The organism is Streptomyces sp. NPDC006510, assembly GCF_040611955.1.
GTDB lineage: Bacteria > Actinomycetota > Actinomycetes > Streptomycetales > Streptomycetaceae > Streptomyces.
This window is the reverse complement of the sequence record NZ_JBEXPH010000005.1, coordinates 57,136-110,938: the sequence shown is the minus strand read 5'-3', so window position 1 is coordinate 110,938 and position 53,803 is coordinate 57,136. Positions and strand designations below refer to the sequence as shown.

General features: G+C 68.4%; 45 protein-coding genes, 1 tRNA gene and 2 pseudogenes (1 of these 48 cut by a window edge). 21 read left to right on the top strand and 27 right to left on the bottom strand.

The annotated features are described in order from the left end of the window. Positions 1-993: pseudogene (locus tag ABZY11_RS03485) on the bottom strand (BREX-2 system phosphatase PglZ); the annotation flags it as partial. After that, entirely contained in the window at positions 993-5,093 is a 4,101-nt protein-coding gene (locus ABZY11_RS03480; protein ID WP_356477510.1) for a hypothetical protein, read from the bottom strand. The pseudogene ABZY11_RS03485 and the gene ABZY11_RS03480, both read right to left, overlap by 1 nt. A 163-nt stretch (positions 5,094-5,256) precedes the next feature. Between ABZY11_RS03480 and ABZY11_RS03475 the strand changes: the two are divergent. Further along, positions 5,257-5,394: pseudogene (locus ABZY11_RS03475) on the top strand (NUDIX hydrolase); the annotation flags it as partial. 71 nt (positions 5,395-5,465) lie between these two features. On the opposite strand, the gene ABZY11_RS03470 reads toward ABZY11_RS03475, so the two are convergent. Together ABZY11_RS03470 and ABZY11_RS03465 are read right to left on the bottom strand one after the other, a co-directional pair. Continuing rightward, the gene (locus tag ABZY11_RS03470; protein ID WP_356477509.1) at positions 5,466-6,119 is read right to left on the bottom strand and encodes a hypothetical protein; all 654 of its coding nucleotides are present in this window, start codon (positions 6,117-6,119) and stop codon (positions 5,466-5,468) included. Continuing rightward, the gene (locus ABZY11_RS03465; protein WP_356477508.1) at positions 6,119-6,676 is read right to left on the bottom strand and encodes a matrixin family metalloprotease; all 558 of its coding nucleotides are present in this window, start codon (positions 6,674-6,676) and stop codon (positions 6,119-6,121) included. The genes ABZY11_RS03470 and ABZY11_RS03465 overlap by 1 nt, the downstream gene beginning before the upstream one ends. A gap of 466 nt (positions 6,677-7,142) precedes the next feature. Between ABZY11_RS03465 and ABZY11_RS03460 the strand changes: the two genes are divergently transcribed. Then, positions 7,143-7,448: a hypothetical protein gene (locus ABZY11_RS03460; protein WP_356477507.1), complete on the top strand. Its 306-nt coding sequence runs from the start codon at positions 7,143-7,145 to the stop codon at positions 7,446-7,448. 119 nt (positions 7,449-7,567) lie between these two features. On the opposite strand, the gene ABZY11_RS03455 is transcribed toward ABZY11_RS03460, so the two are convergent. Both ABZY11_RS03455 and ABZY11_RS03450 read right to left on the bottom strand, forming a co-directional pair. Beyond that, entirely contained in the window at positions 7,568-7,939 is a 372-nt protein-coding gene (locus ABZY11_RS03455; RefSeq protein ID WP_356477506.1) for a hypothetical protein, read from the bottom strand. Further along, entirely contained in the window at positions 7,939-8,307 is a 369-nt protein-coding gene (locus ABZY11_RS03450; protein WP_356477505.1) for a hypothetical protein, read from the bottom strand. The genes ABZY11_RS03455 and ABZY11_RS03450 overlap by 1 nt, the downstream gene beginning before the upstream one ends. A gap of 183 nt (positions 8,308-8,490) precedes the next feature. Between ABZY11_RS03450 and ABZY11_RS03445 the strand changes: the two genes are divergently transcribed. Continuing rightward, entirely contained in the window at positions 8,491-8,757 is a 267-nt protein-coding gene (locus ABZY11_RS03445) for a GntR family transcriptional regulator (RefSeq protein WP_356477504.1), read from the top strand. A 57-nt stretch (positions 8,758-8,814) separates the two neighbouring features. Here the strand turns inward: ABZY11_RS03445 and pglX are convergent, their stop codons facing one another. The 4 genes from pglX to ABZY11_RS03425 are packed head-to-tail and all read right to left on the bottom strand — an operon-like array spanning position 8,815 to position 16,078. Further along, positions 8,815-12,675 carry a BREX-2 system adenine-specific DNA-methyltransferase PglX gene (gene pglX, locus ABZY11_RS03440; protein WP_356477503.1) on the bottom strand — a complete coding sequence of 1,287 codons (3,861 nt, stop codon included), beginning with the start codon at positions 12,673-12,675 and terminating at the stop codon, positions 8,815-8,817. A 57-nt stretch (positions 12,676-12,732) separates the two neighbouring features. Continuing rightward, positions 12,733-14,211, bottom strand: a complete 1,479-nt coding sequence (locus tag ABZY11_RS03435) for a hypothetical protein (RefSeq protein WP_356477502.1) — start codon at positions 14,209-14,211, stop codon at positions 12,733-12,735. Then, positions 14,208-15,590 carry a P-loop NTPase gene (locus ABZY11_RS03430; RefSeq protein WP_356477501.1) on the bottom strand — a complete coding sequence of 461 codons (1,383 nt, stop codon included), beginning with the start codon at positions 15,588-15,590 and terminating at the stop codon, positions 14,208-14,210. The genes ABZY11_RS03435 and ABZY11_RS03430 overlap by 4 nt, the downstream gene beginning before the upstream one ends. Next, a complete protein-coding gene (locus ABZY11_RS03425) occupies positions 15,587-16,078 on the bottom strand; it encodes a hypothetical protein (protein WP_356477500.1) in 492 nt (163 codons plus the stop codon). Before ABZY11_RS03425 ends, ABZY11_RS03430 begins: the two co-directional genes overlap by 4 nt. A 102-nt stretch (positions 16,079-16,180) precedes the next feature. Between ABZY11_RS03425 and ABZY11_RS03420 the strand changes: the two genes are divergently transcribed. The 6 genes from ABZY11_RS03420 (at position 16,181) to ABZY11_RS03395 (ending at position 23,394) form a co-directional block, all read left to right on the top strand. Next, positions 16,181-16,690, top strand: a complete 510-nt coding sequence (locus ABZY11_RS03420; RefSeq protein ID WP_356477499.1) for an SseB family protein — start codon at positions 16,181-16,183, stop codon at positions 16,688-16,690. Continuing rightward, positions 16,687-17,334 (top strand): hypothetical protein, encoded by a 648-nt coding sequence (locus ABZY11_RS03415; RefSeq protein WP_356477498.1) that lies wholly within the window; start codon positions 16,687-16,689, stop codon positions 17,332-17,334. The genes ABZY11_RS03420 and ABZY11_RS03415 overlap by 4 nt, the downstream gene beginning before the upstream one ends. Continuing rightward, positions 17,334-22,184, top strand: coding sequence for a putative T7SS-secreted protein (locus ABZY11_RS03410; protein ID WP_356477497.1), 4,851 nt, complete (start codon positions 17,334-17,336; stop codon positions 22,182-22,184). Before ABZY11_RS03415 ends, ABZY11_RS03410 begins: the two co-directional genes overlap by 1 nt. Then, complete coding sequence (locus tag ABZY11_RS03405) at positions 22,174-22,503, top strand: hypothetical protein (RefSeq protein ID WP_356477496.1); 330 nt, start codon at positions 22,174-22,176, stop codon at positions 22,501-22,503. Before ABZY11_RS03410 ends, ABZY11_RS03405 begins: the two co-directional genes overlap by 11 nt. A gap of 93 nt (positions 22,504-22,596) precedes the next feature. Continuing rightward, entirely contained in the window at positions 22,597-22,866 is a 270-nt protein-coding gene (locus ABZY11_RS03400; RefSeq protein WP_356477495.1) for a hypothetical protein, read from the top strand. A gap of 162 nt (positions 22,867-23,028) precedes the next feature. After that, on the top strand, positions 23,029-23,394 hold the full coding sequence (locus tag ABZY11_RS03395; RefSeq protein WP_356477494.1) for an IS3 family transposase: 366 nt from the start codon (positions 23,029-23,031) through the stop codon (positions 23,392-23,394). Positions 23,395-23,461: 67 nt separating this feature from the next. Here ABZY11_RS03395 and ABZY11_RS03390 read toward each other — a convergent pair whose 3' ends face one another. Further along, positions 23,462-23,773: a hypothetical protein gene (locus ABZY11_RS03390; protein ID WP_356477516.1), complete on the bottom strand. Its 312-nt coding sequence runs from the start codon at positions 23,771-23,773 to the stop codon at positions 23,462-23,464. 235 nt (positions 23,774-24,008) lie between these two features. Between ABZY11_RS03390 and ABZY11_RS03385 the strand changes: the two genes are divergently transcribed. The 5 genes from ABZY11_RS03385 (at position 24,009) to ABZY11_RS03365 (ending at position 27,821) form a co-directional block, all read left to right on the top strand. After that, positions 24,009-24,155, top strand: coding sequence for a hypothetical protein (locus ABZY11_RS03385; protein WP_356477493.1), 147 nt, complete (start codon positions 24,009-24,011; stop codon positions 24,153-24,155). Between the two features lie 24 nt (positions 24,156-24,179). Then, on the top strand, positions 24,180-24,350 hold the full coding sequence (locus ABZY11_RS03380) for a hypothetical protein (protein WP_356477492.1): 171 nt from the start codon (positions 24,180-24,182) through the stop codon (positions 24,348-24,350). Positions 24,351-24,511: 161 nt separating this feature from the next. Further along, a complete protein-coding gene (locus ABZY11_RS03375) occupies positions 24,512-25,423 on the top strand; it encodes a hypothetical protein (RefSeq protein ID WP_356477491.1) in 912 nt (303 codons plus the stop codon). After that, the gene (locus ABZY11_RS03370; RefSeq protein ID WP_356477490.1) at positions 25,423-26,067 is read left to right on the top strand and encodes a hypothetical protein; all 645 of its coding nucleotides are present in this window, start codon (positions 25,423-25,425) and stop codon (positions 26,065-26,067) included. Before ABZY11_RS03375 ends, ABZY11_RS03370 begins: the two co-directional genes overlap by 1 nt. Before the next feature lie 17 nt (positions 26,068-26,084). Further along, on the top strand, positions 26,085-27,821 hold the full coding sequence (locus tag ABZY11_RS03365; RefSeq protein ID WP_356477489.1) for a hypothetical protein: 1,737 nt from the start codon (positions 26,085-26,087) through the stop codon (positions 27,819-27,821). Between the two features lie 83 nt (positions 27,822-27,904). Here ABZY11_RS03365 and ABZY11_RS03360 read toward each other — a convergent pair whose 3' ends face one another. The 9 genes from ABZY11_RS03360 to galU form a co-directional block, all read right to left on the bottom strand. Then, on the bottom strand, positions 27,905-28,441 hold the full coding sequence (locus tag ABZY11_RS03360) for a transposase (RefSeq protein WP_356477488.1): 537 nt from the start codon (positions 28,439-28,441) through the stop codon (positions 27,905-27,907). A gap of 88 nt (positions 28,442-28,529) precedes the next feature. After that, positions 28,530-32,948 (bottom strand): BREX system serine/threonine kinase PglW, encoded by a 4,419-nt coding sequence (pglW, locus tag ABZY11_RS03355; RefSeq protein ID WP_356477487.1) that lies wholly within the window; start codon positions 32,946-32,948, stop codon positions 28,530-28,532. A 324-nt stretch (positions 32,949-33,272) separates the two neighbouring features. Continuing rightward, positions 33,273-33,346 (bottom strand) — tRNA-Ala (locus ABZY11_RS03350). Between the two features lie 97 nt (positions 33,347-33,443). Continuing rightward, entirely contained in the window at positions 33,444-34,580 is a 1,137-nt protein-coding gene (gene glpR / locus ABZY11_RS03345) for a gephyrin-like molybdotransferase receptor GlpR (protein ID WP_356477486.1), read from the bottom strand. 158 nt (positions 34,581-34,738) lie between these two features. Further along, entirely contained in the window at positions 34,739-35,350 is a 612-nt protein-coding gene (locus ABZY11_RS03340; protein WP_356477485.1) for a GNAT family protein, read from the bottom strand. A 17-nt stretch (positions 35,351-35,367) separates the two neighbouring features. After that, on the bottom strand, positions 35,368-35,910 hold the full coding sequence (locus tag ABZY11_RS03335) for a MogA/MoaB family molybdenum cofactor biosynthesis protein (RefSeq protein ID WP_356477484.1): 543 nt from the start codon (positions 35,908-35,910) through the stop codon (positions 35,368-35,370). Next, positions 35,907-36,407 (bottom strand): cyclic pyranopterin monophosphate synthase MoaC, encoded by a 501-nt coding sequence (moaC, locus tag ABZY11_RS03330; protein WP_356477483.1) that lies wholly within the window; start codon positions 36,405-36,407, stop codon positions 35,907-35,909. Before moaC ends, ABZY11_RS03335 begins: the two co-directional genes overlap by 4 nt. 123 nt (positions 36,408-36,530) lie before the next feature. After that, positions 36,531-37,841 (bottom strand): gephyrin-like molybdotransferase Glp, encoded by a 1,311-nt coding sequence (glp, locus tag ABZY11_RS03325; protein ID WP_356477482.1) that lies wholly within the window; start codon positions 37,839-37,841, stop codon positions 36,531-36,533. Positions 37,842-37,845: 4 nt separating this feature from the next. After that, positions 37,846-38,748: a UTP--glucose-1-phosphate uridylyltransferase GalU gene (gene galU / locus ABZY11_RS03320; RefSeq protein WP_356477481.1), complete on the bottom strand. Its 903-nt coding sequence runs from the start codon at positions 38,746-38,748 to the stop codon at positions 37,846-37,848. A 106-nt stretch (positions 38,749-38,854) separates the two neighbouring features. Between galU and ABZY11_RS03315 the strand changes: the two genes are divergently transcribed. Then, positions 38,855-39,442, top strand: coding sequence for a 5-formyltetrahydrofolate cyclo-ligase (locus ABZY11_RS03315; protein WP_356477515.1), 588 nt, complete (start codon positions 38,855-38,857; stop codon positions 39,440-39,442). Here ABZY11_RS03315 and ABZY11_RS03310 read toward each other — a convergent pair. After that, positions 39,432-42,191 (bottom strand): penicillin acylase family protein, encoded by a 2,760-nt coding sequence (locus ABZY11_RS03310; RefSeq protein WP_356477480.1) that lies wholly within the window; start codon positions 42,189-42,191, stop codon positions 39,432-39,434. The genes ABZY11_RS03315 and ABZY11_RS03310 overlap by 11 nt on opposite strands. Before the next feature lie 302 nt (positions 42,192-42,493). On the opposite strand from ABZY11_RS03310, the gene ABZY11_RS03305 reads away from it, so the two are divergent. The 6 genes from ABZY11_RS03305 (at position 42,494) to ABZY11_RS03280 (ending at position 48,668) form a co-directional block, all read left to right on the top strand. Continuing rightward, the gene (locus ABZY11_RS03305; protein WP_356477479.1) at positions 42,494-44,089 is read left to right on the top strand and encodes a potassium/proton antiporter; all 1,596 of its coding nucleotides are present in this window, start codon (positions 42,494-42,496) and stop codon (positions 44,087-44,089) included. Positions 44,090-44,492: 403 nt separating this feature from the next. After that, positions 44,493-45,776: an MFS transporter gene (locus tag ABZY11_RS03300; protein ID WP_356477478.1), complete on the top strand. Its 1,284-nt coding sequence runs from the start codon at positions 44,493-44,495 to the stop codon at positions 45,774-45,776. Between the two features lie 66 nt (positions 45,777-45,842). Beyond that, a complete protein-coding gene (locus tag ABZY11_RS03295) occupies positions 45,843-46,205 on the top strand; it encodes an FmdB family zinc ribbon protein (protein ID WP_356477477.1) in 363 nt (120 codons plus the stop codon). Positions 46,206-46,300: 95 nt separating this feature from the next. Further along, entirely contained in the window at positions 46,301-47,134 is an 834-nt protein-coding gene (locus tag ABZY11_RS03290; protein ID WP_356477476.1) for an S-methyl-5'-thioadenosine phosphorylase, read from the top strand. A gap of 238 nt (positions 47,135-47,372) precedes the next feature. Then, entirely contained in the window at positions 47,373-48,047 is a 675-nt protein-coding gene (locus tag ABZY11_RS03285) for an RcpC/CpaB family pilus assembly protein (RefSeq protein WP_356477475.1), read from the top strand. 147 nt (positions 48,048-48,194) lie between these two features. After that, the gene (locus tag ABZY11_RS03280; protein WP_356477514.1) at positions 48,195-48,668 is read left to right on the top strand and encodes an MscL family protein; all 474 of its coding nucleotides are present in this window, start codon (positions 48,195-48,197) and stop codon (positions 48,666-48,668) included. Between the two features lie 58 nt (positions 48,669-48,726). Here the strand turns inward: ABZY11_RS03280 and ABZY11_RS03275 are convergent, their stop codons facing one another. The 6 genes in view from ABZY11_RS03275 to ABZY11_RS03250 are tightly spaced (at most 21 nt apart) and all read right to left on the bottom strand, a layout consistent with a single transcriptional unit that may run on beyond the window. After that, positions 48,727-48,936 carry a hypothetical protein gene (locus tag ABZY11_RS03275; protein ID WP_356477474.1) on the bottom strand — a complete coding sequence of 70 codons (210 nt, stop codon included), beginning with the start codon at positions 48,934-48,936 and terminating at the stop codon, positions 48,727-48,729. A gap of 21 nt (positions 48,937-48,957) precedes the next feature. Continuing rightward, positions 48,958-49,353, bottom strand: a complete 396-nt coding sequence (locus ABZY11_RS03270) for a hypothetical protein (RefSeq protein ID WP_356477473.1) — start codon at positions 49,351-49,353, stop codon at positions 48,958-48,960. Next, a complete protein-coding gene (locus tag ABZY11_RS03265) occupies positions 49,350-50,129 on the bottom strand; it encodes a Rieske (2Fe-2S) protein (protein ID WP_356477472.1) in 780 nt (259 codons plus the stop codon). Before ABZY11_RS03265 ends, ABZY11_RS03270 begins: the two co-directional genes overlap by 4 nt. Then, positions 50,126-50,728, bottom strand: coding sequence for a 4Fe-4S dicluster domain-containing protein (locus ABZY11_RS03260; protein WP_356477471.1), 603 nt, complete (start codon positions 50,726-50,728; stop codon positions 50,126-50,128). Before ABZY11_RS03260 ends, ABZY11_RS03265 begins: the two co-directional genes overlap by 4 nt. A 7-nt stretch (positions 50,729-50,735) precedes the next feature. Next, positions 50,736-53,060: a molybdopterin oxidoreductase family protein gene (locus ABZY11_RS03255; RefSeq protein ID WP_356477470.1), complete on the bottom strand. Its 2,325-nt coding sequence runs from the start codon at positions 53,058-53,060 to the stop codon at positions 50,736-50,738. Next, a protein-coding gene (locus ABZY11_RS03250) for an MFS transporter (RefSeq protein WP_356477469.1) crosses the window boundary here: on the bottom strand, positions 53,057-53,803 show its 3' portion. The gene runs 435 nt beyond the window's last position; 747 of the gene's 1,182 nt are visible here — the last part of the coding sequence; its start codon lies off the right edge, out of view; the stop codon is at positions 53,057-53,059. The genes ABZY11_RS03255 and ABZY11_RS03250 overlap by 4 nt, the downstream gene beginning before the upstream one ends.

The window sequence follows — 53,803 nt, the reverse complement described above, 5'->3', positions numbered from 1 at the left end:
GTCGTTTCCCGACAGGGGGCCGAGCCCTGCGACGTCGGCGAGCCCCACAGCACTGAAGATGATGTCCAGAACCCGGTCGCGGGCGTCGGCCCGCTGCGGTCCGTGGCCTTCGGCCTCGGCGATCCAGCGAGTGAGGACTCCGGTGACGGCGTCCGCGAACGGCCGCAGCGCGTCGAAGGAGGCGAGCGCCGGGCCGAAGAGGGTACCGAGCGCGAATCCCGTGGATTCCGGCGTGGCGGAGGCCAGCGCGGCGGATGCGAGTGCGCCGAGCGGCAGAGCGTCCGCGCCGCGTCCGTCTGCGGCGAGGGCCAGGAGGGTGGGTGCGGCCGGTCCGACGGTCCGCAGGAGCCAGTCGCTGAGCCCGTCCCGTTCGGCGACGGGCAGCGCGGCGTAGCGTGCGGGGCCGGTGGGTGTACGCGTCCAGGCGAACAGCGTGTCGGCGTCGAGGTCGAGGGTGTCGGTGGTGGTGTCGCCCAGTCCGAGCCGTGCGGCAAGGAGAGTGCGTACGGCCCGGTCGCGGGTGAGGACGGCTCCGGCGCGGGGCCAGCCGTCGGCCGGTTCGGCTTCCAGCAGCGCGTCCAGGAGCCAGCGTTCACCGGCCATCCGGGGGTCGACATCGGTGGCGCCGAAGAGCTGCTTGACGATCTCGGCGCGGTCGACGGCCAGCGGCCGGTGGCGGACGGCATGGGCCCGCAGGTCCCAGCCGAGCTGATCGGCGGGGACCGCCCCGGTGACGACGAGGACGCTGTCGCCCTCCGGGTCGTCCTCGGTGCTGTGGCGCTGCCAGGCGTCGGCGATGCCGAGCGGGGAGTCCTGGTCGGTGATCCGGACCCGGCGGCTCGTGTCCGCGACGCGCAGGGTGAACTCGGCGCCCTGCCCCGGGCCTTCGTAGGTGGCGTCGACGAGAACGAGCCTCCGGCCTCCGGCGTCCGGGAGTTCCGCTTGCAGCAGGACTTCGATGGCGCGTCGGCCCACGGCAGGGCGAGTGCCCATCAGCGGTGCCCTTCCGTCCCGGCTCCGAGGCCGCCTGAACCGCCGGCAGAACCGGAACCGCCGGCAGAACCGGAACCGCTGGCGGAACCGGGACCGCCCGAGGGGCCCGGTACCGTCGCATCGCCGGTCTGACCACCGGCGTCGACCGCCCGCCAGATGATCTCCACAGGTGTGTCGGGGTTCCCGGCGCGGAAGTCCTCGATCTCCTGCTGTACCGCGGCCAGTTCACCGGCGAGCAGTGTCTCCAGGCCGCTCGTTCCGGCCTGGACGATCCGTCGGGCGGCACGGGGGCCGGGCACTGCCGCGGTCGCCTCTTCGGCCGCGGACCCGGTCGTGGGCCCCGGTGCGGGCCACAGGAACTCGGTTTCCGCGGGGCCCGCCGACAGACCGGCCGACGGTTCCTGGCGCGAGGACACCGCCGGGCTGCCGTGTTCGGTGAGGGAAACCGTTTCGGGTCCCGGCGCGGGGGCCGGCGGCAGCGGCACCGTCCGTTCCAGTTGGAGCGCGGCGTCGAAGATGCCCATCGCCGCCGACCGCACCTCGCGGAGCACGGGCGCCAGCGGCCGCTCGAACTCCGATGCGTGGACGGTCTCGGCGATGTGGTCGAAGAGCCGCCCGGCCCGGTCGCCCACGCTGTCCTCCCGGTCACGGAGGCTCTGGACGCGCTTCAGCACGGGCCAGTCGGTGGCATCCAGGGCGGCGAGCACGCCCTCGGCGCTTTCCATGGTGTGGGCCAGTTCCCGGGCGGGGGTCTGGTGGGTGACCGCGGCAAGTTCCTTGACCAGGGCGGTCGCGTCACTGCCGTGCCGCCCGAGCCGGGCCAGCACGGCCGCGGCGTCCCGCAGCATCGCGGTACGCGGTACCGCGGTGCCGGAGCCGAGGCCGACCAGCTCGGCGTGCCGGTCCAGTGCGCCGCGCACACCCGACACGTCCTTCTCGAACTTCGCCGCCTTCTCGTGCACGTCGGCGGCCAGCTGGTTGACGTTGCGCGCGTACGGGTGGGGCTTGGCGGACACACCGAAGAGGTGCGCGGCACGGTCCCTGGCCTTCTCGTACTCGTCGATGCCGGGCAGCGGCTGGGCGCGCAGCCTCCAGCCGGGCCCGATCGACATGAAGTCGGGGGCCACGCTCTCGGAGCCGGAGTGGAGCACCCAGGCACGGTCGTCCAGCAGCGCGTAGGCGGCGATCAGCAGGTTGGTGGTCTGCTTGTCGAGGCCGGAGTAGCCGAGGGGTTCCTCGGTGATCCAGCGGCGGATGTCCTCGACGGAGAGGTCGTCGCGCTCCTGGTTCTGGGCGGCGGCCTGGTTGATGCGGGCACGCCAGTCGGCGCGCAGGACGAGCGGGCCGTCGTGGACCGTGCCGAGTTCCAGGGGTTCGACGATGCGTTTGACGGTCGCCACCTGGTTGCGGTCGACCTCCACGCGTCCCCCGTCGTCCATGGCGCGGGTGATCCACTCCAGGGTGGTGCGCAGCTCGGCCGGGGTGACGGCCTTGCGCTGGCCGTGGCGGTCGGGGCCGAAGTCGGGGTGCTTGGGGTGGAGCGTGCCGAACATCCCGTCGGCGAGGTGCAGCACGTTGTCCGTGAACTGCTTGCCGCCCTCCAGCTCGGGGCGCGGGAACTGCGGCAGGAGCGAGAGCACATGACGGCCCTCGACGACCTCGGCGGCCTTGGTGCCTTCCTTGGGCGCGGAGATGCCGTACACCTCGCCGAGCGAGGTGACGAGGGTGTGGGTCAGGGTGTCCCGGCCGATTTCGAGCTGGCGCCGGGCCTTGACCCGGTCGTCGGGCGCGTAGGTACGGGTGTACTCGTCCAGCCGGTTGCGCTCCAGCAGGAAGTTGATCCGCATCAGCCGGCCGAGCTGGGCCTTGCGCTGCTCGGAGAAGAAGTCGGGCAGCCAGACCAGGGTGGCGGCGGACAGGCCGTTCTTCTCCAGCTCCTTCACCCGCTGGTAGTCGTCGCTGGGATAGCGGCGGTCGTCGTCGTCCCAGGGGTAGTCGACGACGAAGCGGACGTGCGCGCTGTCGGACGGCGTGAAGTGCTCGTCGGCCAGCTCGCGCGGATCGCGTACGTTGCCGAACACGAACTCCGCGGTGCGCCGGGTGCCCCGCCAGACGATCTCCTTCTCGACGATCAGGCTGTCCTTGACGCCGAACAGCTCCCACAGCCGGTCGCGCACCCACACCCGGCGCACGCCGACCCTGTCCTCACCGGCGACGGCGTCGAGCAGCGGTTCGATGTCCAGGTCGGACAGGTGCAGCGAGAACACCGGATCGCTGTGGCCCTCGGCGAGCAGTTCGCTGTGGAAGGTGCCGCGCAGCGCCTGCATCCTGTCGGCGACCTTGTCGCCGGGCGGGACGGTCCGCGACCGTACGGAGCCGTGGTTGAGGGCGGCCAGCCGCGCGCCGGTGAGCCTGCGCAGCGCGGGGACGTCGGGGGCGAGCGCGGCGAGCAGCAGCGTCTTGACGAACCGGTCGTCCGCGAGGAAGTCGGGGTGGTCCGCCCGGCCGTACTGCGCCAGCAGGTGTGCCCGGGCCTTGACGTGGAACTTCTCGGCGGCGTCGGACTCGCGCTTGAGCTGCTCGGTGAAGGCCGCCCCGGTGCCGTCGACGAGGATGTCCCACAGGTCGCCGAGCGGGATGAGCTGCCCGAGCGGGGCGTCGGCGTTCTTCTCCAGCAGCTGCTGGACCAGCTTCAGCCCGCTGCGTTCACGCTGGAGTGCGCCGGACAGCGCGACGAGCACGTTCAGCAGGGCCGGGGAGAGCGGGTAGACGGCACGGAAGTCGTCCCAGTTCGCGCTGGTGGCGCCCTGGTCGTCCAGCAGGATGTCCTTGACCTGCTGGTTCGACCGGTCGATGCCCGCGAAGGCACCTTCCAGGACCTCTTCCTGGCCGGGCTTCGCCTTCAGCACCCGCTCTTTGATGATCTCCGGGAGGTTGCGGTCCTCCAGGTTGATGACCTCGAAGCGCTCCTGGAGGTACTGGAGCGCCTGCTCCATGTTCTGTACGTCGGAGCCGAGGATGTCCTTGCCGACGAGCTGGGACAGGTCGCGCTGCCGGGAGATGAAGGAGACGATCGGCACCGGCCGGGCGGCGTTGCCCGACTCGATGAGCTTGACGAGCTTCTGGATCTCCTCGTTGACCCAGGTGCGGTCCCGCATCCGGGCCTGGAGCCAGAGGATCAGCTCGTCGAGGAAGAGCACGACGCCGTCGTAGTCGAGCGCCCGGGCGTGCTTGCTGATCTCGCTGAGCCCGTCGTCCAGCGATACGAACGCACGCACGTCGTCGGCCTTGCCGGTGGCGTACGACTTCATGGGACCGCTGAGGAGCGCGGAGACGAGGCGCTTGCGGCCCTCGTCGTCGGCGGGTGCGGCAAAGGCGGCGTCGAGCTTGGCACCGGTCCACGGGGTGGCGGTGGCGGAACCGATGGGAGCCAGGCCGCCGTCGGCGGTGGCGGTGCCGATGGGGGCCAGGCCGTCACCGACAGGGGCCAGGCCGTCATCCGCGACGGGCGTACGGGGCGCGGCGGGCGCGGCGGTACCGGTGGTGGGCAGCAGCCGCGCGAACGCCTCGTCGCCGAGCGACTCCCGCATCGCCCGGGCGTCGGCCAGCAGCGCGTCCGACTTGTAGACCGCCGGGGTCGGCGCGTCCGGATGCTCGGCACGCACGGCCCTGACGTAACCGTCGAGCAGCGCGGAGTCCAGGTTGGCGGCGCCGATCAGGTGGTAGGGCACCATCAGGAATTTCTTGCCGGGCAGCCAGTCGTTGTGCTCCCCGACCACCTCGCGCAGCCGGGGCTTGGCCCTGGCCGCCGGGTCGCCGTTGAGCACGGCGTGCAGCACGGTCAGGAAGTGGCTCTTACCGGCGCCGAAGGAGCCGTGCAGATAGGCGGCGTACGACGCGTTCTTCCGCACGGCGCCCCGTACCAGCCGCAGCGCCTTGTCGAACTCCTTCGCCAGCTGCTCGGTGACCACGTAGTCGGCCACCGACCCGGCCTGGGCATCGCCGAAGCCGTCGGCCAGGGCGACCTTGAAGTCACCGGCGTGGGCATCCTCCTTGATATCGAGGACATCCCTCAGCACGACATTGCTGCCCCTGGCCATCGGTCGCTCCCACCACGTCCGCCCGGCCCGCCGGCCGGTTACTCTGCGAAGTCCGGACGTCACCGGGACTCCCTCGCCGTTCCTCCATCCTGCCAGCTCGGCGTACCGGCCGAGGACGGTACGGCCACGAACGTGGGCGCACAGAGGCAGCCCGTCGGGCACACCGCCGAAGAACGAGTCCGACCGGATCGAGTGGATTCCGCTGGCCAACATCCGGGGCATGATCGATCGGCGCGAGATCGTCAGCAGCGGCGCCCTCGTCGGCCTGCTCTACGTGCTGATGGACGAAGGCATCCGCTGAACCCGGCGGGGGAAGCACCGCTCCTCACCAGACGGAACCGGGCGGGGAGGACCAGCCCGGTTCCGCCGTACTCAAGAGCTTTCTGTGGGGGACGCCTCCGGGGTCGGGTCGTCGGCCGGTTCCTCCGTTGGCTCGTCGGCCGGCGGCGCCGTCGACAGGTCGTTCTGGTCCTGCACTGCGGCCACCCACCGGTCGGACATGGTGGACTGTCCGTCACCGTTCGCATCCGGGGAACCGGGAGCGTCGGCCTCCGTGTTCGGGATCGGCACATCCCCGTATACAGGGATCACGGTGTTGAACTTCTGGTCCGAGTTGTACTTCGTCGCAAACAAGTAACGGCTGCCTACCTGGATCAGGGCATCACCGTCGGGCAGATCGACGATGTTGCCGTCCGCGTCCTTGCCACCCTGCTGGTTGACAACGATGGTGCCGGTCACGTCGCCCTTGAAGACGCGCTGGACCTCTACGGCGTACTGAGTCTCGGCACCGATACCCAGGTCCTTCTGGCCCTTCAGAGCCGTGACCTTGCCGTAGAAGAGGTCTTCGGCTTCACCGGCGAGGTTGGCGTCGTCGGAGAAGTCGGCGTTATAGGTCAGCTCCATCCCGGACGCGGAGGCCGCGTCGCGCTCGTTTTCGTGCTGGTAGACGGCGGTACCGGCGACGCCGATCGTCACCGCGAGAACAGCACCGGCAGCGATGAGAACAGCCTTCCGCTTCAAGGTCATCAGTCCCAGAGGTTGTGGTAGCCGTTACGGTCGGTCGTAGTCGGGCGCGCGTTGGACGGGATGGAGTCGATGGTCTTCGACATGAGCGTGCCGTTGGCCTTGTGGCCGAGACCGAGTGCGTGGCCCATCTCATGCGCTGCTGCCTTGCGCCGCCAAGCCTTGCTGCCGAACTTCTTCCCGTCGTCAAGGAATGCCCTGTTCATGACGATTGAGTCGGCGCCCCTCTTGCCGCGCCACTGCGCCACCCAGGAGACGTCCTTACGGGTATCGTCCTGCCACTCCAGGTCAGTGATCGTGTTCCACGCGTCCGGAGCGATCTTGACCTTCTTCAGGTTGTAGTCGTCGTTGTACCAGGCGGTGGCGGCCCACTTCCGCGCATCGTCGAACCTGGTCCCGTCCTCCCAGCGAATCTCGTGGTCATCGACGGACGACCTCCCCCGCGAGTCCGCTGCGAACGCAACGGGCGCAGGCAGCAGAACCCCGGCCAGAACGGCCAGGCAGGGCACCAGGGCCAGTCCTGCGGTTCTGCGCCGCCGTATGTGATGGTGCGTGCTCACGCGATGTCCCCCATATTGCAGTTCACACCAGGCGCACAACTCCCGTGCGCCCACTCACATTTCTACCTCGTAACCAAGATTGACGGAAAGGATTTCCGCCTGCGGCGAGGGCACCATCTACCAGCGGAAGGACGGCTGTCGGGAGGGCAGTGCCGCGCTCTCCCACACCTCCTCGGCCTGGCCCGCAAGCTCAACCAAGGCCAGTGCGCCATCGGCCTCGCCACCGGCTCCCTGGGCGTGCTCTACCCGGTCTTCCTCGCCGCTGCCGTGAGCGCCTGACGAACTCCGTGTCTGCAGGCCCCCGTTGCGGCTTGCCCGAGAGGGCCCTTCGGCACTGCGCCGATGCTCGAACGCTCCGAAACTACGCGTACGGCTGAGGGCCAAGGCTGCCTTCGATGGGCCATGGCTGTCCCCACTGGTGATCCTTTACGCCATCGCCGCCGGTTGCTGTCCGGGATCGCGGGCGATGGCGTACTCACCCCACCAGCGGGCCATGAACGCGGGCACGGTGCTGATGTCGTACGCGTCGGCGACAGCCCACTTCCAGTGCTCGTCGAAGTCGGGAAGCAGCTGGGGAGCGTGCTGCGTGATCGCCGCGCGCAGCGCCTACGGGTTCCGCTCGGGCATGGTCGGGACGACCGACGTGGGTTCTGCGGCATGGACGGTCATGACCGGCGTACTCCTTTGCGCTCCTTCGGCGCGCCGTGTCTACGACCACAACCCGCCTCAACGGCCCGGCGTGGGCTGTTCGCGGCCGGGGCACTTCTGCTGAGGTCCGCTGCCGGGCAGCCCGGAAGTTCTTGACGACCAGCTCCGGGATGGCCGTGTCCGTGGGACCCGGTCCGGCCTGCCGACGAGGCAGGCCGAACCAGGTCCCAAGAGCCGTCCCGGTCACGCGTCACAGGTTCCGATATCCCGGGCATCCTCTGCATCGTCGATGTCCGTTACGGGCAGGCGCATGCCGCGCGACTCGGCGACCCGCAGCGCATCGCTGAGGCACTCGGCAAGCCTGATCCCGGCGTACCGCACCTCGCTGTACGGGGACATGGTGTCCCCCAGCACCTCGCGGGCGTGGTCGAGGATCTCGGCCCCCATGTCCAGTTGCACGGCCTCCATCTCATCGGCCAGCCGGGAGAGGTGGCTGTTCTCGTCGTCGGGGACGAGGAAGCACGGCTTGCCCTCGGGCGACAGCCAGGGGAGCAGGCGGGGCGGGACAGCGGGCGGTGCTACGGGTTGAGCTGCGACGTTCGGCGGGGCGTCCATCAGACCGCCACCCCGCACTGCGCGCCGACCACATGCAAATCGAGATCCAGCCCGAAGTCGGCGGCGAGCACCAGAGCGAGCCGCCGTCGCTGCTGTACGCGTTCCCGGTCCGAGGCGAGGAGATACGGGCGCACCAGCGCACTCGCCCCACCGTCGAGCGCCCGGTCCAGCCCGTACGGCGACCGGGCGGCGGGGAGGTGGGCTGCGAGACGGGGGCGGGGGCTGGGTGTACCGGGACGACGAGTCGGGGCGGGGGCGGTTGCGGGGTACGGGGGGTACGGGGCGGTACCGGCGCGGTGGCGGCCGGTGCGGGGGCCGAGGACCAGCCTCAGCAGCCATGCGGTGATCCGGCGGATAAGGTCGTACATGTCGACGCTCCTAGCTCAGCGTTGGCCGTGCCCCGGGAGGTCTAGCCACCTCGCCGGGGTCTTGTCGTCTCGACCATACCCGCAACTGCGTCCCCCTGCACCCCTCTGATAAGTACCGCGTCCGGACGCGGTGAGACGCTTCCCGCCCCTGCACACTGCTCCACAGTGCGTCAGTGTGGAGGGATGAGCGATCTCCCGCGCTACGAGTACGTCAAACTCGCCGACGCCATCGCCGCCGATATCGCGTCGGGCAAGCTCCCGCAGGGCGCTGCTCTGCCTGGCGAGCGCGCCATGACGGAGCTGTACAGGGTGAGCATCGGAACCGTACGTCGCGCCATCGTGGAACTGCGCAGGCGCGAACTCGTCGCAACTCTGCCCGCGAAGGGGACGTACGTGATTGGGGCTCCGCAGGCAGCCACCAGCGAACCAAACGAGGGCGAGACCGAATAACGGGTTAGGGCCCTCATCCATGTCTGGCTGAAGGCCCGTTCGCCGCTGACCCGCGTCCTATTCGGCGGCCTTCTTTCGGCCAGCCCGCTTCTTCTCCGGGCGCCAGGCGCGAAGGTCATCCTGTGACAGGTTGCGGTCCACAGAGCCACGGTTCAGCGCGGTCTGGAACTCCTGGGCGGGGTTGTCACCCCACTCCTCGTCGTACGCGTCGTACCACTGGTGGACCCACGGCATGATCTCCTGCAGCCCGGCGAGCAGCGGAACAAAGCGCGGATCATCCTTGCTCCAACCGTCCACCGAGGAACGGTCCATGAGCAGGTTCACCAGAGCCTCGGCCTGGTCACGGTGGTTCCAGCCGGCCCAACCGAGAAGGAGGGACGGGTCGTTGTCCGTGGAGGCACCGGGATAGGAGACGAACCGCTCCTTGGGCACGTCCAGCTTGCCGCGGTTCGACCAGTAGGAGTGCTTGAGGAAGTCGGCACCGGTGTACTTCGGCGGAACCGGGATGCCCAGCCGCTCCCCCGTGCGGTCCTCCTCGCGCTGCTGCTCCCACACGTACTCCCACTGCTCGCGCTTGCGCAGCCCGGACTCCTTGTAACGGAGGGCAGCGAGGTACGGGACGTGCTCGGTCTCGATGATGGCAGCGAGCACGGTGGCGAGGGAGGCGTCACGATTGTCGAGGTGGTCGGCAGCGTAGAGCGCGGCAACGGCCTGGACGTCCTCGTCGTGCCGCAGGGCGTCGGCGAGCTGGAACACGGAGAGCGTGCGGGGCGCGATGTAGTCGTTGCGCTCCTCGAACCACAGGTCTTTGCGCTCGGCGGCATCGAGCAGCCAGGCCCGGAGGGCAGCCGCCTCGCGCTTCTCCCACGTCTCGGTGGACCAGCGCCGCTTGTACTCGGGACGCTCCAGCAGCCGGATGTCCTTGTTCGACTCGATGATGTCGAGCCGCGCTTGGACGACCTTGCGATACGCCTCAGGCCAGTCGGCAGCAGCAGGGATCTCGGCGGTAGCCGTGCCTGCGGAGCCGTGCCGGTCGAACCATGCGATCTCGGCTTCGCCAGCGTCGACCTGTCCCTTGAGGGCGATCTCGAAGGCCCGTTCACCGAGCCGGAGCTGCGGCACATCGGAGTCACTCAACTCGGCGGGATCGCCAGGGAGCGTGGCGAGCGCAACTTCCCTGGGCGTGAGCAGCCCGTAGGCCCCGTACACGGTCCAGTCCAGCTCCTCCTGCAACAGGACCATCCGCGCACGGATTCGTTCCTGTGTGTCAGAGGCGTCGGTCAGGGCAGCGCGCGTGAGGGTGCCGGATGCAGCGAGAGCGGAGGGCTCGTACTCGGCCAACCTCTGGGCGAGGGCGTCCAGTTCGCGTGCAAGGGCGAGCGGGAGGGCTGCCGGGAGCGGGAACTCCTGGAGCTTGGTGCCGGTGAACTCGTAGAAGCGTTCCCACTCCTGAGACTTGAAGCCCTCGTTGATTCCCTGGCTTCCCTTGTCGTGACTCACCTGCTTCAACCAGAAACAAGCAGCCGAAGAATTAAGCATCCCCATCAGCTCAAGATGCTGCTCCTCTGTCGCTCCCTCCGGCAGCTTGATCACCGGCGCAGTGCGGTTGAATACCTTGCCACCCCGGTCTAGCACGAAGTGGTTATGGGTGGCTACGAAAGCGAAAGCAATTGAGAAATGCGCCCGATAGCGTTTCGGGAAGAACATGCTGTGATCAAACCAACGAAGCCCTCGCTGCTCAGGCGTCTCACCGAAGTCAATCCGCTCGCGAAGAACCGCGCGATTGCGCCAAAAATATCTAGCCTCGGATACGGTCACTTCCCTCGCCCGCCCCCTGACGTTCACGGGAGCGGTAATCGCATAGGGGAAAGCGGTGCACGTGCTTGCGCCAATCACGTACTCACGTACCTCTTCACCCAAAACAATAGGTACGGTCCCGGGGGAAATACTACGAGTCACCGCAGCGGATGGGGGCATGTAGTATGCCTCATCGCGTCCTGTGTGCGTGGTACGACCGATTTCTTCGACCGCTTCTTTCAAACGCCGCGGAGCTCGTTCGATAGCATCCATGACACCTGGGGCCCTACCGCCGGAAAGAGTCCAGGGAAACTCGGCAAATCGTGCGCGCCCAGCGTTCTCTACAGAAACCCAGTCCGACTCACTTCCGATCCTCCCCACCTGCCTGACAATTGCTTGCCAGACCTTCCCCTGGGATGCATTTCGCGGCTGTTCGGGCTCCCCCCGTACACCCAGCACCGCCCGAATAGGCTCCGCCTGCCGCGCAATCTGGTTACGCCCCACCAGAATCACCGTCGGCGTCCCGTGCCCCGGAATGTAGGCCCCCGACGTGTCGATGATGTGGGAAAGCTCCACACCCCCGAAGTCGCGCTTCCGCCGACTCTTCGGGTCCTTGTACGGCCCACCATGGAAGAACGACTCAATAAGCACCTTCCCGAATTCCCTCTTCATGAAGGAATTCGAGGTGATTTGCCCGGTGAAACCACCGTTACGCTGGTCGCCACCTGACCGGATCGCCAGCTCGAAAATCCGCTGTGCGAACGGCACCGACAACGCGTACTTGCCCGAGCAGGCCCAGTACACATCCCGGTAGTTCTGGTTCTCCGTCTTGTCCTTGACCGTGATGTACGGCGGGTTCGCCACCACCACGTGGTACGAGCCGCGCCCCAGCAGGTCGGCGCTCTGGACGTATTCCTGGACGTCCTCCGTCCGGTACGTGAAGACCTTGCGCTCGACGAGGTCGTCGAAGGTCTGCCCGTCCTCCTGGCCAGCCTCCCGGCCGTGCAGCAGCGAGTCCCCCACCGCGATCCGGATCGGCAGGCCGGGGGCCCGGCGGAGTTCGCGTACCCCGGCCGCCTTCAGCGCGGCGACCAAGAGCCGGAAGCGGGCGATGGAGGCCGCGTACGGGTTCTTGTCGGCACCGTGCACGGACTCCAGGGCACGGCGGATGAGCACCCACCGGTCCGTGCCCGGCTCCAACTCGCGCCACTTAGCGAGGATCCGCTCGAACAGGCCGAGCAGGAAGTGGCCCGAGCCGCACGCGGGGTCGATGCAGCGCAGGCCCCGTACCTGCCCGTCCTCGTCGACCTCGCCCCGCCAGCCGTCCGGCTTGTGCTTCCACACCGGGTCGAGGCCGAATTCCTCGACGGCCGGCTCCAGCGTCAGGTCGAGGATGAACTCCTCCACGAAGACCGGGGTCTGGAGCAGCGCGTAGGTCTTGCGGGCGTACTCGGAGAGGTCCTGGTAGAGGTCGCCGAGGAAGCGGGTGTTCAGCTCGGGGTCGGTGAAGTCGTAGCGGACCTCGTTGTCGGAGCCCCGTTCACGCCAGAAGGCGAGCAGCCGGGCTGCCGCCTCGTAGGACGGCGTGACCTCCCCCATCGGGTTGTGGCGCTCGTCGAAAAGGCCCCTCGCCGTGGGGTGGGCGTCGGCGAGGGCGTCGAAGGATGCCTTCAGCCAGTCGCGGTCGTTCTGCTCCGGGTACGCCCGGAAGTGCTCCTCGTGCCGGTCCTGGGCCTCCAGCAGACGCTCGCCGGGGCCGGACAGCCAGGCGTCCGGGATCAGCCCGTTGTCCTCGCTGAAGCGGACGAAGACACAGGCCAGGACCCAGGCGGCGGCGATCTGCACCAGACGCCCGTCGAGCCAGGTCCCGTAGCCGTCGCCCGTGCGTTGCGAGGCCACGGCGCGCTGGTGCTCCGCGCGCAGCGAAGCGCTGAACGCCTCGTCGCGTGCCCTCTCCCGGAGGTCCTCCTCCAGCAGCGCGACCTGCTTCTGCAGGTCCTTGAGCAGGCCTTCGAACATCGCCTCGCGGGCCGACGACGCACCGCCCGTCGTCGTGCGGGCTTCCTCAGACGACACCGGCGGAACCTCTTCCCATCCCCGACAAGCCTGCCGTGCGGTCACGGCGTATCCGTCCATCCTGCCAGCACCATCGCCCGGAACGGCAGCCAGCCGCCGGGGCTACACCTTCGGACGCGGCACCCCGCCCCGGCGCCCCAGCCCGAACGCGATCCGGTACACGTCGGGCAGGTCCAGGCGCCCGTCACGCCGTGGCGGGGTCATGACGCCGAGGGCCTCCAGCTCGTCGATCAGCCGGGGCAGGTCGTCCGGGTGCCGAGGGCCGGTCCGCACCAGGCGAGGTTCGTCGGCCTGTGCGTACCGGGCGGAGTCCTTCGCCAGTTCGGCCGGGAGATTCGCCTCCGCCCACATGTCCAGCACCGCCTGCTTCTCGATGGGCACCTGGCAGCCCGCGAGCGGCCGTATCGCCAGCTCCACCCATGGCGTGTCCTCGCTGACCTCCTCGACCCGCCGCTGCGAGGCCTTCTGCACCCCCGTCCGGATCGCCTGCTGGTGCAGGGCCCGGTCATGGTTCCGGTAACCGGTGTGCGTGCCCTCGGCCGCGGTCAGGAGGGCCTGGAGGAAACTGCGCGGACTGATCCTTCCCTGGCCGTCCATCAGGTGGTTGGGCAACCAGGTGTACGGCCTGCCCTTGCGGAAGTTGCTGCCCATGAAAGGGTCCGCGATCTGCTCGAACAGCTGGGTCTGCGAGTCCTCGTCGTTGCGCAGCAGCAGCGGCGAGACGTGGCGGGTGCCCTCGGGGTCGGATTCCCAGCCCCCGGTGTTGATCCGCCGGAAGCGCCGGGCCGTCTCGCCGTCCTCGTTGCCCAGGCAGTGGAAGAGCAGCCCGTACAGGTCGGTCCGGGACCAGGTCAGCTCGGCCGCGTAACCCGACAGCTTCGAGGCGTCCGGGAAGTGCTGGCGGGCCGAGTCGAACATGTCGGGGCGGATGAACACCTTGAGCCGGATGCTCCGGGTGCCGAAGCGCATCTGCAGGGCCAGCCGCAGGATGCCGCCGACCAGCCGGTCCGCCTGCTCACGGTCGGTGTGCAGGTGCTCCAGGGCGTCGAAGAGCAGCAGATGGACGAGGTTCTTGTCGTACGCCTCCCGGTCCGCCCGCTCGACCGTGCGCTGGGCCGGTTCCGGGTTGGCCCGTACCCAGGCGACCTTGTCGGACCAGTTGGGCAGTGCGCGCAGTTCCGGCTCGCCCAGGGCGTTCAGCAGCACCGCGTACCAGATGTCGTACGTGTCCCCGGATGCCGCCAGGCTCCGCAGGACCTGAGGGCTCGGGTAGCAGTCGGACAGCATCGCCAGACCGTGCCCGGGTGAGACGGTGAGGCGGCGCAGCCGGCTGATGCGGTACTCGGTGGCGGCGAGCTCGCGCAGGCCCTCGTCGAGGAGCGAGCGGTACCAGAAAGTCTTGCCGACGCCCCGGCCGCCCGGCACCACCGTAGTGTCGACGTACAGGGCGGTGCGGTGCGAGTCCGGCATGAACAGGGTGTGCGCGGACGGCGGCCGGGTGTCGGCGTACGGGGCCTCCTCCAGCGCCGTCGACAGCAGGTCGCGGTACTCGGCGGCGGTGAGCGGGGCCTCGGCCGTCATCGGGGTCCTTCCTGGTCCGTGCGCCCCCGCAGGTCGTTCTCGATGCGCCGGGTCGTGGTCTTCAGGAACTCACCGTACGCGGCCCCGACGAAGCGGCGATCCTGCCAGCCCGGCGCTTCGGCCGCGTCCATGCCCACCAGGCCCGGTTCGAACAGGATCGGGACGGCCCAGTGCGGGGCGGACTCGTCGTTCAGCGCGCCGTCCTGGACCTCGTCCGCCGCGACCTCGTCGTACAGCGTCTCGAAGCACTCGTAGGCGTGGGCGCGGAAACGCTCCAGGTAGCACTCCAGGGGATAGTGCACGGAGTCGGGCACCATCGAGGCGACCATGCCCAGCTTCTCGCGGATGCGCGAGGCCTGGCCCGACAACTGCCAGGCGGTGAACAGGTCCCGGTACCCGCTCCACGTCTGGGCGTTGTCCGAGCCGAACAGCAGAGCCAGGTCGCAGACGCGGGAGATGGCGACGGCCGCGATGTCGTGAATGCCGGCCCTGCTGTCCAACAGCACCACGTCGGGGCGTCGTTCGTGGTCGCCGTCGCGTGCCACCGCGTCCTCACAGGCACGGACCGCGCGCTCCAGGCGGGTCGCGAACGGTGCGTCAGGGGTGTCGGCGTAGACGCGGTTCAGCTTGTCGACGTACGCGTACGGAACCTCTCCCGGTTCCGAGTCGCGCCCTCTGGCCGGGGCCACCCACAGCTCGCCGATGCTGTCGCCCGAGCGGCGTGGGGTGTAGGTCGAACGGGTGACGAACTCCAGGCCCTCCTCGTTGCCGACCGCGGCCTCCACCAGGTAGTCGACGAGACCGTGGCGGGGCAGTTCCTTGCCCATCAGCAGCGGTCCGGCACCCGGCGACTCCAGGTCCAGGTCGACCACCAGGACGGCGTGGCCCCGGTCGGCCAGGTGGCGGGCGAGCATCGCCGTGGCCGTCGAACGGCCGACGCCGCCCTTGAACCCGTACAGCACCGTGCGGTGAGTGCGGGTGCTGCCGGGCTCCGGCGCGGGTGTGCTCACCCTGGCCCAGTCCTCGCCGACGACCGTGTTGTCGAGGAAGCGGACCGAACCCGCGACGGCCAGACCCTCCGGATCGTCCACCGCACGCGGGGAGTTCAGCAGCGCTCCCGCCGAGAACATCTCCGAGGCCAGGAGCACCACCCGGTCGGACCGGTAGCGGCCGATGCGGTCCTCGAACTCCGACTCCCAGGACTCCCGCAGCCCGGCCGCCGGCTCCTCGCGGTCCTCGTCGTCGACGATGAGGGTGAAACAGCCGAGCACGTCCCGGACCAGGAGGACGGGAAAGCCCTCCCCCGCTGCCGCACGCGCGATGGCGAACGCGTGCTCACGAGCCTCGTCGAAGCGCACGGGGAAGGAAGAGAGGGTCACGGGAGCCTTCTGTTGATCAGGGCTTCTTCATGCAGGGAAAGTATGCGGTGCGCGGCCTCCCGGCGCTTGTCCACCACATCGGCCTGCACCCAGCCGCCGTCGTAATACCGGTATTTGACGTTCCACCTCTTGAACACCCGCAGGTCACTGTCGAGCAGGGCATGGAGCGGTGCGCCTGACCGCCCGCTCGCGAACAGCTTGATTTCCCGCACCAGTTCGTTGACGTGCCCGAACTCGATGATCCGCCCGGAATCCTCCGGGTGCCTGACCCTCGGCTTGGCCGACGGCTTCTCCTCACCCTCACCCTCCAGAGGCCCGATCGTCACGTCCGTGAAGCGCAGCAGCAGGCTCTTGACCGCACACTCCGCCGCGAAGCCGTAGAGGTGATCGGCGGAGGGCAGGCGTCTGCCCTTGCGGAGGTAGTCGCCGTCGTGGAAGTGCCGCGAGGCGGCCGAGGCGAAGTGTTCTTGCTGGGTGGGTTCCGGCACAGGGTCGATCGTAGGCCGATCTTCACTCCGCGAAGGGCGATCAGGAGACAAAGGCCGTTTGTTCGTTGCTCCTGGGAAGCGTGCCGTGACAGCATTCGACGCGTGTTCGATAACGGGGATGACATAGCCGGCCCGCCTCTTCGGCGTTCAAAGATCGCCGACTTGGCCGACTGGCCTGCGCCTGACGCCCCGTCGGCCCCGCGTGATGCACCGGGCCCGGTGCCTGCCATGACTCCGGAGGTTGATCCGACGGCGGCGGCTCGACACGAATTTGCTGTGTTGCTGGGTGAGTTCCGGCGAACGGCCGTGTTGGTGCCGCTGGACGAGGCCGGGGACCTGTGGTCGGCGGAGCAGAACGGGGTGCGCTGGATCTGTGCGTTCTCGGACGAGGAGGCGCTGGCCCGGTTCGCGCGGGCTCGTGGGGATGCCGGGCGGGAGTGGGCGTACCGGGCGGTGTTGGGGGCGCGGTTGCTGGATGTGATGGTGCCGTTGTTGCCGGGGCCGGCGGGGGTGGCGCTGGATGCGGGGAGTGAGGACGGCGGGATGTTGTTTCCGCCGGTGGCGGGGATTGTGCCGGATGCGGTCGCGGTGGATCTCGGGGGGATGCCGTGAGCGGGGAGAGTTCTGATCTTCAGGTGCCGCCGGAGGCGTTGGCGGCGATCGCGAAGGGGATCGATCTGGCGCATGCGGAGTTGAAGGATCTCGGCATGATCGGGCAGGCGTCGATGGGGCGGGGCTTCTCGGATCTTGCCTTGTCGGGGCTGGAGTTGGGGCATGGCGGGCTGGCGTCGGAGTTCGGGACGTTCTGCGACCGGTGGGAGTGGGGCGTGCGGGCCCTGACGCGGAAGGGCAACAACTTCGCCCTGGGAGTGGGGCTGTCGGCGGGTTCGTTCTCGGAGCAGGAGCAGTACGTCAAGGACTCGTTCAAGATCGGTGTGAACTCCCTGAACGGGAATCCGCACCTGTCGGAGGACGAGGTGAAGGGCATGAGCTGGGACACGATCCGCAGCCAGTCCGCGTACGACGACCCGGACTGGAGCGCGGGGTCGATGCTGGGGGCGAGTGAAGAGGTGAAGCAGACCTGGCAGGACACCGCCTACGACGTGGAGGACGCCGCGCTCGACTCGATGGAACGCTCGGGGCTGGTGGACCCGGCGGTGCGGGCGGCGGCGGATGAGCGGCTGAAGGAGCAGCTCGATCCGTCGCAGGAGACGGTTCGTCAGGCCGAGCAGCCGCGTTGGGGGGAGCGTCGCTGATGGTGGACTGGGGGAAGTTCGGCGGGGACCTTTACGACGGTGCGGGCAAGCTGGTCGACAAGGGCAAGGAGATCGTCGGCGAGGGGATCGACAAGGGCACTGATGTGCTCGGCGCCGGTCTGGAGAAGGTCGGCGCCGACGAGTGGGCGGACGCGGTCGAGGACTGGGGGGACGAGACCGCGTCCTCGCTCGGTGCGGAGGTCGGTGAGAAGCAGCTCGGACAGACCGAGGACGCCAACGAGCTGATCCACGGCAGGCCGGAGAAGATCGCCGCCACGGTGAAGAACCTCCGGGACTTCCAAAGGGCGTTCGATCTCGTCGGCGGCGGGATGAAGAAGCTCGACTCCGGTCACTGGAGGGGTGAGGCCGCCGATGCGTTCCGGGCGGCGTTCGAGACCCTGCCCACGGACTGGCTGCGCGCGGCGGATGCGTTCGAGGACGCGGCCAAGGCACTGGAGACGTACGCCGGGACCATCGCCAGCGCGCAGGCCAAGGCCCGTGAGGCGATCGCTCTCTACAAGGAGGGCAAGCAGGACTACGAGACGGCCGCTGCCGCGTTCCGAGAGAAGGCGGCAGCGTACAACGCGGTCCGCAACACCGATCATCCGCTCCCGCATCCGGGGAAGTTCTCCGATCCAGGGGTGGCCAAGCGGCAGCACGCTCAGGAGATCCTGGACGGCGCGCGGCTGGCGCGTAACGAGGCCGCGGAAGCGGCCAAGGGCGCGGTCACCGCGGCGATGGCCCACGCGCCGAAGGAGCCGACCGGCCTGGACCGGGCCAAGCAGGAGTTCGTCGACTACGAGGTCGGCCAGGGCATCGAGCTGGCCCACTTCGGCGGCGGAGTCATCAAAGGCACTGCCGGACTGGTGAACTTCGTCCGCTCGGTCACCCCCACCGACCCCTACAACCTGACCCACCCGGCCGAGTACTACAAGGGCGTCCACATGACGCTCGCCGGCCTCGTCTCCACCGCGGCCAACCCCGACCGGGCACTCAAGAACGCCTGGGACGCCGCCAAGGGCGACCCCTCCGAATTCATCGGCCGACTCGTCCCCGAGATGGTCGGCACCAAAGGCGGCGGCCTGATCAAGGGCGGCCTGCGGGCCGGAATGAAGGACCTCCTCAAAGACCCGACAGGCAAGAACCGGCACGGCCACGAGAAGAACCCCGACTCCAACGCCAACCAGTGCAGCAAGGTCAAGTGCGCCGGAGACCCCGTCGACGTCGCCACCGGACGCATGCTGCTCCCGCAGACGGATATCACGCTGCCCGGCTCGCTGCCCCTGGTCTTCGCGCGCGTCTTCGACTCCTCGTACCGAGCCGGCCGCTGGTTCGGATCCGGCTGGTCCAGCACGGTCGACCAGCGCCTGGAGATCGACGCGGAAGGCGTGGTTTTCAGCTGCGACGAAGGGAGCCTGCTCGCCTACCCGCACCCCGCACCCGGCGTCCCCGTCATGCCCACGCACGGCCGACGCTGGCCCCTGGACCGGGTGGACGACGGCTACACCATCACGGATCCGGAAACCGGCCAGGTCCGGCACTTCGTCGACCAACCCAACGGCGAGCTGGCACTCCTGGCCCAGATCGACGACCGCAACGGCCGCTGGATCACCTTCGAGTACAACGAAACAGGTGCCCCGACGTCGATCGTGCACCACGGCGGCTACCACCTGAAACTCACCACGAACGACGGCAGGATCACCGCCCTGCACCTGGCAGGCGCCGCCCCCGACGGCACCGACCAGGAAGTCCTCCGCTACGACTACACCGACGGCCACCTCACCGAAGTCACCAACTCCTCAGGCAAACCACTGCGCTTCGGCTGCGACGAGCTGGGCCGCATCACCTCATGGACGGACACCAACGGCAGCCGGTACGAGTACGTCTACGACGAACACGACCGCTGCGTGTACCAGACCGGCACCAACGGCCACCTCGAAGCCCACTTCACCTGGGACGACACCGACCCCGACACCGGCTTGCGCATGACCTCCGTCACCGACGGCCTCGGTCACACGAAGCGCTTCGTAATCAACAAACGCTCCCAGGTCGTGGCGGAGATAGACGCGCTCGGCGCGGTCACCCGCTTCGAATACGACCGCTACCACCGCTTGTTGTCCCACACCGACCCACTCGGCCACATCACCCGCTTCACACATGACGAGCATGGGCGGCTGGCTGAGGTGGAACGACCAGATGGACGCCGGTCATGCGCCGAGTACAACGAACTGGGACTTCCCGTACGCATCGTCGGCACCGACGGCAACGTCACCCGGCAGGCCTTCGACGAGCACGGCAACCGCACCTCGATCACGGAACCCACCGGCGCCACAATCGCGTTCTCGTACGACGAGGCGGGCCACCCCGTCTCCATGGCCGACGCCCTCGGGCACACTTCGATCCTCACGCCCGACAAGGCCGGGCTTCCGGTCGCAGTCACCGACCCTTTCGGCGCGACCACTCGCTACGAGCGGGATGCCTTCGGCCGCCCCGTCTCGATCAGCGACGCTCGGGGTGCCGTCACGCGTCTCGAATGGACTGTCGAAGGCAAACTCGCCCGTCGCATCGAGGCCGACGCAAGCCAGGAGTCGTGGACCTACGACGGTGAGGGAAACTGCCTCACCCATACCAATGCCGTCGGCGCGACCGTCAGCTTCGAGTACACCGACTTCGACCTGCTGCTGGCACGCACAGAGCCGGACGGCGCCCGGTACGAATTCACGCACGACAGCAACCTCCGGCTCACTCGGGTCACCAACCCTCAATGCCTGACCTGGGACTACGGATACGATCCAGCCGGGCAGCTGATATCCGAGACAGACTTCGACAACCGGACGCTCCGCTATGGGCGGGATGCTGCAGGTCGGCTCGCCGCACGCACCAGCGCCGCAGGCCAAACAACCCGCTATGAACGGGACATGCTCGGCCGCGTCGTCCGCAAGAACGCCGCCGGAACCACCACGACCTTCGCATACGACTTCGCCGACCACCTCGCGGAAGCAGTCAACGAGGACGCAACCGTCACGCTCCTTCGGGACAGGTACGGCCGCCTTGTCTCCGAGACGGTCAACGGCCGCACCATGTCGTACACCTACGACGCCCTCGGCCGCCGTACCGGCCGCACCACCCCCACCGGCGCGGTCAGCACCTGGACCGACGACGCCGCCGGCCGCCGCGCCTCCCTCACCACCTCCGGCCGCACCATCGCCTTCGAACATGACGCCGTCGGCCAGGAAACCGCCCGCCACATCGGCGACACTGTCTCCTTCACCAACCAGTACGACCCGCTTGGCCGCCTCACCAGCCAGCAGATCACCGGCACCACGGGCAGCAGCATCCAGCGCCGCGACTACACCTACAGCGCCGACGGCAACCTGACCAGCCTCACCGACCAGCTCAGCGGTACCCGCACCTTCGACCTCGACCCCGCCGGACGCGTCACCGCCGTCCACGCCGCAGGCTGGACAGAGCGCTACGCCTACGACGCAGCCGGCAACCAGACCCACGCCACCTGGCCGCAAGGCCACCCTGGGCAGGAAGCCACAGGCGCGCGTGAGTACAAGGGCACCCGCCTCACCCGGGCCGGTTCTTTCCGCTACTCCCATGATGCGGCCGGCCGGGTCATCCAGCGCCGCAAGACCCACCTATCGGGCGAGGCGGAGGTGTGGCACTACACGTGGGACGCCGAGGACCGGCTCACCGCAGTGACGACGCCGGACGGAACGCGATGGCGATACGAGTACGACGCGTCAGGCCGACGTATAGCCAAGCTGCGCCTGTCGGCGGACGGTACGACGGTCATCGAGCGCAGCACCTTCACCTGGGACGGGCCGACACTGTGCGAGCAGACCACGGTCTCGGACAAGTCGCCCCATTCGGTCACCCTCACTTGGGACCACGACGGCCTGCGGCCGGTGGCCCAGACGGAACGCATCATGGCGGTGGTGGCGCAGGAGGCGGGGGATGGTCAGCATGGCGCTCAGGCGCGCCCCTTGGAGAGCCTACACACCATGGTGCAAGCGGCCGGTGCGGTTGAAGCGCCCGCAGCAGTCGGTGTGCCGAACGGGGTGCACGCAGCCCAGCACGAGATCGATTCTCGCTTCTTCGCCATTGTCACCGACCTCGTCGGCGTGCCCTGCGAACTCGTCGACGAGCAAGGCGGTATCGCCTGGCGCAGCCGCCGGACCCTGTGGGGTACCACCACATGGGCATCTGACAGCACCGCGTACACGCCACTGCGCTTCCCCGGCCAGTACTACGACCCTGAGACAGAGCTGCACTACAACTACTTCCGGCATTACGATCCGGAGACGGCCCGATACCTCACCCCGGACCCGCTCGGCCTCGTCCCGGCGCCGAACCCGTCGACGTATGTCCCGAATCCGCACACCTGGACCGACCCGCTCGGCCTGTCACCGTGCCCTCCGCATCTGTTCCGCGGAACCACCACAGGTTTCGAGGGCAGCCCCGGTGTGCAGCGGCACGGCATCACACCAACCTCGTCCGACCCCGGCGTCGCCAGCGTGTTCGCGACGCAGGCCGAGCGGTTCGGCGACGCCATCGTCGAGATCTATCCGCGCGGCGCGCTGGACGGGGTCCCGGTCCACCAGGGGTACATCGCGCGGGAGGCCGAATGGCCGGTCGAGCTGAGTCCGGCGGAACTGTCGTCCCGCGCATCCGCGCAGGTGCCATCGGCAGTAGCCCGGGACATCCTCTCCGAGATGGGCATCCACGTGCCACGCAAGATCGGCAACGGGGACATCGATCCGCTCCTTGAATACGATGTTCCCAAGCTCACCCCCGAGCAGATCGCACACTTCGTCGAGGAGGCGCACCGACGTGCTGGATAACATGCCGGAGAAAGCGGCCCTGAGCATCGAATCCATCGAGTCCGTGACGCCGGGCGTTACCGACTCGGCGGACGACGTGGCCGTGTGCGTGGTCCGCTGCGTTGAGGGGACGGCACGGCTGGGCATGATGTTCCAGCACCCGGGTTCCGCAGTCGGCCCGGGTGCGGCCACGCCAGGGTTCTTGCTGACCGCCATTGAGTGGTATGGCAAGCAGGTCGAGCAACTGGACACCGTTCACTCCGGCAAGGTCACGCTCACCGGAGCCGGAGCGGAGACGCTGGCCAAGCGCGATGTCCTGAACTCGGCACCGCGGCACTGAACGACCCCGTCGGCCCGGCCGCCGAAGACCTCACCCCTCCTGGGGGCCGGCGGGGCAGCCACCGGCCCGCTGACGGGGCTGCAATCACTGCTCATGCCAATCCAGACCGGGGCCGACCACTCCCCCCACCTCATCCGGGGCATGGTGCGGCATAGTCCCGTGTCGGCCTGGTCCGAGGGAAGGTTGGTCAGCAGCGCGTACCAGCGACTCGAAGGTTCTTCTGAACCTCAACCGACCGTCGACCGGGAGCCGGCCGCCCTGGCCCGGCTCCGGGCAGTCGACGAAGCCCTGCGGAACCAGCGCGAGGACCGGCATCGCGCCGACGCGCTGCTCGCGCTCATCGCCAACTTGGTCGAGGACTAAGGGAACTGGTGATGGTCGGCCGGAGAAGCTGAGGCGCACCTGGCGCTGTAGGTTGCCCTTGTTGGCGTCCGCCAGACAGCACTACCGCCAGGTGAAATTCCCCCTTGATCCAGACAGCTTGATACTGGGACGAATGGGCCGTCCCGGAGGAAGCAGTCCAGGTTGAGTGGCAAGAGCAACATGAGCAAGCGGGACACGCCGGAGTTCAAGCGGGACGCGGTGGAGCTGGTCCGGCCGGCCGCTGCCGCGCGGCAGCGGACCGAGGACGAACTCGCCGAGAAGATAAGGGAGATCCACGCCGCCTCACGGGGCGCCTACGGCGTCCCGCTCGTGCCTGCTGCGGCGCAACGCAAGGGCCATGGGATCAACCGGAAGAAGGTGGACCGGATCAGGCGTGAGCGCGATATCCGTGGCATCACCCGCCGCAAGCGCCGCCACCTGACGAAGCAGGATGCCAAGGCAACCCCGGCCCCAGACCTGGTTAGCCGCGACTTCACCGCCGCCCGGCCCGGCATGAAGCTGGTGTAGCGCTTCAGGTCGTCCGGCACACGCCACAAACGGCAAGCCTCCCTGCCAGGGCAGGCCAGGAAACCTGTCAGTCCGCCTTCTCCCACGTCCCCGACTTCAGCTCCTTCAGGAACAGCCCGTCGAGCACCACCCATCCGGTCGCCCGGTCCACCACATCCACCGTGCGGCCGTCCAGGGCGGGCGAGGCCTCGGGGTCCTCCATGGGTACGAGAAGCCACAGGCCGTGCGGGGCGTCAGCGGGGCGTCCGGCGGCGTTCTGCAACGCGACCAGCAACTCCCGTCCCCCCACCTCCCAGTAGCGGGCGACCAGCCCGGCCCGGTGAGCGAGAAGCACCGTGCGCGGCCCGGCAGCCGCCGCCAGCTCCGCGACACGGGCCACGACCCGCTACTTCCGTTCCGACAGGCCCGGCGGCGCCGAGGACATGGTGCAACTGCAGGCAGTCACCGCCGCGATCGTCCCCCGCGGTCGCTGGCACCGCCTGGAGCTGGACACCGCCAGCGACCTGATGTCGCAAGACCACCGTCACCTTCGACGCTCTGCACTCGCAGACCGGCCACGCCCGCTTCCTGGTTGAGGGCAAGGGCGCCCCCTGCCGCGGGCCTCGACTTCCCGCATGCCGTTCAGACCGTCCAGATCCATGCGCCGACGCCGGATCGTCACCACCGGCAAGGTGACTCTCGAACGCGTCTACGGTGTCACCAGCCTCACGCCCGACCAGGCCGGCCCGGTGGAGATCGCGCAGCGCGTCCGAGAGCACTGAGGCATCGAGAACAAGATCCATCACGTGCGTGACACCACATACGCCGAGGACGCCTCCCGCGCCCGCGCCATGGCCACCCTGCGCAACCTCGCCATCGGTGCGCTGCGACTGACCGGCCACGACAACATCGCCGCAGGCATCCGCCACCACGCCCGGGACGCCGCCCGCCCGCTCACCACCCTGGGCATCACGTGATCAAGCCGGACACATCTCCAGAACGGCGGCAGCCACTGCGCATCGCGGATCGATTATTCCATTTTGATCCATTATGTGAGGCGGTCACCCGCCCCTTCAGGTGCTTGTAAAAATGATCCGGTAAGCCCATAATGCGATGAAATCCGAACGGGGGAGAAACTGTGACAGCAGTAGAAGAGAAGTTGACCCCCTACAAGGCGCGGTCGAGCAATACGGAACAGGAGAAACAAGAACGAGCAGAGCGAATGGTCCGTGCTGCCGTTAACGCATGGAGCGGCTTCAATGGCGTCCCCTTGAGTTTCCTACCCAAAGACTCATACAAGAACAGCACTAACGTGCGATTCGACAGCGATGTTGATATCGCAGTCATTCACGATGGATTCCATAAATTCAACGATAGCGCCCTTCGCGAGGGCGACAAGATCATTCGCCACCCCATCACCTGCAAACGATATGATGGTGCCGAGTTCCGGGCCGAACTCGAAAAAGCTATGCGCTCTGCCTACGGCGCTGACTGCGAGACCTCGGGCTCGACAGCCATTGAGATTGCAGAAAACGGTGGCCGTGTAAAAGCCGATGTCGTGCCGTCCTTCCAACACCGCAAGTATTACTACGACGCGCAAGGAAACGTGTGTTACTTCGAAGGCACCAAAACGCGCCGCACGAACGATAAATGGGTTATCAACTACCCTGAACAGCAGTATGCGAATGGCGTTTCTAAGAACACCCGAACCGGCAAGCGCTATAAGCAGATGGTGCGCATTCTGAAGCGAGTCGAGAACGACCTCGTTGCCGCAGGTAAAATCAAGGCGCTACCGAGCTACTTCATGGAGTGCCTCGTGTACTGCGCTCCTGACACACTCTTCAATCACCAGGGCAACACCCCACTTACCGATGACTTCTCGGCAGTGGTCAGTCACATCTGGAACAAGACCAAGCCCGATGGCGAAGCTAAGGGTTGGTACGAACCGGACGGCGTCAAGCCGCTGTTCGCTGACGGCCAGAAATGGTCAATGGAGGAGGCGCACCAACTTGCCCTGGAGACCTGGCAGCATCTGAGGCTGGGTAACTGATGAACCCCAAAGTCCGAATCGGCATCGGTATTGCCGCCCTTGTAGGACTAGTGCTGGCGTTGCTCGCCGGTCAAGGGATATCGGAAGTCCCCTTCCGAGTATTCTCCATCGCTGGACTGATTGCCACACTGGCGTTCGCGCTCTGGGAGCGCTTCATCTGGAAGTGGAAATTTATTCGGTACTTCACGGGTGTTCCTCTGATCGCGGGAACATGGCGTGGCGAATTGATCTCCTCATATATCAGACCCGATGACGGTACGCGGGCTTCCTCCATTCCGACAGCTCTCTATATCTCGCAGACCTCATCCAAGGTTACTGTGACGCTTTTTACCGGGGAGTCGAAATCGGTCAGTGAAAACGCCAAACTGATTTACGATCCGGATGGGCGCTGGCGACTCAGTTGGCAATACGTCAACACGCCGCGCCCCGGAGTGCGCGACCGGAGTGAACGACATCGGGGCGCTGCCGAGGTGTATATCGGTTCGCAACCTAGCGAGGGACTAGAAGGCTCATACTTTACCGACCGCCAGACCGACGGTGAGCTCCATCTTGCTGAGTGGTCGTCCGCCCGATACGGCAGTGTAGCAACGGCACTCACTGGAGACGGATTCCGCGATGCACGACCGTATGTGCGGGAAAGCTAGAACGGACACAGAGGATTATGGCGAAGCGTTACATTGACCAGTTCATGTGGGGTTATCAGGATATTTTTAGAAGTGCTCTGAATACTGAGATTGGTTCGGTATTCAAGGCAATTGGATTTCACGGTAAACCGAGGACGATGCTGGTTGGGTTTCAAGTCGCCGGCCAGCATGCGTTCAGTATTTGCATCGAACAGGGTGAGGCCCGATATAAGCCATCAGACTTAGAAGAAGTGCAGCGGTTGGCGGAAGAGAAGTACGATAACGACCCTGACAGTAAAAGTTTTCACAGTGACCCTCGAATGCATGAGAGTTTCCACGCTTGGCTAAAGAATCGGATGCGAGCCGAGGCTCTTGAGGAAACTTTGTCTGCATTGCCAGGCGAAGAGGACAGGGCCTTCTTCGCTGGAAATTCTGTCCGTGTTGGGGATTACGCAGTACATACCATCATCAGCGTTGATCGGCAGGCCCTTGCTGCCGTGCCGCGAATTGTGACAACTAAGCGGGATCAATTCAGAATTCACCCCTCCCTGTTTCATGCTGCCATCTGGGAGGCACTGCGACTAGCTGCACGCTCGCTGTATCTCCCCGAGGCCGGGGCTAACCTTCGAGTTCTTGGTGCTAGCCCGGGGGAAGTGGCACGTTCTGCCACTGAATCCATGATGCACGCTCTGCTGTACTGCGTGGGATATTGGTTCGGCAGTGACTCTCACTTGTTGATGAACAGTCTTTCCGCGTTGCCATATGAAGGGCGTGAAGGTTCTGGGCGGCTAGTACTCGCCAAGTCAGACAACTCGGCAATCGACGTAATGGTATGGCTCAGCCGGCCCATCGGCGCTCGAAATATGTTGGCTGTTCGCAAAATTTTGGAAGCCAGCGGGTCGAAGGCGGACGTTCTATTCGACGGCGAGAAAGTCTACGGCCTGGGAAACATCAAATCTACGTATGATGAAACGACTGAGTCCGTCTTTGTCGTGACTTTCGCATCTCGTGGAGTATGGGAGCTCTCACATGCCGGTGTTGCCCTACTTGCTGTTCGCGATGGGATCCCAAGTCTGCCGACGTACGTATTGGATGAAGATTACTTCGTTGACCTGATAGAGCGGCTGTTTCCGCAAGGGGACAAGGATCTCCTACTTGAGGCAGCGCGAGCCGCTGGGGACCATAGGCACGGAGCAATGCTGGTAATCTCCGTTGATGCAGCGGGAGAGGCACAACGACTATCTCCGCAATGTTGGTCGGTAAAGCCCGCACGTCTTGCTCCGGAATTGATCACGCAGCTCACGGACATGGATGGTGCTGTTCTTTTGGACCCGAGCGGTCAGTGCCATGCAATTGGAGTGATCCTTGACGGAGCAGCTCGTGGAGAAGGAGATCCAGCCCGTGGAAGCCGACTTAACAATGCCGTGAGGTATCTAGGAAGCAATTCGCCACCGGCTATCGTTGTGGTGTACAGCGCAGATGGCGGCATTGACATCCTCCCTCATATGCCTCCGCGAATGCATAAGGAGTACGTTGCAGAAGTTGCAACCAACTTCCTCGAACTGGCGGCTCGCCGACCGCCAGATTTCGAAAGCACCTATCGCGCCTGGGACGTAGTTAAGTCGCTCGCATTTTACCTCTCACAAGCGCAATGTGATTCGTTGAATCAAGCGCGAATCGAACTGGAGGAGTGGCGAATGGAAAACAATGGAATGCAGGTCGGTGAAAGTCAATTGAAACCTAACACTGCAATGAACGATACCTATTGGCTTTAATCGACGCGCTGTCAGGATCTTTCTCAGCTGGATCGGCCCGCGCTCGCTACTGAACTTGAATGGGTGATGTCGGCCTGATCGTGTCAGCTGGTCAGGGCCAGGCCGGTGCCTATGAGGCAGCCGTCGATGAGGTGCGGTCGATACTGGGTCTTCTTGAGGCTGCGCTTCACGGCGGCGGCGAGCTGGTCGAGGTTCGCGGCGGCGAGGTTGCCGATCGTCTGTTTCACCAGAGACCAGATGCCTTCCTGCGGGTTGAGGTCAGGTGCGTAGGACGGAAAGTGAAAAACGGTCAGCCAGTCCTCGTTCGCTGCGATGAAGTCCTTCATCTGCGGCATGAGATGGGTACGCAGGTTGTCCCAGACCAGGACGATGGGACCCCTGAGCTGCTTGTGCGCCCGCACGATCAGATCGCGGTAGTCCTGCCAGGCGAAGCCCTTGGGTTCGCCCTTGCGGCCCCGGTGAACGCGGAAGCTGTAGATCAGCCGGGACCGGTCTCCTGGGCGAAAGCAGACCATTCCCGCCATCGAAACCCGCCCCGAACCGCGACCCCGGACGCGCACGACCGGAGTCCGGCCGACCCGGCCACGCACCACCCGCCGAATACGAAACTCTCCACCCATCAACTGACACCCCACAACACGCCTTCAAAACCAGCTGACCGACCATCCATAAAACCCACGGTCTGACAGCCCCGGCCACGGGGCCCCGTCAACCGGCCTGCTCCCACGTCCCCGACTTCAGCTCCTTCAGGAACAGCCCGTCGAGCACCACCCACCCGGTCGCCCGGTCCACCACATCCACCGTGCGGCCGTCCAGGGCGGGCGAGGCATCGGGGTCTTCCATGGGTACGAGAAGCCACAGGCCATGCGGGGCGTCAGCGGGGCGTCCGGCGGCGTTCTGCAACGCGACCAGCAACTCCCGTCCCCCCACCTCCCAGTAGCGGGCGACCAGCCCGGCCCGGTGAGCGAGAAGCACCGTGCGCGGGCCGGCGGCCGCCGCCAGCTCCGCGACACGGGCCACGACCCGCTCCAACGCAAGCCGCGCGTAGGAGGCGAGGCCCGCACCGATGCTCCCCGAAGCGGCGAACGCGGCATCCGCCTTCAGCAGCGCCTGCCAGGGCACACGCTGCTCCTGAGCCAGCTCCCGCAGTGTCGTGAGGAGGAGATCGTCCAGAGCGAGTGGCGTCACATCGAAGCGCTCCGCCAACCGTTCGGCCACACCGGGGAGTTCGGGCCCCTTGACCGTGAGAGCGACGAAACCGCCCCGCCGGCGGGCCGCCTGGAGACGGGCGGCCCGGACCCGCCGGGGATCGCGGCCGAGCGCCAGTTCACTCTGCGCGTCCTCGATCAGCGTCCGGGTACTGGCCAGCGCCGACACCGTCTGCTCGGTGTGCCAGGCGACGGCCTCCCGGGCGCGCGGCAGGAAACGCTTGCGCTGCTGGTCGTAGGCGAGCGGGAAACCGGCCTGCCCCAGGGCCTCTTCCAACTCCACGTACGTGGTGTCGGCGAGCACCACCAACGCGGGGAAACGGGCACGCACCCTGGCCAGCAGGTCGTCGGTGCCGATCCCGGTGTCGGACCGCACCCCTGCGGCGGCCTGCGAGATACGCAGAGCCTGGACCAGGTCCAGGCCCAGCGGGTAGAGCTCCAGCCGCGGAGAGACACCAACGCCCCGTGCCATGGCAGCGGCCAGGTCGACGAGCCGGGTGTCGGCCAGCGGGATCATGCCCTCGGGCGCACCGACCGCGCGGAGTTCCCGCAACACCGTCACCCGGCCGGGCAGCGGATCACGGACAGCGACCTTGGCCGCCACGATGCCCAGTGCCGCCGCGTAGTCGGCGAGTTCGGCGGGCGTCGGCTCGTCCGCGCCGGGCTGATCCTCCAGCGCCAGCAGCACACAACCGTCGCGCCGCAGCATGGCCAGTCGTGCCGGAGGCTCGGAGCCGGCGTCCTCGTCCCGCTTGCGGGCCTCCGTGTCCACCGCCGCGCGGACCACGGCCAGCGACCGGGCCGGCGTATCGGCCGCATCGCCGTCACCCGCCCCGTGCCGGACGCGCAGCTCGTCCGCCAGCTCCACGGCGGTCATCACTCTGCCCTGCTCGGAGAGTATCGCCGCCAGCTCGTCCCGGATCCGGTCCATCCACGGCAGGGCCGCCCAGCGTTCGACCGCGGCCAGCTGGTGCGTGGAAACCGTGTTCTGGCTGATGTCGAGCGCCTTGGCGATGGCGGTCTGCACCGGCCAGTCCCCCAGGTCGGCACCGCCCGGCAGTTGGAGGGTGGCGCGTACGACATCGGGACGCGGCTTCGTACGGCGCCCCTGGTTCTCCGGAGGCATGAGCCGCGCGGCCAGCGTCTCCACCGACTCCAGCGCCTCCTCGGGGGCGTCCATCGCGATCGCCACCGGGCCGCGGGGCTCGGGACGCTTGCTCAGATCGTGCGACCACTGGCGGTGGCGGCGGTTGAGCTCCTTCCGGATCGCGTTCCCGGCGCCCCGCGCGCGGGAGATCGTGTGCGGAGGGACATCGAGCAGCGCCCCGACCGTCGAGGCGCCGAGGGAAGCGGCGACGGACACAGCCCGCGGCGACAACCCCGCCGCCTCCAGCGGTGTCTTCAGATCGGCGACCGCCGCAGCCTGCTCACGGGCGTCCTCGATGTCCTCGGTGGTCATCCCGACCGTGGCAGGCGTGGTCGCCGGACGAGCCGAGTCGGCCGTACGGAACAGCCGCCGCCACGCCTCCTGCATGTCACGCAGGCTGTCGTAACGCTGTTCGGCATCACGGTGCAGGGCCCGCTCGAAGAAGTGGGTCAGCCCTTCGCTCAGCGCCTGGTCGAACAGCTCGGCAGCGACGTACAGCTTGGCTTTCGTGACCGTCAGCGGGTCGATCGCGCCGTCGCCCCACACCGGGCGTTCGCCGGACGCCATCTCGTGCAGGGTGACCGCGGCGGCGTACCACTCCGCGTGGTCGTCGTAGCGGGCGCGTCGGCTGCCACCCAGGAACGGGTCGAGATAGCCGCGCGTACCCGCCTGGACGTCCCTGTCCGGCACGTCGGCCAGGGAGAAGTCGAACAGCATCAGTTGCCAGGAGCCGTCACTGCGCCGGAACAGCCCGAGGTTGTCCGGTTTGATGTCACGGTGGCGCACCCCCCGGGCGGCCAGGGCATCCAAAGCCGCGAAGAGGTCGTTGCCGAAACGCTCCAGCTGGTCGTAGCCCAGTCGGCCCTCACCACGCAGACGTGATCCGAGACTGACCGGGTCCCGGTCGACGGGCGGGCGGAAACCCCCCGCGTACTCGATCTCCAGCACCGTACGACCGCCGAGCTCCCGGGGGTCCGCCAGCAACTTGACGATCTGTCCGCCGCCGACCTCCTTCAGAGCCGCGGCCTCCGCGTACAGGCGTGCGTCCTTCTCGTGGTCGAGGGCGACCTTGAAGACCCGCGGGGAGTCGGCCTGCCCCTCCGGATCGTCCCCGGTCCGGCGCACGAGCAGCGCGCGGGCCGTGGCGCCGGTACCGAGGACCCGGGTGACCGTCCAGGTGCCGTCCAGTGGCTGCCCGGGCTGCACCGTCAACGGGTCCGCGACCGGCGCACCCGCCGGTTCGGGGATCGCCGCATCGACCTCGGCCGCGTCCAGCAACCGCAGGAACTCGTCGGCCGAAACCGGCCGGTGGCGTACGTCCGCCGCAGTTGCCTGGAACACCAGCTCGTCGAGCGCTGCGGACACTCCGTCGGCGACCGCGTACGGGTGCAGTCCGCCCTCTCCCGCCAGCCGGTCCACCAGCGCACTGCGCCGCTCGGCCGGCGGGCGTCCCGTCAACAGCAGATACGCCAGGCTGCCCAGACCGAACACGTCGAGATCCACCGGGTCGGCGAACTCCTGGCCGGACTCGGGGGCGAGATAAACCTGTGCGACATCCGCGATCAGGCCGGAGTCCAGCGGGCTGTCACCGAGGGAGCGGTGCAGTGTGGTCCGGAAGTCACGCGCCGCCGTCTGCCAGTCCGCGACCCTGATGACCGGATCGCTGCCGTCCTCCTCGGCCGAGACGTACACCGAACGGGCCGAGAGGGCACGGTGGTACAGGGACCGGTTGTGCGCGTAGCGCACCGCCTCGGCGAGCTGGCGCACCATGTCCAGCCGGTCCTTGGGCGTCAGCCGACTGCCGTATGCGTCGAGGTAGGCGTCGAGGCGCAGGTCCGAGGCACGGTGGCGGAAGAGGATCGCCGGGCCGCCCGCATGCTCCCGGATCTGCACGGCCTGCACGATGCCACGGTGGTTGATGCCCTGCAGCACCTGATACTCGCGGCGAGCCGCCCGGTCCACCGCATCACGCTGCTGCGTCGAGGCGGCCTGACCGGCGAGGTAGATCCTGACCCGGCCGCTCTCCTTCACCAGGCCGTCGTCACGGGTCGCGAGCCGGTCCTCCCAGCCGGGGCCCGCGTCCAGGGCGCGCGGCTCCAGGCGCCAGTCGTCGCCGAAGCGCAGGTGAGCCATGGAGTGGCTGATCCCGATGTGCGTCATCAGCTTTTCGAGCAGCAGGCCGGTCCGCGGGGTGATGCGCCAGCTCTCGCGCTCGGGCGGCAGGCCCAGCAGATCGTCCCAGATTCCCGGAAGTCCGCTGCCGCAGTCGTTGCGCCCGTAGACGGCGGTCCGCTGGAACTCATCGAGTTCACTCACCAGGTCGGGGTCGTGCAGGAAGACCGCCGGCTTGATGAAAGGAACCTGTCTCGGGTCCTCGTTCAGCGCACGCGCCGCGCGGGTGAGCTGCTCCTTGAGCTCCTTGGCCTTGAGGTCGGTGAGATGCAGCGGGTTTTTGAGCGTGCGTACCCGGTTGTCGTGGAACTGCCAGGTGTCGCCATGGTTCACCACCCTGCCCGGGTGGCCCTTCAGCTCCAGCAGGTACAAGCCGCCTGGCACAGCGATCAGCAGGTCACACTCGTTGACCCGGCCGGAGGTACCCGTGAACTGGAACGTCGCCCACGCCCGGTGCGGCTCGACCTGGGGCATCAGCTCCCGCACATGGTCCAGCCCCTCCTGCTCCCACCCGAACCCGGAGCGACGCGGCTGGAACCAACGCTCCCGGCGCGGCGGAGGACCGGGCTTCGGGGCGGACGGCCGCGCGGCTGACGTCACCGGGAGACCTCCAGGAGTGTCGGCATGGGCAGGGTACGGACAGGGGACAAGGGGTCAAGGGCCTTCGACAGGGTGCAGGATGTGCTCTCTCCCCTGTCAGCGGGGGCCCCGTCACACGGTTGCCGCCACTGCCCCGGCTCCACGCCCCCGACCGCATCCTAGTGGGTACCCACTAAACGGTCGGCTCCCTCACAGCCAGGGGCCCACCGACCTGGTCGAACACCGTCTGCTGACGGCCACCCGGCCGCCGACGTCTCGGTCCAACTCTCCGAAACGCAAAGATCCCGTCCGATCTTTCGATCGGACGGGATCTCGTATGTGCGGTGGACCTGTGGGGATTTGAACCCCAGACCCCCTCGATGCGAACGAGGTGCGCTACCAGACTGCGCCACAGGCCCTTGCAACGAGTGAAACTCTAGCACCCCGAACGGGGTGCTCGGAAATCCGGTCCGTGCTGGTCAGCCGAGGCGGCGGCGCAGCGGGCCCGGAGCGGGCTCACTCGTTGGCGGCTCGGGGGCGTTCCCCGTCTTCGTACTGGTCGAAGAGCGGGGTGCGGCCCCGGTCGCGGGTGCGACGGGACTGGTTGGTGCGCTGGCGCGGGGCCGGGTCGACCTGGGGTGCCACGGGGTGCGAGGTGCCCGTCTGGGTGGGCTCGGCAGCGCTGGAGCGGGCCGCGCTCCAGGTCTCCGGGTTGCCGACCTCGACGCCGCCCGTGGCGCGCGGGGCGACCGGGGCGGTGACATAGGTCGGCAGGGGGACCGGGACGGGCTCCCAGCTGTCGCCCTGGGCCCGGCCGCGTTCGCGCTGCTGGTCGACCCATTCCGCGTGGTCCGTCTGCTCGACCAGGGCGCGGCGGCCGGCCTCCTGCGGGGAGACCGCGGGCGTGGGCTCCGGCTCGGGGCGGCGCGCTTCGGGCTCCTCGTCGGGCTCGGCGGGAGCCGCCGCGGCCGGCTGGTGCCTGCGGGGACGGTTCTCGCGCAGATGCTGCGCCGCCACCTCGGCCCGGCGCCGGTCCATGGTGAAGGCGAACCGGCGCCGCTCCTGGGCCCGCAGATGCACGATGTACGTGCTCAGCAGCACGGCCGGAACCGCGGGTGCCCAGAGGAAGTGGAGGCCGCCGACCGCCGCGACGACCGCGCCGAGGGTGAAGGCCAGGAAGAGGACGACGGTGGTGCGCCGACGGCGCGCGAGGACCTGGAGGCGCTGGGCGCGCCGGACGCGCTCGGCGTCCGTTCCGCCGGAGCCCGGGCGGGGGCGTACGCGCCTGACGGAAACCGGTGCCGGTTCGGGGCGCTCCTCGGCCGTGCGCTCGGGCGCGCGTGCCGGGTCGTGCACCCGGGCTTCGGTATGCGCGTCGGGCGCGGCGAAGGCCCGAACGTCCACGGAGTCCAATCGGTCCGTGTCGACGTCCGGGTCGGCGTCGGGCCCCGCCTCCTCGGCAGTGCGCTCCCGCAGCTCCTTGGCGTACCGGCGCTCCATCGCCGCCCGTCCGGACAGCAGCCGGATGGCGGTGCTGAAGCGTTCCGTAGGACGTGCTTCGTTGAGCTCGTCCTGCCTGCGGAGCCACATCGGCACCAAGTAGGCGGCCCAGGCCCCGACGATGACTGCATAGATGAGGCCGCTGCTGCTCACGTCTCACACCGTAGAGGGGTTTGCGCGGGGGCATCCGCCAATTGGCCCGGTGTGTCGCACGATCCGGCTGATATCAAGGACTTTTTTTGTGATTGTTCAGACCAACCGTGGGTGTTTGTGTGGTCGCTATCGGTCAACTACCGATCAATATCGAACACTTATCTTATTTCCCGTGGCGTTCCAGGTCGCGACCGGTGCCAGCGCCGGAGCAGCCCGTCGGGTACTTCCTCCGCGGTGAGCGCATAGATCAGATGGTCCCGCCAGGCACCGTCGATGTGGAGATAGCGCGGGCGCAGCCCCTCCTCACGGAATCCCAGTTTCTCCACGACTCTTCTGCTGGGCCCGTTCTCCGGCCGAATGCACACCTCGATGCGGTGCAGTCCGACCGTGCGGAAGCAGTGGTCGACGGCGAGCGCGACCGCGGTCGGCATCACACCGCGGCCGGCCACCTCCTGGTCGACCCAGTAGCCGACATGGCCCGAGCACATCGAGCCCCAGGTGATCCCGGCGACCGTCAGCTGACCGACCAGCCGGCCCTGGTACTCGATGGCGAAGGGCAGCATCCGGCCGGCGTTGGCCTCGGCGCGCAGATGGCGGATCATCTGACGGTACGTGGGACGCTGGGCCACCGGTCCGCCCGGCGCGGGCGGCGGCACGGTCGCCTCCCAGGGGCGCAGCCATTCACGGTTGCGCCGGTTGACCTCGCGCCACATGCGCTGGTCGCGCAGTTTGATCGGACGGAGGACGATCTCGCCGTCGTCGAGGACCACCGGCCAGGTCGAGACGTTCAGCTCGGGCTCCCCGGTCGGGGGTGATCGCCGCCGCGCAGCTGATCGACGGCGTGCACCAGGAGACGGGCGAGGACGGCGAGTCCGTCGCGCACCCCGCCGGTGGAGCCCGGCAGGTTCACGATGAGCGTGCGGTCCGCGACACCCGCTAGGCCCCTGGAGAGCGCGGCGGTGGGGACCTTGTCGCGGCCCTCGGCGCGGATCGCCTCGGGGATGCCGGGGATCTCGTGGTCGAGGACGCGGCGGGTGGCCTCGGGGGTGCGGTCGGTGGGCGAGATGCCCGTACCGCCGGTCGTGACGATGACGTCGTACCCGGCGGCCACTCCGGCGCGCAGGGCCTGTTCGACCGGATCGCCGTCGGGCACGACCTGCGGTCCGTCGACGGCGAAGCCGAGCCGCGCGAGCGCCTCGGAGATCAGGGGGCCGCCCTTGTCGGCGTAGACGCCGGCCGAGGCGCGGTTGGAGGCGGTGACGACGAGGGCGGCGTACGGGGCGGTCGGCGCACCGCCCGACGGGGCCGGCCCCGTCCCGGGCGCCGTCACGCGTCCGCTCCGTCCGGCCCGGTGCGCCGGTAGTCGCCGGACTTGCCGCCCGACTTCGACTCGACCCGTACGTCCGTGATGACCGCCGCCTTGTCGACCGCCTTGATCATGTCGATCACGGTGAGCGCGGCGACGGAGACCGCGGTCAGGGCCTCCATCTCGACGCCGGTGCGGTCCGTGGTCTTCACGGTGGCCGTGATCTCCACCGCGTCGTCGGCGACGCTCAGGTCGACCTCGACGCCGGAGACGGCCAGCGGGTGGCAGAGCGGGATCAGGTCGGGGGTGCGCTTGGCTCCCATGATCCCGGCGATCCGGGCGGTGGCGAGGGCGTCGCCCTTGGGGACCCCTTCGCCGCGGAGCAGCTCGACGACGCGCGGCGAGACGAGGACCCGGCCGCTGGCACGGGCAACCCGCGCCGTGACGTCCTTCTCCGAGACGTCGACCATGCGGGCCGCGCCCGCCTCGTCGATGTGCGTCAGCCTCTTCTGCGTACTCAACTAACTCCGCCTCGCGGTAGGGCGCCGGTTGCCCGTTCGGCCCGCACCGGGGTGCGGGCCGGGGGCCCGGGGGTGTCCCCGGGAAGGCACAGCGGCAGACACCGTACCGCCACCGCCCCGGGATCAGCGGAGCAGGATCACCTCGGTGTCCGTGCCGGGCTCGGCGGAGGTGACGTCCTCGGGCAGCACGATGAGCGCGTCCGACTGGGCGAGTGCGGCGATCAGATGCGATCCGGCGCCGCCGACGGGGGTGACCGTGCCGGCCTCCGCGTCGTACGTACCGCGCAGGAACTGGCGCTTGCCGGACGGCGAGGTGAGTGCCTTGTCGGCGTTCAGCGTGGCCCGGACGGTGGGGCGGTTCACGTCCTTCAGGCCCATCAGTGTGCGGATCGCGGGCCGTACGAACAGCTCGAAGGAGATGTACGACGAGACGGGGTTGCCCGGCAGCGCCAGCAGCGGTGTGTGCTCGGGGCCGATCGAGCCGAAGCCCTGCGGCTTGCCCGGCTGCATGGCGAGCCGGCGGAAGTCGATGCCGCTGCCCGGTTCGTCCTCGTCGCCCACCGAGGTCAGGGCTTCCTTGACGACGTCGTACGCGCCGACGCTGACGCCTCCGGTGGTGACGACGATGTCGGCGCGGATCAGCTGGTCCTCGATCGTGGCGCGGAGCGTGTCGGCGTCGTCGGTGACGGCACCGACCCGGTAGGCGATCGCTCCGGCGTCCTTGGCCGCGGCCGTGAGCGCGAAGCTGTTCGAGTCGTAGATCCGGCCGCCGGTCAGTTCCTCGCCGGGCTGGACCAGTTCGCTGCCGGTGGAGATGACGACGACGCGCGGCCGGGGCCGCACCTTCACCGTCGAACGGCCGATCGCGGCGAGCAGGCCGATCTGCGGCGGGCCGATGACCGATCCGGCGCTCAGTGCCAGCTCGCCCGGCTTCACGTCGCTGCCGCGGGCCCTGACATGGGCGCGGGCCTCGACCGGGCGGTGTACCCGGACCTCGCCGCCCGCGCCCTCCGGGGCGTCGCGCAGCGAGCGCATGGTGTCGGCCGGGCCGCCGCCCGTGCCGCCGTCGGTCCACTCGACCGGGACCACGGCCTCGGCTCCGGCCGGCAGCGGGGCGCCGGTCATGATGCGGGCGGCCTCGCCGGGGCCGACGCTCCGGTCGCCGGGCAGTCCGTCGCTGCCGGCCGCGACGTCACCGATGACGGTGAGCACCGCGGGGAACTCCTCGTCGGCGCCCTCGACATCGGCGACGCGGACCGCGTACCCGTCCATCGAGCTGTTGTCGAAGGGCGGCAGGGCGATCCCCACCATGACGTCCTCGACGAGGACGCAGCCCTGGGCATCGTGCAGTTGCAGCTCGATGGGTTCGAGCGGTCGCACCGCGCCGAGAATGTCTTCCAGGTGCTCGTCCACCGACCAGATCGTGCTGCTCAAAGTGCTACATCTCCTCAGTGACGTAACTGCGGAGCCAGGTCTTGAAGTCCGGGCCCAGGTCTTCACGTTCGCACGCGAGTCTGACAATGGCACGGAGGTAATCGCTCCGGTCACCGGTGTCATAGCGGCGTCCCTTGAAGACGACACCGTGCACGGGGCCACCGATCTCCTCGTCCTCGGCGAGGAGCTGGAGGGCGTCGGTGAGCTGGATCTCGCCGCCGCGGCCGGGCCCGGTCCTGCGCAGGATCCCGAAGACGGCGGGGTCCAGGACATAGCGGCCGATGATGGCGAGGTTGCTGGGCGCCTCGGCCGTTTCGGGCTTCTCGACGAGGCCGGTGATGCGCACCACATCGCCCTCGACGGTTGGCTCGACGGCCGCACAGCCGTACTGGTGGATCTGCTCCGGCGCGACCTCCATCAGCGCGATGACGCTGCCGCCCTCGCGCTCCTGGATCTCGACCATGCGGGCGAGCAGCGGGTCGCGCGGGTCGATCAGGTCGTCGCCGAGGAGGACCGCGAACGGCTGGTCCCCCACGTGCGGCGCGGCGCACAACACGGCGTGGCCGAGGCCGCGCGGGTCACCCTGCCGGACGTAGTGCATGGTGGCCAGATCGCTCGACTCCTGGACCTTCTTGAGCCGTTCGGCGTCTCCCTTCCGGGTGAGCGCGGACTCCAGCTCGTAATTGCGGTCGAAGTGGTCTTCGAGCGGGCGCTTGTTGCGGCCGGTGATCATCAGGACGTCGGAGAGACCGGCGGTCACCGCCTCCTCGACGACGTACTGGATCGCCGGCTTGTCGACCACAGGCAGCATCTCCTTGGGAGTGGCTTTGGTGGCCGGCAGGAAGCGGGTACCGAGCCCCGCGGCCGGGATGACAGCCTTGCTGATCCTGGGGTGCGACTGAGTCATGCGCAGAACCATAACTGGTGCGTATGTGAGGAAGATGAGGCTCCGGTTAACTTTGTACGCCTATATGCGGATGCGAGAGATACAGGAGTGCCCGTTGAGCACAGAGATGTCCCGAAAGGCGCTGCTCCGACGTGAACTGCTGGCCGCACGGCGCCTTCTGAGCAAGGAAGACGTGGAGAACGCGGCGGTGGTTCTGTCCCGGGGCGCATTGGAGCTCCCGGAGCTGTCCGGGGCGCGTACCGTCGCCGCGTACGTCTCGGTGGGCAGTGAGCCGGGCACCCGCGCGCTGCTGGACGCGTTGCGCGCCCGGGGGGTGCGGGTGCTGCTGCCGGTGCTCCTCGCGGACAACGATCTGGACTGGGCTCCGTACGAAGGAGCCGGGCATCTCGTCCGGGCCGGCCGCGGGCTGCTGGAGCCGGACGGCGGGCGACTGGGCCCCGAAGCGGTCCTGGAGGCGGACGCGGTCCTGCTGCCGGGCCTCGCGGTGGACGGACGCGGGATGCGGCTCGGCCGCGGCGGCGGCAGCTACGACCGGGTGCTGGCCAGGCTCGCCGCGGCCGGGGCGCGTCCGGCACTGATCGTCCTGCTGTACGACAACGAGGTGGTCGCGCGGGTCCCGGAGGAACCGCACGACCACCCCGTTGACGTGGTGGTGACACCGGCGGCGAGCCGCCGGACAGACCCTAGGGCTTGAGGGTCAGGGTGTCGGTCGTCGACTTGCCGACGGCGTTCGTCCCGAAGGACCAGTCGAGCAGTTCACCGTTGACCCACTTGTCGGTCTGATCGGTGTAGTGCGCGCTGAACGCGTGCCCGGAGGCGCCGGTGAGGTTGATCCAGCGGGACTTGTCCCAGTCCCCCACGTTGACCACCATCCGCATCGACGGGACCCAGACGACCTCGTAGCCGCCCGCCGCGTTCCAGCCGGTGGCGTTCACCGCGGCCTCGCCGCCGCCGAGGTTCCACGGGCCGCGGTTGAGGGCCCGCTGGAGCAGGCCGGGGCCCTCGGTGCCGAGGGTCTGGTTCTTCAGGGTCAGCTGGTGCAGCCGGCCCCAGCTCCAGGTGGTGATGTCCTTGCCGAGCTTGGCGGTCAGCTCCCAGCGGGCGTCCTCCATGGCGCGGGCGAAGAGCTGGTCACGGTTCTCGGTGGCCAGGTCCCGGCCGCTCTTCGGCGCCTTCCACCAGTCGCTGTTCTGGTCGTCCATCAGGTCGGCGACCACCTGGTACCAGCGGTCACCGCCGTCGGGCTGGGCGGAGTCCGCGTCGCGCCGGCCGCACTCGCGCACCAGCCGGTCCTGCTCGTCGACCGGGCCCGAACCGTCGGCCCGGGGCACGTTGAGGCACTCGCCCTTGACCCGCAGCTCCTTGGGCAGCTTGTTGCCGAAGGCCAGCTTGAGGATGTTGCGCCAGACCGCGTTGAAGTACGCGGCCGCGGCCGAGTCGGGCTCCTGGGTGTAGTCCCAGCCCTCCAGGAGCTTCTGCGCCTCACGGACGCTCTTGTCCGAGATGTTGATCTTCATCAGTTCGGGCACCAACAGCGCGGCGATCTCGCTGGTGTTGTCCATCTGCATCTTCTGCATGTCTTCGGTCGAGATCTTCCCGCCGCCCTTGATCTTCGACTGGATGAGGTCGTCGATCCGCTGGCTGCGGGTGCCGTAGCCCCAGTCCTTGGTCAGCAGGTGGGGGTACTTCTTCTCGTCGATGACGGCCTGGTTGGCGGTGACGATGTAGCCGCGCTTCGGGTCGTACTCGTAGGGCAGCTCGTCGAACGGGACCGGCTCCTTCTTCCAGCCGTACTCCGAGGACCAGCCGGGGCTGGGCATCGTGCCGTCGCCCTTGAGGCGGACCGGGATCTTCCCGGGCGCCTGGTAGCCGATGTGGCCCTTGGTGTCGGCGTAGATGAGGTTCTGCGAGGGGACCTCGAAGTGCTCGGCCGCCGCCCGGAAGGTGGTGAAGTCCTTGGCCCGGTTGAGCTCGAAGACGGCGTCCATGGACTTGCCGGGCTCCAGCGCGGTCCACTTCAGGGCGACCGCGTAGCCGTCGGCCCGGTCCGGCGCCGCGTTGGTCACGGGGGCCTTCTGGCCGACCTTCTCCAGTTCGCTACTGCGGTCGGAGACCAGCGGACCGTTGTTGGTCTCGCGGACGGTGATCGTCCGGTCCTCGCCGCCCGCGACCTTGATGGTCTCCTCACGGGTGGTGAAGGGCTTGACCTTGCCGTCGTACAGGTAGCCGTCGCCGGAGACCTTCTCCAGGAAGAGGTCGGTGACGTCCGCGCCGAGGTTGGTGAAGCCCCAGGCGATGTCCTGGTTGTGACCGATTATCACGCCGGGCATGCCGGAGAAGGTGTAGCCCGCGGTGTCGTACTGGCACTGCTCCGAGATCTCGCGGCAGTGCAGGCCCATCTGGTACCAGAGCGAGGGCAGCTGCGGCGCCAGGTGCGGGTCGTTGGCGAGCAGCGGCTTGCCGGTGGTCGTGTAGTCGCCGGAGACCACCCAGGAGTTGGACCCGATGCCGTTGCCGTTCGGGCCGAGCAGCGCCGGGATCTGGTCGAGGGTGTCGGAGAGCGAGGAGAGCTGGGTGTTCAGGCCCTCGGTGGCGCCCTGCACGGTGTTCGAGCCGATGTTGTCGGACGGTGTCGCGTCCGGGTCGAACTTCCCGGTGACCGGGGAGACCGCCCCCTGGTCGACGATCGGCCGGTGCTTGTCGTGCCGGTACGCCGGGTAGAGGTCCTTGATCTGCTTCGCGTCGAGCCTGCTGGTCATCAGCGAGCGGTCGATCTCGTCCTGCATGTTGCCGCGCAGGTCCCAGGCCATGGCCTTGAGCCAGGCGACCGAGTCGACCGGGGTCCACTCGGCGGGCTTGTAGTCGTTGGTGAAGCCGAGGGCCGCGTACTCGACGGAGATGTCCTTGCCGTCGCGCCCCTTGAGGTAGGCGTTCACGCCGTCCGCGTACGCCTGGAGGTTCTTCTTGGTGTCCTCGGACAGGACGTTGTCGTACTCCTCCTGCGCGACCTTGCGCCAGCCCAGCGTGCGCAGGAAGGAGTCCGTCTCGACCTGTCCGGAGCCGAACATCTCGGAGAGCCGGCCGGCCGTCATGTGACGGCGGACGTCCATCTCCCAGAAGCGGTCCTGCGCCTGGACGAAGCCCTGGGCGCGGAAGAGGTCGGCATCCGTGTCCGCGTACAGCTGCGGGATTCCGTAGCTGTCGCGTTTGACGTCGACGTTCCCGTCGAGGCCGTCGAGCTTCGTCGACCCGGTCGTCTGCGGGTACGAGGCCCGCACGGTGGATACGGACCAGAACGTGCCGTAACCGATGCCCGCGACGAGCGCCAGCACCAGAACGATCACGATCAGGCGGGCACGTCGCCCCTTCTTCCTGCCGGTCTTCGCACCGGCGGAACCGGCGGAACCGGCGGGGCCGGAAGGGGCGGTTGTGTTGGCGGGCATCGCTGTCCTTCGAGGGGCAGGTGGTCCTGGGAGTGCAGGAGCAACCATAGGCGCAGCGCCGGGACGGCTCTGACGCGGTATCGGGATGGTTCGAATTGCGTAGCGATCGTACGAACGCTCGAAGGCATCAAGAAAACGTTAAAGATTAGGTAAGGTAACGAAGTACCGGCCGCCCATGGCCGATGCCGAGGGTCGATCCGGTCGAACCGTCCGATCAGATCGATCCGCTCGATCACGTCGACAGGTCGATCCGTTCGACTCGGCAGGCGTACGCAGGGAAGGAACGGCCACTGTCTGTCCACATGCTCAACGAACTCCTGCTCGTCTGCTCACTCGTACTGCTCGTCGCGGTGGCGGCGGTGCGCGTCTCGTCCCGCAGCGGGCTCCCCAGCCTGCTCCTGTACCTCGGCATCGGGATCGCCATGGGGCAGGACGGCATCTTCGACGTCAAGTTCGACAATGCGGAACTGACCCAGGTCATCGGCTATGCCGCACTCGTCGTGATCCTCGCCGAGGGTGGCCTGGGCACCAAGTGGAAAGAGATCAAACCGGCACTGCCCGCCGCGGCGATGCTCTCGCTGGTCGGCGTCGCGGTGAGCGTGGGCGTCACTGCGGCCGGGGCGCACTACCTGGTCGGCCTGGACTGGCGGCAGTCGCTGATCATCGGCGCGGTCGTCTCGTCGACGGACGCCGCCGCGGTCTTCTCCGTACTGCGCAAGGTGCCGCTGCCGGCCCGGGTCACCGGTGTGCTGGAGGCCGAGTCCGGCTTCAACGACGCGCCCGTGGTGATCCTGGTGGTCGCCTTCTCCACCAAGGGTCCGGTGGACAGCTGGTACGTGCTGCTCGGCGAGATAGCCCTGGAGCTCGCGATCGGTGCGGCCATGGGTATCGCGGTCGGCTGGCTCGGCTCGTACGGACTGCGTCATGTGGCGCTGCCCGCGTCCGGCCTCTACCCGATCGCCGTGATGGCGATCGCGGTGTCCGCGTACGCGGCGGGCGCCCTGGTCCACGGCAGTGGCTTCCTCGCCGTCTATCTGGCCGCGATGATCCTCGGCAACGCCAAGCTGCCGCACTGGCCCGCCACCCGCGGCTTCGCCGACGGGCTCGGCTGGCTGGCCCAGATCGGCATGTTCGTGCTGCTCGGTCTCCTGGTCACGCCGCACGATCTGCTGGACGACTTCTGGCCCGCGGTCATCGTCGGGCTGGTGCTGACCGTGGTGGCGCGTCCGCTGGAGGTCTTCATCTCGCTGGCGCCGTTCCGGCTGCCCTGGCAGGAGAAGGCACTCATGTCCTGGGCGGGCCTGCGCGGCGCCGTGCCCATCATCCTGGCGACCATTCCGATGGTCTCCGGGATCGAGGGCTCCACCCGGGTCTTCAACATCGTCTTCGTGCTCGTCGTCGTCTACACCCTCATCCAGGGGCCGACCCTGCCCTGGCTGGCGAAGGCCCTGAAGATCGCCGACGATCCGGCGGAGGCCGCCGACCTGGGCATCGAGTCGGCGCCGCTGGAGCGGCTGCGCGGCCATCTGCTGTCGGTGGCGATCCCCGGCCGGTCGAAGATGCACGGCGTGGAGGTCGGGGAGCTGCGGCTGCCCGCCGGGGCCGCCGTCACCCTCGTCGTGCGGGACGGCAAGAGCTTCGTACCGGCGCCCTCGACCGTGCTGCGGCGGGGCGACGAGCTGCTGGTGGTCACCACCGACCCGGTGCGCGACGCGGCGGAGGAACGGCTGCACGCGGTCGGCGAGGGCGGCAAGCTCGCGGGCTGGCTGGGGGCCGGCGGCAGAGCCGGCAGCAGCGGCGAGGGGCACGCGGCACACGATGTGGTGCACGAGGTGACGCATGCGCTGAAGGCCGTGAAGAAGCTGGGCAGGACCGGCGGGTCCAAGACGCACCGCTGAGGCAGGGATGCGCCTGCGGGTGCTTCCGATCCGAGGCTGCGGTGGAGTCCTTGTGCACATTCACAGGTGCACAAGGACCTCTGCCTGTATCATGAAGGGAGCCGATCGACCTCTGTGACGGGGTCGGTCGACGAACCCGGTCGACCGACCTGACCAATGCCGGTCGACCGACCCGAACGACCAACCCGATCGACCAATCTGAACGACCAACTCTGCCTGATGCAGAGCTGGCGCGACCGTATGGCGGTCGTGGCGTCCTCCGCCTCTGCTGAGCGCCCGGCATCTACCGCAGTTCCGCGCGAAGAGGACAGCTCTCGGCAGCACCCGCACGAACGAGCCCGCACCTATCCGTGCCGGCCACCGCGCGGGAGCTCGGCCACCAGGCGGCAGAAAGGCATGGACCGTGGCGTCCACGGTCACCGACCGCCCCGGTTACGGGCAGTTGCTGCGCACCCCGGGTGCGTGGACATTTCTCCTTCCGGGCTTCGCCGCACGGCAGCCCTTCGCGATGCTGACCATCGGCATCGTGCTCCTGGTCCAGCACACCACCGGCTCGTACGGCAGCGCGGGCGCCGTCGCCGCCGTGACCGGTGTCTCCATGGCCCTGTTCGCCCCGCAGACCGGCAAGCTCGCCGACCGTTTCGGCCAGCGTGCCGTGCTGCTGCCCGGCGTCCTGGTGCACGCGGCGTCCGTGTCGGCGCTGACGGCACTGGCGCTGGCGGACGCGCCCCTGTGGGCGCTGTTCGTGGCGGCCGTGCCGACGGGTGCGTCCGTTCCGCAGGTCGGGCCGATGGTGCGGGCCCGCTGGGCGGCCGTGCTCGGTGCGGCACCGGGCCGGGAGGCCTCGCCGCTGCTGTCCACCGCGGCGGCCTTCGAGTCGGTGACGGACGAGTTCACCTTCGTCATCGGCCCGGTGCTCGCCACCGCATTGTGCACGGGGGTGCACCCGGCAGCCGGTCTGATCACGGAGGCCGCGCTGACGCTGGTCGGCGGGCTGCTCTTCGCCGCACAGCGCCGCACCCAGCCCGCGGTGCGCGACGCCGCGGCCGGCACCTCCCAGCGGCATGCCTCCGCCCTCTCCGTACCGGGTGTGCGGGTGCTCGCGGTTGCCTTCCTCGGGATCGGCGCGGTCTTCGGCGGCATGCAGGTCTCGCTGACCGCCTTCGCCGAGGAGATCGGCCGCCCCGGAGCGAACGGTCTGCTGTACGGCGTCTTCGCGGCCGGCAACATGCTGGCCGGGATCGCCTGCGGTGCCATCGCCTGGAAGAGCGGGCCGCGACGGCGGCTGCTCGTCGGGTACGCGGCACTCACCCTGACCGCGTCCGGGCTGTGGGCGGTGCACTCGGTGCCGCTGCTGGCCGGGCTCGGACTTCTGGTCGGGCTCTCCATCGCCCCGGCCCTGATCAGCGGCTACACGCTGGTCGAGGCCCTGGTGCCGGGATCCGCCCGGACCGAGGCGTTCACCTGGCTGACCGGCTCGGTCGCGCTCGGCCAGGCGGCGGCTGTGACGGTCGCCGGGCGGCTCGCGGACGCCCACGGAGCCAGCACCGGATTCGTGGTGCCGCTCGTCGGGACCGTACTGGCGCTGATCACCCTGGTGGGACTGCGTTCGCGGCTCGCGCCCGCCGCCTCGGGACGGACCGTGGCACGTGGTGTCGGTCACCGGAAGCCGGTCACGGTGGACTGATGCTGCGGAATACGTCAGTATGGAGCGTCGTTAGCACTCATTGAGTCAGAGTGCCAGGAGGAGCAAGTGCCGACCTATCAGTACCAGTGCACCGAATGTGGCGAGGGCCTAGAGGCGGTGCAGAAGTTCACCGATGACGCCCTCACCGTGTGCCCGAGCTGCGACGGACGCCTGAAGAAGGTGTTCTCGGCGGTCGGCATCGTCTTCAAGGGTTCCGGTTTCTACCGGAACGACAGCCGCGGCTCCTCGTCGAGCAGCACGCCGGCTTCGTCCTCGGCGAAGGCGTCCGGTTCCGCTTCGTCCGATTCCTCGTCGTCCTCGGCGTCCGCGGGATCCGACTCGAAGTCGTCCGCCTCCGCTGCGTCCTCTTCCTCGGCTTCCTCGCCGTCGTCCTCCTCGTCCTCGACGAGCAGCACGTCGGCCGCCTGAGCCGAACCGCACTCGCACACCGCACTTCCACCGTGAGCCCCGCCGATCCGTTCGGCGGGGCTTCCGGCGTTTTCGCGCGCCGCTAATGTGATCGCATGGTGAACGCAGAGATCGGTGTCATCGGCGGCTCGGGCCTGTACTCCTTCCTGGAGGACGTCACGGAGGTGCGCGTGGACACTCCGTACGGACGGCCGAGCGATTCCCTCTTCCTCGGCGAGATCGGCGGCCGCCGGGTCGCCTTCCTCCCCCGCCACGGACGCGGCCACCATCTGCCGCCGCACCGCATCAACTACCGGGCCAACATGTGGGCGCTGCGCTCCGTCGGCGTACGTCAGGTGCTCGGCCCGTGCGCGGTGGGCGGCCTGCGCCCGGAGTACGGGCCGGGCACCCTGCTCGTGCCCGACCAGATGGTGGACCGCACCAAGGCCCGGACGCAGACGTACTACGACGGGGAGATCCGGGCCGACGGGGCGGAGCCGAACGTCCTGCATCTGGGCTTCGCCGATCCGTACTGCCCCGAGGGGCGCAGGGCGGCGCTGGCGGCTGCGCGGGCGAGGAACTGGGATCCGGTGGACGGCGGAACGCTGGTGGTCGTCGAGGGGCCGCGCTTCTCGACCCGGGCGGAGTCGCGCTGGCATGCGGCGATGGGCTGGTCGGTGGTCGGGATGACCGGTCACCCGGAGGCCGTGCTCGCCCGTGAACTGGGCCTCTGCTACACGACGATGACCCTGGTGACGGACCTGGACGCGGGCGCGGAGGCCGGCGATGGCGTCTCGCACGGGGAGGTGCTGAAGGTGTTCGCGGCCAATGTGGGGCGCCTGCGTGCCGTGCTCTTCGACGTGGTGGCCGCTCTGCCCGCGGAGGCGGACCGGGACTGCCCGTGCTCGCATGCGCTGGACGGGCTCAAGACGGGGATCGAGCTGCCTTAGCGGGTGAGAGGGGCGGTTGCGCGGGGCGGCTGCGTAGGGCGGTTGCGCGGGGCGCGTGGGGCGCGGGACGGTTGCCGTGGGGCGCGGGACGGTTGCGGCGCGAGTGACGGTTGCGGCGTGAGTGGGTGACGGAGTTGTCCACAACTCCGGGGCTCTCCACAGGCTTCGGCGGGAATCTCGCGGACGGTGGATCGTGAGGGGTGTTCGTTCGAACTCCTCATGGCAGGTGGTGTCGACCATGTTTCCGTCGTCCGTCGCTTCCGCGTCGTCCGTCGCTTCCGCGTCATCCGTGACTTCCGCGCCGGGCGCAGCGTCCCCGCCGCGCGCAACTCCCCAGTCGTTCTCACCGTTGCCGTTGCCGTCTCCGCCGCCGGCGCCCCCGGCCTGTGGGGTGCCCGCGTTCGAACCATTGCGGGTGCGCGGAGGCGGTGGGCATCGGCTGCGGCGGGCGTTGTGGCGGCAGCGTCGTGCCCTCGCGGCCGGGCTGGCCCTGACGGCCGCCGCGCTCGCCGCCACGGGGCTGGGCGGTGGCGGCGCGGGTAGCGAGGCCGCGTACGGGGCGGGGGCCGGTGGTGTGGCAGGAGCGGTGCCGGAGCGGGCACGGCGACCGGCCCAGTTGGTGTCCGCGCCGGTCCGGATCGCGGATGCGGGGGCGGTGCGCTTATTGCGGCCGGGTGACCACGTCGACGTGATCGCTGCCGGGGAAGCCGGAGCCGAGACCGGAGCCGGGGTCCGGGTGCTGGCGAAGGGCGCGCGGGTGGCGGAGGTACCACAGACCTCGGCCGAGGCTGCCGAGGGTGCCGGGGGTTCAGCGGAGGATGGTGCGCTGATCGTGCTGTCGGTTCCCCGGGACACGGCCACCGCACTGGCCGGCGCGGGCGTCTCGTCCCAACTGGCGGTGATCCTATGTTGATTCGCACTGGCGATCGGTCAAGTCGCCTGCCCAAACCCAAGAATTGGGTGGTTTCATCCCGTACTGCCGCAAGTTGCGGAGGAGTTTGCTCCGCCTACGGCACACGCGAAGGAAGCCTCATCTGCGAGCGAGAAAAAGGTCAGTCTGCTGGAAGGGTTCAAAGCCTTCCTGATGCGCGGCAATGTGATCGATCTGACGGTCGCCGTCGTCATCGGCGCCGCGTTCACCCAGATCGTGAACTCGATCGTCAAGGGAGTCATCAACCCGCTGGTCGGTGCGTTCGGCACCAAGGACCTGGAGGGCTACAGCTCCTGCCTCAAGGGCCCCTGCATCACGGACCCGAAGACGGGCGAGGCGACCGAGGGCATCCGGATCCTGTGGGGTTCGGTGCTCAGCGCCACCCTCAGCTTTCTGATCACGGCCGCGGTCGTCTACTTCCTGATGGTCCTGCCCATGGCCAAGTACCTCGCCAAGCGGGCGGCGATGCAGGCCGCGAAGGAGGGGGTGCAGGAGACGCTGGAGGTGAGCGAGATGGAGGTGCTGAAGGAGATCCGCGACGCCCTCGTCTCTCAGCGCGGCGGCCCGTCGGGCGAGAACCCCGGCCAGGCCCCCGACCAGTAGCGCGAGGCGCAGCGGAAGAACCGGAAGCAACGCCGCCGGACCACCACGGAGCGGGGAATCAGATGTGGTGGGGCGGCTTCTCGTCGAGGAAGCGCGCCAGATCGGCGGCGCTGCCACCGGCCGGGGCCCGCTCGCCCCACCCCCGGTCCGTATCGTCCGCGGACTGCTGGTCCAGCGGATCGTCGAAGACCAGAACCGGTTTCGGTTTCGGCCGTTCCGGCTGGGAGGGCTTCGAATCGCGCGGGCCGGGGGCGGGGGCGGTGCTCATACGTCAAGGGTACGGCGGCGGTCAGCGATCCTTCGGATCGATCAGCCACAGCCCGAGGACGACGAGGAACGACAGGCAGAGAAAGCCGGCGCCCCACCAGGCCGTGCCGGTGTTGCCCTCCATCCAGGCGTCGATGACGACGGTCAGGCCCCAGAGCTGTCCGACGACCACCGTCATGGCGAGGGCCAGCCGGGCCGTCAGTTTCGAGGACCGCTCGGGCTCCTGGTCGGTGCCCGCCCCCGGGCCGGGGCCGGTGTGGCGGACCCGGGGGTCGCCGTAGCCGCTGGTGGCGCGGATCTGCGGATAGCGCTCGTGGACGGGCCGGTTGAGTTCGGGACGGGCACTTCCCGGGTGGTACTCCGGGTACCCCCGGGGCTTCGAGGGCTCCCGGTCGCGGGACTGCCGGGCGTCGGTCATGTCCGCCTGCCAGAGGTCCCGGCCTCGGCTTCGGCCTCGGCGGTCCGGGTACGGGTACGGGACGCCCTGGAACTCGCGAACACACCGGCGCTCACGGGCGGATCGGCGCTCGCGGACGTACCGGCTGTTCCCGGCGACGCGGCCGCCGGCGCCTCCACGCCGCTGCCCTCGACGGCGGGGCAGCCGATGCGGGAGGCGAGGTCCGGGCGGTCGGCGCGGAACCGGCGGCACAGACCGTGTTCGATGCTCTCGCCCGAGCGTGTCGTGCCGATCGCCCAGATACTGCCGTCGGCCTGTTCGATGAGCACCACCTTGGGCAACGCACGGGGCGGTGGCCCGGCAGTGACCTCACCGGTGCGGGCGTCGAAGACACCTTCATGACAGGGGCAGTACAGCTCGCCCTCGGAACCGCGGTCCTTGCGCCAGAGCACGGCACAGGCGAGATGGGTGCAGATCGCGGAGTAGCCGACGAGGGAGCCGTCGTTCAGCCGGACGGCGACCGCCTTGTCCTCTTCGTCCGGGTAGTGGAAGGCGAGCGACTCACCGGGCAGGAGCTGAGCGGCGATCCTCTTCGGGGAGGGGGTCTTGTCGTCGTCGGGGTCGCCGTGGCGCGGCAGGATTCCACCCGCCACGCCGAGGCTGCCGACGGCGAGTCCGCCGGAGACGGTCACCACGATCCGGAGGTAGTCGCGCCGGGTGGTGAGGGAGTCGGCGGCGATCCGGTCGTGCAGGGCTTCGCGCGGATCGCCGGAGGGCGGCTGGACGGTGTCGCTCATCGGCGGACGTCCTTCCCGTTGATCTCGACGACGGGAAGGCCGCCGGGCACCGGCCACTGCACCCGGTCGGCGGGTACGACCATGGCCACACCGGTGCGTACCTCGCTCCGGCCGAAGGTGAAGGTGTCGGCGACCTGGACGCCGGGGCGCTCGGCCCGGAGCTCCTCGACGGTCCCGTAGAACAGCGCTCCGGTCGGACAGACGGTCGCACACATGGGAGCGAGGCCGTAGGCGGTGCGGTCGTAGCAGAGGTTGCATTTCATCTGCAGCTTCGCCTGGAGGTCGATCTTCGGGACGCCGAAGGGGCAGGCGTTGACGCAGTTGGCACAACCGATGCAGCGGGTGGTGTCGGCCTGCTGCACCACACCGTCCGCGGTCACCGGGATCGCGTCGGCGGGACAGACCTCGGCGCAGGGCGCGACCGGGTCCTCGCAGTGCATGCAGACCGTCGGAAGGGAGGCCACGGACCGGCCCTCGTCGGTGTAGTCGAGGTGGATCAGCGACTTGCCGCGGTGCGAGTCGCATTCCCGGCAGGCGGAGACGCACGCCTGGCAACCGATGCAGCGCCCCGGGTCGATGAAGATCGTTCTGCCCATCATGCGGCGGTCAGCTCCTCTCCGAGGTGCCACGCCCCTGGGGGGCCGTGGGCGGCAGCGGGTCGGTACGGCAGACCCGGGTCTCCGGGTAGCCGGCCTGGCCGGGTGCGACAGGAGGCGCGGGGACGTCGTCGATCTTCCCGGCGTGCTCGATACGGCAGGCGCACACCTTGTACTCGGGGATCTTGGAGCGGGGGTCGAGGGCGTCGATGGTGAGGGCATTGGCCGCGGTGGGGACGGGCCAGTGGTACGGGATGAAGACGGTGTCGGGGCGGATCGCCTCGGTGACCAGTGCGGGAAAGACCTCGCTGCCGCGCCGGGTGACGACGCGGACCGGTTCGCCGTTGCGGAAGCCGTGGGAGGGATGGAGCTCGGCCCAGGGGCGCGGGGTCTGTTCCACGAGGGCGCCCAGACGACGGGTCTGGTTGCCGGAGAGGAAGTGGGCGACGGTGCGCCCGGTGGTGAGCGACATGGGGTGCTCGTCGTCGTACGGATCCATCGGCGGGTGCCATTCGACGACCTGTAGATGGATCTTGCCGTCGGAGTGGTAGGTCCTGCCGTTCTCGAAGAGCCGAGGGGTACCGGGGTGGTCGGTGGAGGGGCAGGGCCAGGCGATTCCGCCGGTCTTTTCCAGCCGTTCGTAGGTGATGCCGTAGTAGTCGTTGACAGTGCCGGCGGAGGCGATCCGCAGTTCGTCGAAGACGGCCCGGGAGTCGGCGAAGGCGAATTTGTCGCCCGCGCCGAGGCGCCTGGCGAGTTCGCACATCACCCAGGTGTCGGTCCGTACACCGGGCGGCGGGTCCTGCGCCTTGTTGTGCTTCACCACCCGGGCCTCGGCGTTGGCCATCACCCCTTCGTCCTCGGCCCAGGTGGTGACGGGGAAGACGACATGCGCGTTGGCAGCGGTCTCGGAAAGGAAGAAATCGAATTGAGCGTGGAACTCTGTGGCGTCGTACCCCTCCTTGACCACCTTGTAGTTGGGGAGGGAGACGAAGGGGTTGTTGCAGATGCCGATCAGGCCGCGGATCTCGCGGCGCTGCATCTGCCAGACCATTTCCATCATCGAGGTGCCTGCGGGCGGGAGTTCGGATTCCGCGATGCCCCAGATCTCGCAGATCTGCCTGCGGTGCTCCTCGTTCATGATCGAGCGGCCGCCGGGCAGCAGGTCGGATTTCTGTCCGTGCTCACGGCCGCCCTGCCCGTTGCCCTGGCCGGTGATGGTGCCGTAGCCGGCGCCGGGTTTGCCGATGTGGCCGGTGGCGGTGCAGAGGTTGATCACGCTGAGGCAGTTCTCGACGCCCTGCGAGTGGTGCTCGATACCGCGGGCGTGCCAGGCCATGGCCTTGGGAGCGCGGGCGAAGGCGCGGGCGACCTGGACGATCTGTTCGGCAGGGATCCCGCAGATGTCTGCGGCCCGGGACGGCGGGTACTCGGCGGCCTTGGCCTTCACTTCGTCCCAGCCGGTGGCATGGGCGGCGAGATAGGCCTCGTCGGTCAGTCCCTCCTCGATGACCACGTTGAGCACGGAATTGAAGAAGGCCGAATCGGTGCCGGGCTTGAGGGCGACATGGATGTCGGCGGTGCGGGCGATCGCGGTCTCCCGCGGGTCGACGACGATCAGGCTCGCACCGCGGTCCCGGGCTCCCCACACGTACTGGGTCATCACGGGGAAGCACTCGCCGACGTTGGAACCCGCGATCAGCAGGCAGTCGGTGAGCAGGATGTCGGAGAAGGGGTTGCCGGCCCGGTCGATGCCGAAGGCGAGTTTGTTGGCGCCCGCGGCGCTGACCATGCAGAGCCGGCCGTTGTAGTCGACGTGCCGGGACTTCAGGGCGACCCGGGCGAATTTGCCGACCAGATAGGTCTTTTCGGAGAAGAGGCTGGCTCCGCCGAGGAGCCCGAACGCGTCGTTCCCGTAGCTCTGCTGGATGCGCTTGATCTCGGCGACGGTGTAGTCGAGCGCCTCGTCCCAGGAGACCTCTCGGAAGTCCTCGTCACGGGAGCGGCGCATCAGCGGGGCGGTGAGCCGGTCGGGGTGGTTGACCTGCTGGTACGCGTTGATTCCCTTGGGACACAGCCGCATCCGGTTGATGTCGTGGTTGCGGGGTTCGACGCCGAAGACCTTGCCGCCTCGGTCGACGCGCAGATACATCCCGCACTGGACCCCGCAGAAGCAGCAGTGGGTGGGGACGAGCGTCTCGCCGCTGTGGTCGGCGTGCCACCGGTCGGCGGGGATACCGCCCGCGTCCCGGAAGGCACGGGTGCCGGGCGGGGCGAGAGAGGGGTCGAGGGGAACCACCGTCCGGGGGTCGGCCGCTCGCGGATCCACGGTCACTTGAAGCCCTTCTTCACGTGGGAGAGATGGGCACTGCCACGCAGCACCCGCTTGCAGCGCGGGCAGTATTCGGCCCACTCGTCGAAGTCGAGGCCGAGGTCGCGCATGGTGCCGCGGATGTTCTCGACATAGGGCCCGGTGTCGATGGGTTCCTCGCAGCGGCGGCAGCCGAAGACCTCCCGGTCCTGCCGGGCGGTGTATTTGAACAGCTGCATACCGACCGCGGCCGGGCGCTGGACGATGTGGAAGAACTTCCCGAACGGGATGTAGATGAGGGTGAACACCACCGACACCATGTGGAGAACCGCCAGGAATTCGTATCCGCCGCCGTGCAGGAAGATCGACGAGAAGGTGAGCAGCAGACCGGTCACGGAAATGACGATGAGAGCGATCAGCGGGACCATGTCGTAGGCGAAGCGCTGGCCGGTGATGGCGCCGCGGTCCTTCATCCGGCGCCACAGGAAGTAGGAGGCGCCGGGGATGACGAGCACGGCGGCGATGTCCAGGCCGTGGAACATCAGCCAGCCCAGGATGTCCAGGGAGTCGAATCCGATGATCTCGAAGCCCCAGATTCGCATCTCGTAACCGGGACCCGAGCCGCTGCCGGAGGTGAAGGTGAACCAGCCCCAGGTCAGCGGGAAAGTGATCAGGGCGGCGAGGACGCAGCCCCAGAAGATCAGCTGATGGGCGGCCCAGCGGGCGTGCGAGCGGGCGCCGAGGAATTTCTGGAAGCCCAGATATGT

Bases quoted from the DNA above. Each gene is read 5' to 3' on its own strand.
- ABZY11_RS03315 (WP_356477515.1), top strand. From the start codon at position 38,855: ATGTCCCGAAAGGCGCTGCTCCGACGTGAACTGCTGGCCGCACGGCGC.
- ABZY11_RS03460 (WP_356477507.1), top strand. From the start codon at position 7,143: ATGGCGTACTCACCCCACCAGCGGGCCATGAACGCGGGCACGGTGCTG.
- ABZY11_RS03365 (WP_356477489.1), top strand. From the start codon at position 26,085: ATGGCGAAGCGTTACATTGACCAGTTCATGTGGGGTTATCAGGATATT.
- ABZY11_RS03265 (WP_356477472.1), bottom strand. From the start codon at position 50,129: ATGAGCGACACCGTCCAGCCGCCCTCCGGCGATCCGCGCGAAGCCCTG.
- ABZY11_RS03450 (WP_356477505.1), bottom strand. From the start codon at position 8,307: ATGTACGACCTTATCCGCCGGATCACCGCATGGCTGCTGAGGCTGGTC.
- ABZY11_RS03360 (WP_356477488.1), bottom strand. From the start codon at position 28,441: ATGGGTGGAGAGTTTCGTATTCGGCGGGTGGTGCGTGGCCGGGTCGGC.
- ABZY11_RS03305 (WP_356477479.1), top strand. From the start codon at position 42,494: ATGCTCAACGAACTCCTGCTCGTCTGCTCACTCGTACTGCTCGTCGCG.
- ABZY11_RS03480 (WP_356477510.1), bottom strand. From the start codon at position 5,093: ATGGCCAGGGGCAGCAATGTCGTGCTGAGGGATGTCCTCGATATCAAG.
- ABZY11_RS03455 (WP_356477506.1), bottom strand. From the start codon at position 7,939: ATGGACGCCCCGCCGAACGTCGCAGCTCAACCCGTAGCACCGCCCGCT.
- ABZY11_RS03410 (WP_356477497.1), top strand. From the start codon at position 17,334: ATGGTGGACTGGGGGAAGTTCGGCGGGGACCTTTACGACGGTGCGGGC.
- ABZY11_RS03310 (WP_356477480.1), bottom strand. From the start codon at position 42,191: ATGCCCGCCAACACAACCGCCCCTTCCGGCCCCGCCGGTTCCGCCGGT.
- ABZY11_RS03470 (WP_356477509.1), bottom strand. From the start codon at position 6,119: ATGACCTTGAAGCGGAAGGCTGTTCTCATCGCTGCCGGTGCTGTTCTC.
- ABZY11_RS03445 (WP_356477504.1), top strand. From the start codon at position 8,491: ATGAGCGATCTCCCGCGCTACGAGTACGTCAAACTCGCCGACGCCATC.
- ABZY11_RS03275 (WP_356477474.1), bottom strand. From the start codon at position 48,936: ATGAGCACCGCCCCCGCCCCCGGCCCGCGCGATTCGAAGCCCTCCCAG.
- ABZY11_RS03435 (WP_356477502.1), bottom strand. From the start codon at position 14,211: ATGACGGCCGAGGCCCCGCTCACCGCCGCCGAGTACCGCGACCTGCTG.
- ABZY11_RS03285 (WP_356477475.1), top strand. From the start codon at position 47,373: ATGTTTCCGTCGTCCGTCGCTTCCGCGTCGTCCGTCGCTTCCGCGTCA.
- ABZY11_RS03370 (WP_356477490.1), top strand. From the start codon at position 25,423: ATGAACCCCAAAGTCCGAATCGGCATCGGTATTGCCGCCCTTGTAGGA.
- ABZY11_RS03400 (WP_356477495.1), top strand. From the start codon at position 22,597: ATGCCAATCCAGACCGGGGCCGACCACTCCCCCCACCTCATCCGGGGC.
- ABZY11_RS03385 (WP_356477493.1), top strand. From the start codon at position 24,009: ATGCCGTTCAGACCGTCCAGATCCATGCGCCGACGCCGGATCGTCACC.
- galU (WP_356477481.1), bottom strand. From the start codon at position 38,748: ATGACTCAGTCGCACCCCAGGATCAGCAAGGCTGTCATCCCGGCCGCG.
- ABZY11_RS03290 (WP_356477476.1), top strand. From the start codon at position 46,301: ATGGTGAACGCAGAGATCGGTGTCATCGGCGGCTCGGGCCTGTACTCC.
- ABZY11_RS03260 (WP_356477471.1), bottom strand. From the start codon at position 50,728: ATGATGGGCAGAACGATCTTCATCGACCCGGGGCGCTGCATCGGTTGC.
- ABZY11_RS03270 (WP_356477473.1), bottom strand. From the start codon at position 49,353: ATGACCGACGCCCGGCAGTCCCGCGACCGGGAGCCCTCGAAGCCCCGG.